At 40.5% G+C, this 57,177-nt stretch carries 47 protein-coding genes and 1 rRNA gene; 13 read left to right on the forward strand and 35 right to left on the reverse strand.

Translation table 11 applies throughout. From position 1 onward, the window contains the following. From G602_RS31175 to pyk, 3 genes are all read right to left on the reverse strand, one after another. Nucleotides 1–87: ribosomal RNA gene (locus tag G602_RS31175) — 16S ribosomal RNA — on the reverse strand; the annotation flags it as partial. Between the two features lie 271 nt (nt 88–358). Next, nucleotides 359–1,942 (reverse strand): alpha/beta fold hydrolase, encoded by a 1,584-nt coding sequence (locus tag G602_RS29555; RefSeq protein ID WP_049945423.1) that lies wholly within the window; start codon nt 1,940–1,942, stop codon nt 359–361. Nucleotides 1,943–2,022: 80 nt separating this feature from the next. Continuing rightward, nucleotides 2,023–3,024: a pyruvate kinase gene (gene pyk, locus G602_RS0122370; protein WP_044933349.1), complete on the reverse strand. Its 1,002-nt coding sequence runs from the start codon at nt 3,022–3,024 to the stop codon at nt 2,023–2,025. A gap of 159 nt (nt 3,025–3,183) precedes the next feature. Between pyk and G602_RS0122375 the strand changes: the two genes are divergently transcribed. Continuing rightward, complete coding sequence (locus G602_RS0122375; RefSeq protein ID WP_026661022.1) at nt 3,184–4,104, forward strand: ArsR/SmtB family transcription factor; 921 nt, start codon at nt 3,184–3,186, stop codon at nt 4,102–4,104. 30 nt (nt 4,105–4,134) lie between these two features. Here G602_RS0122375 and G602_RS28105 read toward each other — a convergent pair whose 3' ends face one another. The 6 genes from G602_RS28105 to G602_RS0122405 all read right to left on the reverse strand — a co-directional run bounded on the left by G602_RS28105 (nt 4,135) and on the right by G602_RS0122405 (nt 12,450). Beyond that, on the reverse strand, nt 4,135–5,778 hold the full coding sequence (locus tag G602_RS28105; RefSeq protein ID WP_049945424.1) for a methyl-accepting chemotaxis protein: 1,644 nt from the start codon (nt 5,776–5,778) through the stop codon (nt 4,135–4,137). A gap of 217 nt (nt 5,779–5,995) precedes the next feature. Continuing rightward, nucleotides 5,996–6,916 carry a carbohydrate ABC transporter permease gene (locus G602_RS0122385; RefSeq protein ID WP_081676131.1) on the reverse strand — a complete coding sequence of 307 codons (921 nt, stop codon included), beginning with the start codon at nt 6,914–6,916 and terminating at the stop codon, nt 5,996–5,998. A gap of 14 nt (nt 6,917–6,930) precedes the next feature. Continuing rightward, nucleotides 6,931–7,848: a carbohydrate ABC transporter permease gene (locus tag G602_RS0122390; protein WP_026661024.1), complete on the reverse strand. Its 918-nt coding sequence runs from the start codon at nt 7,846–7,848 to the stop codon at nt 6,931–6,933. Between the two features lie 173 nt (nt 7,849–8,021). Further along, nucleotides 8,022–9,566 (reverse strand): ABC transporter substrate-binding protein, encoded by a 1,545-nt coding sequence (locus tag G602_RS0122395; protein WP_026661025.1) that lies wholly within the window; start codon nt 9,564–9,566, stop codon nt 8,022–8,024. 252 nt (nt 9,567–9,818) lie between these two features. Further along, nucleotides 9,819–11,465 (reverse strand): glycoside hydrolase family 43 protein, encoded by a 1,647-nt coding sequence (locus G602_RS28110; RefSeq protein ID WP_049945425.1) that lies wholly within the window; start codon nt 11,463–11,465, stop codon nt 9,819–9,821. Between the two features lie 34 nt (nt 11,466–11,499). Continuing rightward, a complete protein-coding gene (locus G602_RS0122405) occupies nt 11,500–12,450 on the reverse strand; it encodes a glycoside hydrolase family 43 protein (protein WP_026661026.1) in 951 nt (316 codons plus the stop codon). 269 nt (nt 12,451–12,719) lie between these two features. Here G602_RS0122405 and G602_RS0122410 point away from each other — a divergent pair, with 269 nt between their 5' ends. Together G602_RS0122410 and G602_RS0122415 are read left to right on the forward strand one after the other, a co-directional pair. Continuing rightward, on the forward strand, nt 12,720–14,072 hold the full coding sequence (locus G602_RS0122410; RefSeq protein ID WP_026661027.1) for an MATE family efflux transporter: 1,353 nt from the start codon (nt 12,720–12,722) through the stop codon (nt 14,070–14,072). Nucleotides 14,073–14,166: 94 nt separating this feature from the next. Then, nucleotides 14,167–15,384: an iron-containing alcohol dehydrogenase gene (locus G602_RS0122415; protein ID WP_026661028.1), complete on the forward strand. Its 1,218-nt coding sequence runs from the start codon at nt 14,167–14,169 to the stop codon at nt 15,382–15,384. 115 nt (nt 15,385–15,499) lie between these two features. On the opposite strand, the gene G602_RS0122420 is transcribed toward G602_RS0122415, so the two are convergent. From G602_RS0122420 to G602_RS0122440, 5 genes are all read right to left on the reverse strand, one after another. Then, nucleotides 15,500–17,020 carry an alpha-N-arabinofuranosidase gene (locus G602_RS0122420; protein ID WP_026661029.1) on the reverse strand — a complete coding sequence of 507 codons (1,521 nt, stop codon included), beginning with the start codon at nt 17,018–17,020 and terminating at the stop codon, nt 15,500–15,502. 29 nt (nt 17,021–17,049) lie between these two features. Next, the gene (locus G602_RS0122425; RefSeq protein WP_026661031.1) at nt 17,050–17,295 is read right to left on the reverse strand and encodes a DUF6171 family protein; all 246 of its coding nucleotides are present in this window, start codon (nt 17,293–17,295) and stop codon (nt 17,050–17,052) included. A gap of 221 nt (nt 17,296–17,516) precedes the next feature. Continuing rightward, nucleotides 17,517–19,139, reverse strand: a complete 1,623-nt coding sequence (groL, locus tag G602_RS0122430; protein WP_026661032.1) for a chaperonin GroEL — start codon at nt 19,137–19,139, stop codon at nt 17,517–17,519. Between the two features lie 15 nt (nt 19,140–19,154). Continuing rightward, on the reverse strand, nt 19,155–19,439 hold the full coding sequence (locus tag G602_RS0122435; RefSeq protein WP_026661033.1) for a co-chaperone GroES: 285 nt from the start codon (nt 19,437–19,439) through the stop codon (nt 19,155–19,157). Nucleotides 19,440–19,602: 163 nt separating this feature from the next. Beyond that, entirely contained in the window at nt 19,603–20,499 is an 897-nt protein-coding gene (locus G602_RS0122440; protein WP_026661034.1) for a metallophosphoesterase family protein, read from the reverse strand. A 126-nt stretch (nt 20,500–20,625) separates the two neighbouring features. Between G602_RS0122440 and G602_RS0122445 the strand changes: the two genes are divergently transcribed. After that, complete coding sequence (locus G602_RS0122445; protein ID WP_026661035.1) at nt 20,626–20,925, forward strand: hypothetical protein; 300 nt, start codon at nt 20,626–20,628, stop codon at nt 20,923–20,925. A gap of 355 nt (nt 20,926–21,280) precedes the next feature. Here G602_RS0122445 and G602_RS0122450 read toward each other — a convergent pair whose 3' ends face one another. The 3 genes from G602_RS0122450 to G602_RS0122460 all read right to left on the reverse strand — a co-directional run bounded on the left by G602_RS0122450 (nt 21,281) and on the right by G602_RS0122460 (nt 27,549). Then, nucleotides 21,281–23,692 carry a glycoside hydrolase family 3 protein gene (locus G602_RS0122450; protein ID WP_026661036.1) on the reverse strand — a complete coding sequence of 804 codons (2,412 nt, stop codon included), beginning with the start codon at nt 23,690–23,692 and terminating at the stop codon, nt 21,281–21,283. 229 nt (nt 23,693–23,921) lie between these two features. Then, nucleotides 23,922–26,558, reverse strand: coding sequence for a pyruvate, phosphate dikinase (gene ppdK / locus G602_RS0122455; protein ID WP_026661037.1), 2,637 nt, complete (start codon nt 26,556–26,558; stop codon nt 23,922–23,924). A 106-nt stretch (nt 26,559–26,664) separates the two neighbouring features. Further along, nucleotides 26,665–27,549, reverse strand: a complete 885-nt coding sequence (locus G602_RS0122460) for a glycerophosphodiester phosphodiesterase family protein (RefSeq protein WP_242835705.1) — start codon at nt 27,547–27,549, stop codon at nt 26,665–26,667. A gap of 265 nt (nt 27,550–27,814) precedes the next feature. Here G602_RS0122460 and G602_RS0122465 point away from each other — a divergent pair, with 265 nt between their 5' ends. Continuing rightward, nucleotides 27,815–29,455: an ABC-F family ATP-binding cassette domain-containing protein gene (locus tag G602_RS0122465; RefSeq protein ID WP_026661040.1), complete on the forward strand. Its 1,641-nt coding sequence runs from the start codon at nt 27,815–27,817 to the stop codon at nt 29,453–29,455. A gap of 62 nt (nt 29,456–29,517) precedes the next feature. Beyond that, nucleotides 29,518–30,390, forward strand: a complete 873-nt coding sequence (locus G602_RS0122470; RefSeq protein ID WP_026661041.1) for a phosphoribosylaminoimidazolesuccinocarboxamide synthase — start codon at nt 29,518–29,520, stop codon at nt 30,388–30,390. Nucleotides 30,391–30,513: 123 nt separating this feature from the next. On the opposite strand, the gene G602_RS0122475 is transcribed toward G602_RS0122470, so the two are convergent. From G602_RS0122475 to G602_RS0122485, 3 genes are all read right to left on the reverse strand, one after another. Next, nucleotides 30,514–31,845, reverse strand: coding sequence for an MFS transporter (locus tag G602_RS0122475; protein ID WP_026661042.1), 1,332 nt, complete (start codon nt 31,843–31,845; stop codon nt 30,514–30,516). 34 nt (nt 31,846–31,879) lie between these two features. Next, nucleotides 31,880–32,890: a LacI family DNA-binding transcriptional regulator gene (locus G602_RS0122480; protein WP_026661043.1), complete on the reverse strand. Its 1,011-nt coding sequence runs from the start codon at nt 32,888–32,890 to the stop codon at nt 31,880–31,882. 75 nt (nt 32,891–32,965) lie between these two features. Continuing rightward, complete coding sequence (locus G602_RS0122485; RefSeq protein ID WP_026661044.1) at nt 32,966–33,817, reverse strand: PHP domain-containing protein; 852 nt, start codon at nt 33,815–33,817, stop codon at nt 32,966–32,968. 212 nt (nt 33,818–34,029) lie between these two features. Between G602_RS0122485 and G602_RS0122490 the strand changes: the two genes are divergently transcribed. Both G602_RS0122490 and G602_RS0122495 read left to right on the forward strand, forming a co-directional pair. Continuing rightward, nucleotides 34,030–34,956 carry a NifB/NifX family molybdenum-iron cluster-binding protein gene (locus tag G602_RS0122490; protein WP_026661045.1) on the forward strand — a complete coding sequence of 309 codons (927 nt, stop codon included), beginning with the start codon at nt 34,030–34,032 and terminating at the stop codon, nt 34,954–34,956. A 1-nt stretch (nt 34,957) separates the two neighbouring features. Further along, the gene (locus tag G602_RS0122495) at nt 34,958–35,764 is read left to right on the forward strand and encodes a Cof-type HAD-IIB family hydrolase (RefSeq protein WP_196808757.1); all 807 of its coding nucleotides are present in this window, start codon (nt 34,958–34,960) and stop codon (nt 35,762–35,764) included. Between the two features lie 209 nt (nt 35,765–35,973). Here G602_RS0122495 and G602_RS0122500 read toward each other — a convergent pair whose 3' ends face one another. The 9 genes from G602_RS0122500 to G602_RS0122540 all read right to left on the reverse strand — a co-directional run bounded on the left by G602_RS0122500 (nt 35,974) and on the right by G602_RS0122540 (nt 45,473). Further along, on the reverse strand, nt 35,974–37,059 hold the full coding sequence (locus G602_RS0122500; RefSeq protein WP_026661048.1) for a hypothetical protein: 1,086 nt from the start codon (nt 37,057–37,059) through the stop codon (nt 35,974–35,976). A gap of 163 nt (nt 37,060–37,222) precedes the next feature. Further along, complete coding sequence (locus tag G602_RS0122505; protein WP_196808758.1) at nt 37,223–38,011, reverse strand: prolipoprotein diacylglyceryl transferase family protein; 789 nt, start codon at nt 38,009–38,011, stop codon at nt 37,223–37,225. Nucleotides 38,012–38,080: 69 nt separating this feature from the next. Then, nucleotides 38,081–38,356 (reverse strand): acylphosphatase, encoded by a 276-nt coding sequence (locus G602_RS0122510; RefSeq protein ID WP_026661050.1) that lies wholly within the window; start codon nt 38,354–38,356, stop codon nt 38,081–38,083. A 95-nt stretch (nt 38,357–38,451) separates the two neighbouring features. Then, the gene (locus G602_RS0122515; protein ID WP_026661051.1) at nt 38,452–38,871 is read right to left on the reverse strand and encodes a hypothetical protein; all 420 of its coding nucleotides are present in this window, start codon (nt 38,869–38,871) and stop codon (nt 38,452–38,454) included. Nucleotides 38,872–38,988: 117 nt separating this feature from the next. Next, the gene (locus G602_RS0122520; protein ID WP_026661052.1) at nt 38,989–39,243 is read right to left on the reverse strand and encodes a hypothetical protein; all 255 of its coding nucleotides are present in this window, start codon (nt 39,241–39,243) and stop codon (nt 38,989–38,991) included. 47 nt (nt 39,244–39,290) lie between these two features. Next, a complete protein-coding gene (locus G602_RS0122525) occupies nt 39,291–39,878 on the reverse strand; it encodes a Maf family protein (protein WP_026661053.1) in 588 nt (195 codons plus the stop codon). Further along, nucleotides 39,872–42,031, reverse strand: a complete 2,160-nt coding sequence (locus G602_RS0122530; protein WP_026661055.1) for an RNA degradosome polyphosphate kinase — start codon at nt 42,029–42,031, stop codon at nt 39,872–39,874. The genes G602_RS0122525 and G602_RS0122530 overlap by 7 nt, the downstream gene beginning before the upstream one ends. Nucleotides 42,032–42,141: 110 nt before the next feature. Continuing rightward, complete coding sequence (locus G602_RS0122535; protein WP_026661056.1) at nt 42,142–43,686, reverse strand: Ppx/GppA phosphatase family protein; 1,545 nt, start codon at nt 43,684–43,686, stop codon at nt 42,142–42,144. 170 nt (nt 43,687–43,856) lie between these two features. After that, the gene (locus tag G602_RS0122540) at nt 43,857–45,473 is read right to left on the reverse strand and encodes a DUF815 domain-containing protein (protein ID WP_196808759.1); all 1,617 of its coding nucleotides are present in this window, start codon (nt 45,471–45,473) and stop codon (nt 43,857–43,859) included. Nucleotides 45,474–45,649: 176 nt separating this feature from the next. Here G602_RS0122540 and G602_RS0122545 point away from each other — a divergent pair, with 176 nt between their 5' ends. The 5 genes from G602_RS0122545 to G602_RS0122565 all read left to right on the forward strand — a co-directional run bounded on the left by G602_RS0122545 (nt 45,650) and on the right by G602_RS0122565 (nt 51,105). Beyond that, nucleotides 45,650–46,672, forward strand: coding sequence for a DUF5050 domain-containing protein (locus G602_RS0122545; protein WP_026661058.1), 1,023 nt, complete (start codon nt 45,650–45,652; stop codon nt 46,670–46,672). Nucleotides 46,673–46,779: 107 nt separating this feature from the next. Then, nucleotides 46,780–47,736: an aspartate carbamoyltransferase gene (gene pyrB / locus G602_RS0122550; protein ID WP_026661059.1), complete on the forward strand. Its 957-nt coding sequence runs from the start codon at nt 46,780–46,782 to the stop codon at nt 47,734–47,736. A 25-nt stretch (nt 47,737–47,761) separates the two neighbouring features. After that, a complete protein-coding gene (locus G602_RS0122555) occupies nt 47,762–48,199 on the forward strand; it encodes an aspartate carbamoyltransferase regulatory subunit (protein WP_026661060.1) in 438 nt (145 codons plus the stop codon). Nucleotides 48,200–48,449: 250 nt separating this feature from the next. Beyond that, nucleotides 48,450–48,989 (forward strand): hypothetical protein, encoded by a 540-nt coding sequence (locus tag G602_RS0122560; protein ID WP_026661061.1) that lies wholly within the window; start codon nt 48,450–48,452, stop codon nt 48,987–48,989. A gap of 19 nt (nt 48,990–49,008) precedes the next feature. After that, nucleotides 49,009–51,105, forward strand: coding sequence for a M4 family metallopeptidase (locus G602_RS0122565; protein WP_026661063.1), 2,097 nt, complete (start codon nt 49,009–49,011; stop codon nt 51,103–51,105). An 8-nt stretch (nt 51,106–51,113) separates the two neighbouring features. Here the strand turns inward: G602_RS0122565 and G602_RS0122570 are convergent, their stop codons facing one another. The 6 genes from G602_RS0122570 to G602_RS0122595 form a co-directional block, all read right to left on the reverse strand. Continuing rightward, nucleotides 51,114–52,370, reverse strand: coding sequence for a GDSL-type esterase/lipase family protein (locus tag G602_RS0122570; protein ID WP_026661064.1), 1,257 nt, complete (start codon nt 52,368–52,370; stop codon nt 51,114–51,116). Between the two features lie 99 nt (nt 52,371–52,469). Beyond that, entirely contained in the window at nt 52,470–53,288 is an 819-nt protein-coding gene (locus G602_RS29560; protein ID WP_049945428.1) for an alpha/beta hydrolase, read from the reverse strand. Nucleotides 53,289–53,379: 91 nt separating this feature from the next. Further along, nucleotides 53,380–54,180 (reverse strand): alpha/beta hydrolase, encoded by an 801-nt coding sequence (locus G602_RS0122580; protein WP_026661065.1) that lies wholly within the window; start codon nt 54,178–54,180, stop codon nt 53,380–53,382. Nucleotides 54,181–54,193: 13 nt separating this feature from the next. Beyond that, complete coding sequence (locus G602_RS0122585) at nt 54,194–55,063, reverse strand: Nif3-like dinuclear metal center hexameric protein (protein WP_155830049.1); 870 nt, start codon at nt 55,061–55,063, stop codon at nt 54,194–54,196. Between the two features lie 104 nt (nt 55,064–55,167). After that, nucleotides 55,168–56,103: a carbohydrate ABC transporter permease gene (locus G602_RS0122590; RefSeq protein ID WP_081676134.1), complete on the reverse strand. Its 936-nt coding sequence runs from the start codon at nt 56,101–56,103 to the stop codon at nt 55,168–55,170. A gap of 11 nt (nt 56,104–56,114) precedes the next feature. After that, the gene (locus G602_RS0122595) at nt 56,115–57,053 is read right to left on the reverse strand and encodes an ABC transporter permease (RefSeq protein ID WP_026661068.1); all 939 of its coding nucleotides are present in this window, start codon (nt 57,051–57,053) and stop codon (nt 56,115–56,117) included. Nucleotides 57,054–57,177: the final 124 nt, after the last annotated feature.

A 57,177-nucleotide genomic window follows, 5' to 3' on the forward strand; every position in this document is an offset into this window, starting at 1 on the left:
CTCATCAGCGTTAAATCTCCGTTCGACTTGCATGTGTTAGGCACGCCGCCAGCGTTCATCCTGAGCCAGGATCGAACTCTCACGTTTAAATGTTTATATCAAGTCAAATGACTTAATATCGTTCGTCTGACCAGAACTTAAGCTTGGCTTTTGTTCTGTCCGTTTTACCTTGTTAGGTTTTGTTCTCTGAATATTCTTTTTTGGAATTTTCAGGGTTGCATTACTATTTCATTGTCAATGTGCTTAAATACTGGGCTCGCAGGCTTTTTGATATCTTGCCGTGCGCCGCAGCGATATTTAATATATCACTACCCCTAATATGTGTCAACAATAAATTTTATTTTTTTACAAAAATTTTTTATTCCCCTAAAAACCTGATCAATCGATCCTGAAAATCATGATAATATGGCTTCTCAATCATTATTACATGTGAGCCTCCATCAATCATTTCCAGAGAAGAACCTTCCGGTAACATATTTTTTGCTTCACTGATTTTACTATAATTAAGATATGGATCATTGCTTCCACAAATAATCAGTGTTGGATTCTTAAGTTTTGTAAGATCAATAAGTTCCACATCTTCAGCAACGCAAATATCTCTTCTTCCACCATTAGGACTGTATTCACCATCATAATGCCAGCAGTTTGAGCAGAAAATGTCTATGACATTCTTTTCAGTAACAGAATAATCAAGCGTTCCATCCTCACATCTCTGAAAGTCATCGGCTGCATGTTCCCATGTATTATGGTGAAAAGCTTCCGTCACTTCATAATCACCAACACCTGTAAGAATCGGAGCATATAATACTATTTTCCGTATATGTTCAGGATGCATGGCAGCAAATCTGCTAACTGTTACAGTTCCCCAACTCCATCCCAGAATATCAATATTTTCATTACCGGTATTCTTCACTATTTCATTTACGGCAGCACCTATATCTTCTGCTGCATAATCTGAGTCAGGCATATAACCATCCTCAACTTCCTCAGATTGACCAAATCCTGCAATATCCAGTCTCCAGACGTTGTATCCTTCCCTGGCAAGTCTCCTTACAAGACTATAATCCTCATAGTCCGTGTCAAACTCATTGGATGAATAGGTAACACCATGAATCAGCAGAATGTCTTTCTGTTGTTCTTTACCGCTTACGGAAAGGCAATCCAAATGAAGCTTTACTCCATTTCTCTCCAAAGGAATTTCAGAGTACTCATATAATGTGGGATTATATAAGATTTTATCAAGATTCTCCGGGGCTATTACATCAGCATCTACATACTTACCTGTTTCAATTGCATTTCCAAGATCATATTTTTCAGAATACTGCCATATAACATGATTCTGTATAGGAGCAAAATAGGTATTCCTAATCCATAAAGGATTCTCTTTTATTTCTCCGTTCAAATACTTAAAATAAAAGCTCTGAGTTGTGTATATTACCGGTTTTGTGCCATATTCTTTTTCCATAAGTGCAGACAATTCACGAACCTGTAATAAAACAATATCTTTATCCGGCGGATTCTGACGCATATCCCCATACCATTCAACATCAATGGCAGGTATCATTTTCAATTCATAACTTTTTACAGCGTTTTGAAAATTAGCCATTTGCGTTTCAGCAGGACTATCAAGGCTCAAAAAATGATAAAAACTATATTTGATGTCTGTTTTACTGACGCCTTCATAATTCTCAGCCAGTTTTTCATCCACAAGACTACTTCCCTCTGTTGCCTTAATATATGCAAAGGAAATACCCTGTTCTGAAACAGAGTGCCAGTCTATTGTTCCCTGATGATGAGAAATATCAATTCCTTTCAGTGAATAACGCCTTGACGCTATAGGCACGGAAATAAAAAACAGAACTAATACTATAGAAGTAAGCAGAACTGTTATGAGTATACATTTTCTCGAAAACCTCAGCTTTCCCAGCAGCTGTTTCACCATTTCTCACTCCTTTGATCATCGCCCAAGGAGTACAGCTTTGAGAGTATTCCTCAGGTCATCCCGGATTATTCATAAAATATTCAGCACAGTCCACGATTATTATTTTGATATTCCCCTGCACTTTCAACAGTTTTTTTCATTATATTGATTACTTCTACAGGATAATTGCCTACAGCAGTTTCACCTGTTACCATTACCGAAGTGGCTCCGTCAAGAACAGCATTGAATATGTCACTTACTTCTGCCCTTGTAGGAACAGGATTTTTTTCCATTGATGTAAGCATTTGAGTCACAACCATAAAACGTTTATTACAGCGGCAACATTTTTCAGCTATATTTTTCTGAACTCCAGGGAGTTCCCAAAGTGGTACAGCATTTCCAAGATCTCCCCTTGCGATAATTATCTCATCACTTTCTTCCATTATTTCATCAAGCTTATTTATACCACGCATATTTTCAATCTTGGCATATATTTCTATAGAAGATCCGCCTTCTTTTTGTAATGTATTTTTTAATGAAAGAATATCTTCTTTTCCTCTTACAAAGGGTTGCATAATTCCCGTAATACCAATATCTACAGCACACCTTATGTTTTCTATGTCAGCTTCTGTCAGCGCATCTTTTTCAATTTCATAATCTTTTATCAGAATACTCTTTCTGCTTCTTAACAGACCTCCTCTGTCTACTATAGCTTTGGCCGTTCTACCGTCATTTGACATAATATGTGCCTGAATTTTGCCATCGTCAAGCAGAATTATCATGTCCTTTTCCAGCTTAGACAAAATAATTTCTTCCAGAGGGACTCCATTTTCTCCCAGAATAAACTCATCACCTTCTGAAAGCAGTAATTCTTTTCCTAATGCACCTATTCTAAGCTCAGGTCCCTGTAGGTCAATAAGGAGCTTTGGCTCTGTTCCTGCATGAAGCGCTGCCTTCTTCACAGATTCTATAAGGTTGATGTTTTCATATATGAAAGAATGCGATAAGTTCAATCGAACCCCTGTCATTCCTTTCTCAAACATTTTTCTTAATGTCTCTTCCTTATTACAGGAAGGACCGAGTGTGCCATATATCTCTACCATAATATTCTTTCTTTTCTAAATTATTCTTTTGTATATATTTATAGAAGTTAAGCAGTAATTACAATGTACATAATTAAGTTTTCAATCACTTGAATCCTACATTATATATATGATATCATGTTTTTATTAAATATTTTACTTTTATTTAAAGGAGTAGGCATGCTGCATATAAAATCTCTTTCAGAGGGACTGGATCTTTTCAAAGCTTTAGGATCTGATGTCAGAATAGAAATCATTAAAATTCTGCTTGAAAATAACGGCATGAATATGAACGAGCTTGCAGGCAGATTAAATATTACTAACGGAGCTCTTACAAGTCATATACGTAAGTTGGAGGAATGTGGCCTTATCACAGTAAGCAATGAAACAAATGGTCACGGAAACCAGAAAATATGCTCTGTCCACGTAGACAAAATTCTTATAGATATCCAGGATGAGCAGCATGATGAGAATATTTATACCGCAGATATAAAGGTTGGACAGTTTTCAGATTATGATGTGTATCCAACCTGTGGTTTAGCCTCTTCTACTCAGATAATTGGTCAGGTAGACGATACGCGATACTTCTCTCATCCCGATCGTTACAATGCCGATATTCTCTGGTTTACCAAGGGCTATGTGGAATATGTCGTTCCAAACTTTATTCCATTCAATCAGAAGATAGATGAAATCTGTATATCCGCTGAGCTTTCAAGTGAAGCCCCCGGTGTTAATAACGTCTGGCCTTCTGATATTTCTTTCTATCTTAATAATGAATTTTTGGGTACATGGATTTCTCCCGGTGACTTTGGTGATGTGAAGGGTATTTTCACTCCGGATTGGTGGTTTCCAAATTGGAATCAATATGGTCTTTTAAAAATGCTTGTTATTAATCATCGAGGTACCTTTATAGATGGTCTTCAGATTTCAGATATTACTATAGATCATTTTAATCTTACAAGTAAGAGCGGAATTAAGTTTAAAATGGCTGTTCCTGAAGATGCAGAGCATGTTGGTGGTCTTACAATATTTGGAAAAACCTTCGGAAATTATAGTCAGGATATAAATGTAAAGATTGCTTATAGTCCGATTGAGGCATAAAAAAACCTTCCCGCGGGGGAAGGTTTTTTATTACTTAAAGAATTCCATATCTCGATTCAATTTCTCTGAGATATCTCTCAAATCATTTGCTTCATTAGCAAGCATAAGTACTGTATTGGAAAGCTCCTGCATGGATGCTCCTGTCTCCTGAGATGATGCAGCATTTTCTTCTGATATTGCGGAAAGAGCATCCATTGTATCCGATACTGCATCCTTGGAAGATGCGCATTGCTCAGCACCAGCGCTTATCACTTTAACTCCACCAACTGTAGAATCAATATCCTCAAGCATGCCGTTTATGGAATCAATTGTCTCACCAAGCGCTTCCTGTTGTTCAAGATTACCATGTTTTACATCTTCTGCTGCCTGTACTGCTGCTGATGCATCTTCAAGAAGAACTTCCATCTCCTTTTTAATATCATCAGCCATAACCTTTGAATCCTCGGCAAGCTTACCGATTTCCTCAGCTACAACAGAGAAGCCTCTTCCGGCATCGCCAGCTCTTGCTGCTTCTATTGAAGCATTTAAGGAAAGAAGGTTTGTCTGCGTAGCTATGGAAGTAATTCCCTCAACCTTTGCAGATATATTGGTTACAGCTTCCTGTGTTCTTGTAATAGTTTCCGAAATTTCGTCTATCTTTGCTGTCATTTCCGTTGATGAATTTTGCAGCGATGATAATGATTTACCTGATACTTCGGAAGCCTCTTTCATCTTAGCAGCAAGTGAATCAAGGTCCTGTGTGGATGACTGAACATTTCCTACAGCATCCCCTATAAGTATTACATTCTCTGCCGCACTCTGAATCTCTCCTGCCTGCTGAGTAGCACCCTGTGCAATCTCCTGCACTGCATTTGAAACGTCCTCTGTTGTCTGTGATATTCTATTTGCCATATCTGACAGATCAGTAGATGAAGTGTTTACCGTAACGGCAGATTTTCTTATATCAGCTACTATAGAACTGAGCTTTTCAATGAGGGCATTTGTATTATTAAGTGCTTCTCCAAGTTCATCATTTCTATCAAGGAACCTGTCTGCCTTTTTAAACTCACCCTTTGCGAGATATTGAATACTCTCATTTATTGCCCCGATCGCACCTGCCATGTTTATTGCTGCTCTGATTGCAACGATAATAGCTATTGCCATTAACACAAAGCTAATAATAAGCATGAAAATTATAGATTTAAAAACCTGCTCTTCAACCGATTTACGTGATACACCTGTAAAAGCCATGGATACTACCTTTCCGGAGGTATCCTTAACCGGAACATAAGCAACAAAATATGGAGTTCCCGCAACCTGGGTATTGGTGGATGTAAAGGTGTTTCCACCTTGTATTACTGCAGCTATAACTGAATCTGCTGCTTTAGTGCCTATTACACTACTTCCGAGAGATGAATTTTTTCTGGTATCACCATCGAACCAGGTGAAATCATAGCCGGCATTTTGTTTAAGTGCAATCTCCGTTTCGTTATCTCCGGCTTCTCTGTCTGTAAGATGTGATGCAATATCTCTGTAGGTGTATGCTGATGCCAGCAACCCTTTTAACACCTCATCTTCCATGCCTGAACGCATAAACAATATACCTGTTATCAGCATAGCTATAGTGATAACAAATGCCGGTAAAACTGCTATTAGCGCAATTTCCTTTCGTACCGAAAAAATCTTTTCCCTCATAAAAACCCCCTTGCAAAAAATCAGAACGACCATGAATGCAAATAATTGTTTGCAAAATAATTATACTTGTTAAAATCATGTCATTTCAACAGTATCCCTGTGGTATTATCTAAATTTTTTATGAAATATTTACTCATCTAAATACTATTTCTATAAAATAAAGTTTCATAAAAGGAAAAGACGACAAGTCACAAAACTCGTCGTCTTATACAGGTTATTATTTAATTCCGCTGATTGCAATTGATTCAATGATAACTCTCTGGAACAGGAAGAATAGTACCAGTGTAGGAAGCATTGCTATTACCGATGCTGCCATAATAAGAGCATAATCACTTTGAATTGCATAATATGAATTGAAGGATCTGATGACTACCTGAAGTGTCCAGTGCTTTTCACTTCTAAGGAAAATCGTAGGTGCAAGATAATCATTCCATATTCCCATGAACCAAAGCATAAGCTGTGTTCCAAGGGCTCCTTTCATAAGTGGAAGGAAAATCTTGTAGTAAATTTCAAAGTAATTACAGCCATCGATTTTTGCTGCATCCATAAGCTCAGTAGGAATACTATAGAGGTTCTGTCTAAGGAAAAAGATCATACTGACATTACCAAAGCATCCCGGAATGATAAGCGGTGCAAGTGAGTTTGTCCATCCAAGCTTTGTAAAAAGTACATACTGCGGAATCATAACTACAGCAAAGGGAATCATGATTGTCGCAAGCAGTGCTAAAAACAATGCATTTTTTCCTCTGAAATTCATCTTGGCAAATGCAAAAGCTGCAAGTGATGAAGTAAAGCCACCTATCAGAAGTACCGGTATTTCCACGGTTATTGTGTTTATGATACCAGTAATAAACTGTCCTTTACTTAGGACCTGACTGTATTTTCCGATCAGAATAGGATTTGGAAACAAAGTTAAAGTTCCCGAAAGTATCTGATTTTTAGTCATAAATGATGTTGCAACCATATAAATAAGCGGGAACACCATTGTTATTGCAAATGCAAAGAGCAAAATGAAGATTATTACATTAGCAATCTTCTCTTTGGAAGATGTGACGCGATCTGTCTGATAATCTTTTGTACTTGACTTTGCTCTCTTAGCAGAGCTCTGTTCTGTATTTGTATTTAAAGCTATTTCCATCTGTCACACCTCCTTTACTCTATAGTTTTTACCCATTTATCCTGGCCCCAGAAATTGATAGCCGTGATAATGAATATGATGATTGCAAGAATTACTGCTACTGCACTACCATAGCCAAGCTGACCGTTGGTAAATGCTTTTTCAAAAAGGTAGAAAACAACTGTAGCTGAGCTATAGTTAGGTCCGCCTGATGGTGTCATAACCTGAACCTCTACAAATACCTGGAAACCGCCGATCAGTGATGTGATTAAAATGTAGAAGGTAACGGGTGAAAGAAGCGGTAACGTAATGTTCTTAAACTTCTGCCAGCTGTTCGCACCGTCTATCATTGCAGCTTCGTAGTAATCACGTGGAATGTTCTGAAGCCCAGCCAGGTAAAGTATTATTGTTCCTCCAAGTCCCTTCCATACCATGAATATGATCAGGGAGATTTTTACCATTACTTCATCTCCAAGCCAGTTAGGGCCATGCAATCCCGTAAGTGCTTTATAAATTCCGTTTAAGAGACCATAATCATAGTTAAAAACCCATGCCCAAAGTATTGATACCGCAACCAGTGATGATACAACAGGTACGTAGTACATAGTGGTTAAAACTCTCTTACCGGGAAGCTTTCTGTTTAAGCCCATAGCTATAAGAATACCAAGTATCATTCCTATCGGAATTCCTATCATATAGATGATTGTCGTTCCCATTGCTTTCCAGAACTTAGCATCATTTATTATTTTAATGTAGTTTCTGAGTCCAACTATATTTCCCAATAAAGAGTTAATTCCTGTCCATTTGCTTGTGCTGGCAATCAGAGCAAATACGATAGGATAAGCCATAAAAAGCATGAACCCGATAAAAGGTGCTGCAATAAAAAGCCATGCCCATCTCTCTTCTCTCTTTGCCATCGCAGACATATGAACTTTTGTTTTATTTGATGTCATAAGTATTGCTCCTTAATAAATGAAGTTCCTCTGTAAGTAGAGGAACTTCGACAGTGATAACCCTCATCCGTCAGCTTCGCTGACACCTTCCCCCTCTAGGGGGAAGGCATTATTATTTTTTAATACAATTCATATAACAGAGGTAAATCATTGTTGCAAATATTCAGCTATTATCAGTTAGTAGCTGAGTTCTGAAGCTCGATAGCTTCATCAAGTGCTTCCTGCATCTCAGGTTCAACCTGCTGTAAGAAATCTTCTACAGTGATATCACCATTCTTGATGTTAAATACACCTGACCAAAAAGGTGTAAACCACTCACCGTTATATGTGTAATCAGTTTCCTGAAGTGCTGCTTCATAGTGATCATTGCCATCAAAATATCCGAAGATAACATCTACGTTTGAAGCATAAGGCACTTTTCCGCTGTTTACTGCATCCTTAAATTCACCATAAGCAAGATCTGTGATGTTAGGAAGCTGTATAGATTCACCTGTTGAAATACCTGAAACTGCTCTCTGGCCATCCTCATCTGTTGAGAACTTAGATATAAGCGCTGCTGCAAGGTCAGGATTTTCAGATGTAGCAGATACACAATATCCTACAGAGCCCATCCATGTATGTGATTTCCCATCACCGGAAGGTCCAACAGGCCATCCGCAAAGATCCCAGTTGTAAGGGAATGTAGCTTTATCCATGAATGCTGCAACGTCCCATGTACCACATGCATAGAATGCAACCTGTCCATCAAGCCATCTCTGATATCCACCAAGTGCTGTATCCTGCTCAACAGAAGGTGTAAGGCCATTCTTTGTAAGGTCTGTGTAGAATGTAAGAGCTTCCTTAAGCTGCTCGTTATTTGCTACGTTAACCTTTGTCATATCATCATTAAGGAACTTAACACCGTTAGAATAAAGGAAAGGAGTCATACCAAACTGATCTGCATTAGCAACTCCCCACTGATCAATTTCTCCGTCACCATCCTTATCGATTGTAAGCTTCTCACATACTTCTACGAATTCATCATAAGTGTAAGGCTTCTCAGGATCAGGATAGTCAAGACCTGCTGCATCGAAAAGATCCTTGTTATAGGCAAAAGCAAAGCAGGAAAGGTCCTTGGGAAGTGCATAGAGTGAACCACTTCCTACATTTGTACCATCATAACGATAAATCTCCTGAGTTGTTCCCCAAACACTCTTCATAGTGTCTGCATCAACATAATCGTCAAGAGGAAGAATATATCCGTTATCTGCATAAGAACGAACTGCTGCAGGTCCTACATAGAACACATCAGGCATATCATTTGCTGTCATATTAGCAATCATCTTCTGATTGTATTCATCCTGAGTTGTTACTTCAAAAACAAGTTCCTTTATTTCATCTTTGTGTTCATCAACAAACTGTTTAGCAAGATCTTCATAAATCTTCTTTTCATGCTCCTGCATGTAAAGGAATACGTGAAGTGTCTTATCACCGTTACCTGTGAGTGAATCAGATGATGAGCCGTCTGTACTCTCTGCCTCGCCGGCATCTGCTGTCTCCTCAGTAGCCTCAGCTCCATCAGTAGTCTCAGCTGTATCGTCAGACTTTGCTTCCTCTGTCTTGGGAGCTTCTGTGCTCTCTGCTTCGCCAGCCTCTTCAACTGTTGTTGTAGCACAGCCGGTAACTGTACTAAGTCCCATGACTGTTGCCATTGCAATACCTAAAAATTTCCTTCTCATGTCAAATCCTCCTAAAAAACTTATCTAAGTGATTAACTTATATAGTGATTTTAAACAACCATATTTACATCGTCAATAATTATTTTAGATTTTTGTAAAGCATTTTATATTTTTGTCGTTTTTAATAAAATGTTAAAATACTTTTTGTGTAATTAAACAAACTTATCAAATATTGCTGCGTGCGGTTTACAAAATTGCTAATTTGTGTTTGTTATCACGTTAAAGAGTTAAATTTACATTTACAATTCTTGTTTACATATATTTAACTGCCCAGATGGTCTCATTGTTTTCACCCTTTGCCGATATGCATAAAGTAGTATTTCCTGCTTCATCAGTCATTGTAAACGCACATCCTTCATAAGTTACACCATCTAATGTAATAGAAACAAAAGCACTGTTTTCTTTTAATGAAATCGTCCCATCAAGCTTCTCTTCGCCTTCCTCAGAAGAAATAATGCTGTTTTCGACCTTGCATTTAATCGGCTTATTTACAATATCATTCACATCAAGTCCGTGATTCAGGATAAAAAATGTACCACTAAGCATGTCGTCTGTAATATCTGAGCTATCTGCAATAGAATTTATACTTTCGTCACCGGTATATTCAAAGGGTGCTGCAGTAAACCAGCCGTCCTCTGTCATGAAAAGTTTATGTATTCTGGGCTCATGAAATTCCTGTCCATCATCAAATCTTTGATGATAAACAATGTAATACTCTCCCTTTTCATCCTGAAATACAGACTGTCCGCCGGGAGCCATATATGTCACCGAAAGGCTGGGAAGTGTATAATTCCCCATCATTTTCAGACCATAACTCATGTAGTTTTCTTCATCGCCAAGTCTGTTGCCTGCAGCATCAACGTATGGCCCGGTAGGATTTTTACTTCTAAACTGTCTGATCTGGTAACCACCATTACTCGTAAGTCCGCCATATGAAACAAACAGGTAGTAGTAGCCTGTTTCCTTTGAGTATGTAATGTAAGGTCCCTCAATTGCATGGTGTCCACCACCTACCAGTCTGTATCCATAATATGGATCCGGAGCATCCTCTCCTCCGGCTGCAGCCTCTTCTATAGGATGAACAGGTTTTCCTGTTGCAGGATCAAGCTCCAATAAGAAAATACCGCCAGACCATGAACCGTAAACCATCCACATACGTTCATCTTCATCCGTAAAAACAGCAGGGTCTATGCAGTTTGGCCATTTTTCATTATCGTAGCCACCAAGCTTAAGGTATGCTGATATATCCGCATCTGTGCCAAGAACATCGTATATGTCTGTTTCCGGGGCATGTGATTTTGTGAATCCCGAATATAGAATTGTATCCGTATATGTGTATTTTCCACCGGGTTCGTCTGAAACAGCCATGCATAGATTAGACTTTATATATGAAGAGGTTGTGCAAAAGTACATAACATACTTCTTCATTGTTTCATTATAAAAAGTATTAGCAGCCCAGACAGAATAGCCACCTTCCTCATTTTTCCCTACATACTTAAATGCATCCAGATTTCCTGAAAACAGGTTATCAAACACGTTGTTTCCATTACCAATGTAGCTCCAGTTCTTCAAATCATCTGATTTTGCAAGAACCTGATGGCTGCCTGTCATATAGTACGTATCATCAGCCAGAATCACCTGTGGATCATGACAACAGACTGCATTTTTATAGACTCCTTTTTTTATATCAGTTTCGCTAAGTGATTCTGCTTTCACCTCTGCATCCCCCTGTGAATCTGATTCTTCATTATCTGCTACCACTGCACTCACATCCTCGCTGCTATCCTCAGAGGAATTATTTTCAAAATTTTTGTCATTTCCGCATCCACTAAGAAAAACAATCATGGCAGTTACGCATGCAGCAATAGCAATTCCATTTATTAAATGCCTTTTTATCATTGTTACTCCTTGTCATAGCTCGTAAAGAAGCACCTTATCTGCATGAAAACACAGGATAGCCTCTGTCATCATATTTAATTTTCATAAGCATTGCATGTCTGTTGGGATTATATAAAGGATCTCCCTCTATCTCAGTCTCCGTTCTGGCATGATAAACCATGATGTCTTCACCATTTTCATCCACAGTAAAGGAATTATGACCGGGGCCGTATACAACAGCTTCTGCATCACTTTTCAAAACCGGGTACCTTTCCTTTGTCCAGGATTTCGGATCAAGTAAATCCGCATCCTCATCTGCCGTAAGCATTCCCATACAGTAAGCCACTCCGGTTTCACTTGCGGAATAGGTCATGAAAATTTTACCGTTCCGCTTAAGAATTGCAGGGCCTTCATTTACCCAGAAGCCAACTCTCTCCCAGTCGTAATCAGGCGTTGTAAGAAGCACCTGTACTGTCTCAAGCTCATAAGGGCTCTTCATTCTGGCTATATAAAGATTAGATATCTGTTTTCCAACGCTAACCTTCTCAGCCCAGATATAGTACCAGTTTCCTCTGTGCTCAAAAACAGTCGCATCTAGTGAAAATGCCCTGAAAGAGAATTCATCATCTTTAGCACATGTCATTTTTCCCTTTTCTATCCAGGGACCAACCATGGGATCCTCGCCCTGACACTCAAGTACATATGGTCTTATCTTCCAAATATCTTCCACTTCGCCTCCGGCAAAATAGATATACCATCTGCCCATGACCTTATGAAGCTCCGGTGCCCATATATGCTTGCTCATGATTCCATTCTCATGCTTTGTCCAAATTGTATGCTCGGATGCTTCGGAAAGACCCGCCAACGTTTCAGAACGCCTAAGAGCAATTCTGTCATATTCAGGTACCGAAGCAGTAAAATAGTAAAAGCCATCATCTGCCCTGGTCACATAGGGATCAGCTCTTTGCATAATCCATGGCTCATTAAATTTAAGTTCTTTTTCCATGTTTTTCTCCGATTGAAATAATTTATTTCCATTCCGGTTGAATGTACAACTTCATAAAATTGTTCAGCTAATAAGTTAATCACAATTTTTGTTTTATAAGTTAATCACAACTTTGTATTTCATTCTTTACTGAACTATTTTATTTTTATCTAAATTATATTATTATAATCTAAACTTTTCAACTATTTTATAAATTCTCTCTTGAAAAAGAATTTACATTGACATACAATCATTGAACTGCAAAAAATTTTATTAGGAGCAACAGAATTATGAATGGAAAAATGACAGAAGGAAGACCGCTTCCCATATTATTAAAATTTGTGATTCCTATTTTATTAGGTTTTATTTTTCAACAATTCTATAACATGGTAGATACAGTTATTGTAGGAAGATTTGTTGGTCCCAAGGCATTAGCAGCCGTCGGCTCTACAGGAACCATCATGTTCATGATAATGGGACTTGCAAACGGAATGACTACAGGATACACGGTTCTTATCAGTCATCAATTTGGTGCAGGAAGCGATGAAGGTACTAAAAAGGCATTTGTCAATGCTATAATACTGGGATTTATAAGCACACTGGTTGTGACGATCATTGCCATAGCATCCATGTCCTCTCTTCTTCATATTATGAATACCCCGGATGATATATATGATTATGCATATTCATATATCATAACCATATGTGCAGGCAGCTTTGCTCTTATCGGTTACAATCTTTTTGCAGCATCCTTAAGAGCAATCGGCAACAGTAAAACTCCCCTCTATTTCCTGATTTTTTCAGCTGCGCTTAACATAGTCCTGGATCTTCTATTTATTATAGTGTTCAGACTTGAGACTTTCGGTGCTGCGCTTGCAACAGATATTTCACAGGGTGCCTCTGCTATCCTCTGCATTATTTACATATATAAAAAAGTGGATATTCTCAAACCCGAAAAGGGAAGTTGGAAGCTTGACATGAATTTTGCAAAAAAGCAGCTAAACATAGGAATTCCCATGGCACTTCAGTTCGGAATCACCGCATCTGGCACCATGGTTATGCAGGCATCAATCAATGTATACCAGTCAGTTGCTATAGGGGGCTTTACAGCTGCAGGTAAAGTTGTAAACCTTATGACCGCAGGAATGCCTTCTATAGGACAGACGACAGCAGCTTATGTCGGACAAAACTTCGGCTACGGCGATCTGGACAGAGTCCACCAGGGCACTAAGGATGCAATGAAAATTTCTGTGGTTTATTCTGTTATAACAGGAGTTTTAAGTGTAGTTCTTATGCCGACTATTGTCAGTATGTTCTTTGACAAAGGTGTAGATATTTCACAGTATCTTCCCTACAGCAGAATTTATATAGTTGAAGCTGCTCTATTCTATATTCCGCTTGCCATGATATTCATTTACAGAAATGCCATGCAGGGCTGTGGCTTCGGAAAAACTGCTCTCATGCTTGGAGTTATGGAGCTTGTTTCAAGACTCATCACTGCATTTGTATCGATGAGACTTTCAAGCTATGCAATCGCCGTAGCCGGAGACGCTTTTTCATGGCTTACTACAGGTGTTTTATCCTACATTTTATATATGATTGTAATGAAAAAGCTTAAAGAAAAATTCCCATCAAAGAAATGAGCAAATGTCAAGATTTGATTTATATTTCGTTTACCTCTAAAATATATTAATGGGTTACTTTTTATTATTTACAACATTTTAAGGAGGTATTGGTATGTCACGTTTTACACTGCCCAGAGATATCTATCATGGAAAAGGCGCACTTGAAGCGCTGAAGACTTTTGAGGGCAAAAAAGCTATGGTCTGCACCGGTGGCGGATCCATGAAAAGAGGGGGATTTCTCCAGAAGGTTGAAGACTATTTAAAGGAAGCAGGAATGGAAGTTGAGCTCTTTGAAGGAATTGAGCCTGATCCTTCCGTTGAAACAGTTATGAAGGGTGCCGAAGCCATGCAGAAGTTCCAGCCTGACTGGATCGTTGCTATCGGTGGCGGTTCTCCTATTGATGCTGCAAAAGCTATGTGGATCAAGTATGAATATCCTGATACCACATTTGAGGATATGTGCAAGGTATTCGGTCTTCCGAAGCTTCGCACAAAAGCTAAGTTCTGCGCTATTTCCTCAACATCAGGAACAGCTACAGAGGTTACTGCATTCTCAATCATCACTGATTATCAGAAGGGAATCAAATTCCCCATCGCTGACTTTGAGATTACCCCTGATGTTGCTATCGTAGATCCTGAGCTTGCACACACAATGCCTAAAAAGCTTGTTGCTCACACAGGTATGGACGCTATGACACATGCTGTTGAAGCATATGTTTCCACAGCTAACTGCGACTACACAGATCCTCTTGCCATTCACGCAATTGAGATGATTCAGAAGACTCTCGTTAAGTCATACAATGAGGATATGGACGCAAGAGATGCTATGCACAACGCTCAGTGCCTTGCCGGAATGGCATTCTCCAATGCTCTTCTTGGTATTGTTCACTCTATGGCACACAAGACCGGTGCTGCTTTTGCAGATCTCGGTGCTCATATCATCCACGGCGCAGCTAATGCTATGTATCTTCCCAAAGTTGTAGCATTTAATGCAAAGGATCCCACTGCCAAGAAGCGTTATGGTGTTATCGCTGATTACATGCACCTCGGCGGAAAGGATGATGACGAGAAGGTTGAGCTTCTCATCGATTATCTTCGCAAGATGAATGATGCTCTGAATATTCCTCACAGCATCAATCACTATGGTGCTGACGGACTTCCGGCTGAAGTCGGATTTGTTCCTGAAGACATATTCCTTGAGAGACTTCATGATATCGCAGCTAATGCCATTCTTGATGCCTGCACAGGCTCCAATCCTCGTCAGCCCAGTCAGGAAGAGATGGAAAAGCTCCTTAAGTGCTGCTATTATGATACTGAAGTAGATTTCTAATTTGGGATTACTTACTAAGAATCTATTTTTCTATTTATCATTGAATTTAATATTTTAGGTATAGAAAAGGTTCAGCCCACATAGGAGCTGAACCTTTTTGATTTCTTTTTAAATATTATTTCTTAAGACGAAGCATAAGCACTGAGCATGCAGGTATGGTAACTTTAATACCATTATCTGTTTTACTGTAATCCTTAAACTCAGCTTCTTTTACAACTTCAGGATTCTCAAAAGTATTATGGTCAGCCATCTTACCTGTAACCACAACAGCTTCTGATACATCATACTTTCCGCCGTCATTTGTAAATGCAATCTCTACTTCTTCTGATGCTTCAAGAGAATTGTTTGTAAGTGTTACTGTTACAAAGCCCTGTTCATCCTCTGAAACAGATTCGAAGAGTTTCGGAAGCTCATTTTTTCCTTCACCAACACTACTGTTATTGAGAAGTTCGCTGCCAAGAAGATTAGCTCCCTGATGATATCTGAACATCTTGAATACATAATATGTGGGAGTCTTTATCATCTTCTCTCCCTCAGTAAGCATTACTGACTGAAGGACATTGATCAGCTGTGCGATACATGCCATCTTTACACGATCAGAATTCTTATTGAAGATATTAAGGTTCATACCTGCAACAAGAGCATCACGCATTGTATTCTGCTGATAAAGGAAACCGGGATTAGTTCCGGGTTCAACATCAGTCCAGATACCCCACTCATCAACCATAAGGCCAATCTTCTTATCCGGATCATACTGGTCCATTATAGCTCCATGCTTTCTGATTAGTTCTTCCATAAAGGAGCTTCTCTTAAGGGTCTGATAGAATACTTCTTCAGTAAACTGTGTAGCTGATCCCTTAAAGTTCCAGTCATCCTCAGTTTCAGGAAGCGTATAATAATGAAGTGAAAGGCCATCCATAAAGCCATGGAACTGCGGTGGTGTATGATCAAAGCATGTCTCAAGAACATTCTTTGTCCAGTTATAATCATCTACATTAGGTCCACAGCAAATCTTCTGGATAGGCTTTGCACCATTATAATTTCTTACATATGTCTGATATCTTCTGTATTCATCAGCATAATGTGTGGGTCTCATATTACCACCACAGCCCCAGTTCTCGTTACCTACACCAAGGTAATCAACTGTCCAGGGTTCCTCATGGCCATTTTCTTTTCTAAGATCAGCCATGGGTGAAACTCCATTAAAGGTCATGTATTCAACCCATTCACTCATCTCTCTTACTGTTCCTGAACCGAGATTGGCATTAACATATGTCTTACAACCAAGCTGCCTGGTTAATTCAAAAAACTCATGTGTTCCAAAGCTGTTATCTTCAACTACACCGCCCCAGTGTGTGTTGATCATTTTCTTTCTCTTTTCCTTAGGGCCAATACCATCCATCCAATGATATTCGTCAGCGAAGCATCCTCCGGGCCAGCGAAGAACAGGTATCTTCATCTCCTTAAGTGCTTCAACTACATCTGTTCTCATACCATTAACATTCGGAATATCAGAGTCTTCACCTACATAAAGACCTTCATAGATACATCTTCCAAGATGCTCTGAAAAATGTCCGTAAATTTCAGGAGCTATTCTGGATTTCCTGCTTTCGTTGTTAATTAGTAGTTTTGCCAATGTAATTACCTCCTCTTAACTTTAGTCATTTACCATTTTTTCTTTGGACAATGAGCAACTACCCCCAATGCTCTCAGCTCAACATAGCAGCCACACACAAGGCAGGTGCCAATTGACAGCTTATCACAGTTCATGCAAACGCCAAGTCGTCTCTCATACTCTGCATCAGCTACTCTGTCTTCAGCCATAATGGCATCCTTATATTTGCGTATCATTTCTTTCTCTTCACCCTCTATGTCTCGAAGAAGGCAATGTTTGCATACCCTATTATCCATATTAAACCATTTAATCTTTTAGCATTATCTAAACTATTTTACAATCTTAGCATGGATGATTGTCATTTTCAACACAATTCTTGCTATATTTATTAAAAAAGAAGTCTCTATGTAAAATAAAAAAGACAGCCTATTCAAGTATTACCTGATAAGCTGTCTTTTCTAATTTCTGTAGAATTATATTCTATATATTTTTATAAATGATGTTCAATCATTAAAGATTACATCATTCCCATTCCAGGGTTGCCAGCGGGCATCGGAGGTACAGGCTCCTTAACTGTAGCAACAGCAGCCTCTGTTGTAAGGAAGCTTGATGCAACAGATGTAGCATTCTGAAGAGCACTTCTTGTAACCTTGGCAGGATCAATGATACCATCCTTAACCATGTCAACATACTCTTCTGAATAAGCATTGAAGCCGATTCCCTGCTTAGACTCTTTAACCTTGTTAACGATTACAGATCCGTCAAGACCAGCGTTGTTAGCAATGTGGAAAAGAGGAGCCTCAAGTGCCTTAAGTACTACCTTGGCACCTGTCTTTTCATCACCTTCAAGAGTATCAGCAAGCTTAGCAACATCCTTGCAAGCATGAATGTAAGCACTACCACCACCAAAGATGATACCTTCCTCAACAGCAGCTCTTGTAGCGTTGAGAGCATCCTCCATACGGTACTTAGCTTCCTTCATCTCTGTCTCTGTAGCAGCACCAACTCTGATAACTGCAACACCGCCTGCAAGCTTAGCAAGTCTCTCCTGAAGCTTTTCTCTATCGAAATCAGATGTTGTATCTTCGATCTGCTTCTTGATCTGTGCAACTCTTGCCTTAATGTCATCCTTGTCGCCAAGACCATCAACGATAGTTGTCTTTTCCTTCTCAACCTTGATGCTCTTTGCACGTCCAAGGTCATCCATTGTTGTATCCTTAAGCTCAAGACCAAGATCAGAGCTGATTACCTTACCGCCTGTAAGGATAGCGATATCCTCAAGCATAGCCTTTCTGCGATCACCATAGCCGGGAGCCTTAACAGCAACAACATTGAAGGTTCCGCGAAGCTTGTTAACGATAAGAGTTGTAAGAGCCTCACCATCAACATCCTCAGCGATAATAAGAAGCTTTGCACCAGTCTTAACGATCTGCTCAAGAAGAGGAAGAATATCCTGGATGTTAGAAATCTTCTTATCTGTGATAAGGATATAGGGATCATCAAGGTTAGCTTCCATCTTGTCCATGTCTGTAGCCATGTAAGCTGAAATATAACCACGATCGAACTGCATACCTTCTACAAGGTCAAGCTCTGTGAGCATTGTCTTAGATTCCTCGATTGTGATAACACCATCGTTAGATACCTTCTCCATAGCATCAGCGATCATCTGACCTACTTCGTCATCACCTGAAGAAACAGCAGCAACTCTCATTATCTGATCTTTGCCCTTAACCTTTGTAGCCATCTTGCTGATAGATTCAACAGCTGCATCTGTAGCCTTCTTCATACCTTTTCTAAGAACGATCGGGTTAGCACCTGCTGCAAGGTTCTTAACACCCTCATTGATCATAGCCTGTGCAAGAACTGTAGCTGTTGTAGTACCATCACCTGCTACGTCGTTAGTCTTGGTAGCAACTTCCTTAACAAGCTGAGCACCCATGTTCTCATAAGCATCCTCAAGCTCAATTTCCTTAGCGATAGTAACACCATCGTTTGTAATTGTAGGAGCACCATAGCTCTTATCAAGAACTACATTTCTTCCCTTAGGACCAATTGTAACTCTTACTGTATCTGCAAGCTTGTTAACGCCTTCTACCATAGCTGTGCGGGCGTCAGCGCCGTATTTGATTGTCTTTGCCATTTTAAAATGCCTCCATTACTTAATAATAGCTAAAATATCGTTCTGCTTAACAATGATGTAGGTAACGTCATCGAGCTTAACTTCTGTTCCGGCATACTTGGAATAGATTACGTTATCTCCCTGCTTAACCTGCATCTTCACTTCCTTACCATCTACGATACCGCCGGGGCCTACAGCGATAACCTCAGCCTGCTGCGGTTTCTCCTTCTCAGCACCGGGAAGAACGATTCCTGACTTTGTAGTCTCCTCAGCTTCAAGTGCCTTAAGTACGACTCTGTCTGCAAGTGGTTCTAACTTCATTACAATTGCCTCCTTTATATCTTCATTGTGTTATTCACTTTTTAAATTGTTAGCACTCGTTAGTTTTGAGTGCTAATCACTAAAAAATATATTACCACACACATAAAAAAATGCAATACCCCACTTAAGGATATTTGAATATTTCCCAATTTATTCACATTTTTCATGCGTGTGGTTTAGGTCTTGGTATATCTTTTCCGGAAAGATCTATGTAATTTCTTTTAAGCGCCTCTGCCCAATACATCTCCGGAATGTTGGGCCATCTGACAATTCCCCTATCCTCTTCGCAAAGCTTCATGGCCTGAAGGAGAATGGACTCACTCAGGTCAATTCCACTCCTGATTGTATGCATGGTAACGGCAGCCCAGGCGGGTGCATACTCCATAAGCCCGCTTGTCTGAAATGATTTTAAAATTTCATGTCTGTCATATTTTACCTGAATAAGCTCTTCTTCCCATCCTGATTTGCCACTGTGAATAATAGCAAACTCCGCATCACATTTTTTATTTCTCGGAAGACCAAGCGCTCCCGGATTTACTGATCGCTTACCTCTGTATGAAAAGCTCTCCTGGACATGTGTATGACCATGAATGAGTATGTTTGTGCTCATCCTGTTAAGAACTCGTTTTGTGCTTCTTCTATCCGCAAACAAAAGCTCGGAAACACTACCCGGTGACCCATGACAATACTCAAAGCCTTGCACTCCCTTGGGATTCCATATACCGTAAATCGGAAGTTTATCAAAAAAATTAAGGTCTTTTTCCGTAAGCTGTTCATAAGTATAAAGCAGTGCCCCGCTACCGGAACCCTTACTCCAGCCATTTTCATGATTTTTCCTATAGCCCAGCATATCCTCTTCACGTTTTCCCCGAACTATATAGCACTGAAAATACTGCTTTAAAACGTAAACAAGTTCCATAGTCTTCTGTACACCGGGACAATCGGATATAAAATCACCGAGTAATATGTAATTTGTAATTCCCTTCCCCATGCAATAGTCTATGCACGCCTGAAAAGCGCTGTCATTGCCGTGAATGTCACTAAATATCGCTATATCCAACAGTTACTCCAATTCATATTCAAGTTTTTATATTTTTATAATAAGCAGTTAATAGTCAAAAAATACCCTTTGTGCGAAAATAAATAATAAATTTCTGGTTCTGATTTCTATAAATGGAGGACAATTATGGCTGGCAATCGTGAAGAGTTAATCCGTTCCTTAGCAGGCGTTATGGGCATGAGTGGCGAAGCCAAGAAAAAAGATTCCCACTTTGATCCCTCTACAGGAACATTGTACATCGGAAGTAAGGTTTTCTCTCCGACCGATATCGCAGAGGCAAAAAAATTCTGCGAAAATAATATGAAGAAAATGTCCGAAATCGGCGACAATGCTGCCATGTATTATGAAATAGCAGCAACTGCCGTTGAATTATTGGAGCAGGATAGTATAAAGAATGGTGGTAAGGTTGTTGTTAAGGAGGGGTAGAGCACCCTCATCCGTCAGCTTCGCTGACACCTTCCCCCTGGAAGGGGGAAGGCTTTTTTATATAACCATACATCTTTTCTATATAATGCTAATCCTTTGTATAAACAATTAGTCTTTCTTCATACACTCCTTTGTATGAATAATTAGGCTTTTTCCATACACTCCTTTGTATGAACAATCAGTCTTTCTCAATGCAGTCCTTTGTATGAACAAATTTGTCTTTCTCCATACACTCCTTTGTATGAACAATCAGTCTTTCTCAATGCAGTCCTTTGTATGAACAATCAGTCTTTCTCAATGCAGTCCTTTGTATAAACAAATTTGTCTTTCTCCATACACTCCTCTGTATTATGACTTAATCAATCCTTAATATTAGCGTAAGGATATTTCTGGCTGCCGTGTTAAGTTTCTCTCGTGTAATGGCGCCTTTTTCAAGAGCAGCTAATATTCTGTCAGGATATCCACAGCCCATCTTCATGTCATTACCTGCTTTACATTCCTTATAATTCTCGCCGTGTGTCCACCAGTCAGTGGTAACCATACCATCAAAGCCCCACTCTCCACGGAGGATTCCATTTATCATATCCTCATTTTCTGATGCACGTCTTCCATTAATTATATTATAAGAAGTCATAATACTCCAGGGATGAGCCTCTTTTACAACGATTTCAAAACCTTTAAGATATATCTCTCGAATAGCTCTCTCCGATGCTCTCGAATCGCTGTCCTTTCGATTTGTCTCCTTATTGTTAAGGGCAAAATGTTTTATAGTTGCTGCAATGTGGTTACTCTGAATTCCTCTGACCATTCCTGCAGCCATTTTTCCGGTAAGATAAGGATCTTCAGAATAATATTCAAAGTTTCTTCCACATAAAGGAGATCTGTGAATATTCATGGCAGGTGTAAGCCACACTCCGATGTTATTTTCCTTAACCTCTTCTCCTCCGGCAATTCCGACCTTTTCTGCGACATCAGGATCCCAGGTACATGCAAGAAGGGTTGCACAGGGAAAGGCAGTAGTCTTTACACCAACCTGTGGCTGGATTCTAAGACCTGCAGGTCCATCAGCTGTCATAACGTTAGGAATACCAAATTCGTTATTATTTCCATATCCAAAGGTATTAGCAACGCCTGTGTTGGGTTGTCCCCCTACAAGCCATGCAATATCCTCATCCGATAAGACATCTATGAATTCATCAAGTGTCATTTTGCCTGTAGTTACATCAATCAGCTGCGGTTTATCCGCAGGTATATAACGGTTAACTGACTTTTCAGCACGTACAGCAGGGGACATTCCCTCAAGCTCATCATCCGGTATTGGAGTAAGTGCATTCTCATTATATTTAGATGCATCACCCTGCTCTAACATCTCATATGAACCATCAGCAAGTAGTCTCTTCTTCAAAGCTACCGGTGCCATTTTTTCTGAAAGCTGACATACAACCTTATTTTCATCCAACACGTAATCTTCTTCAGCATATTTTGCACTTCTTACGTCGGTTCCTATGTATAGCTTGTATTTTCCTTTTTCCAGGACATATGCAGACTTCTGTATTTTCCCTAAATCATCATAAGATGCAAAATTTCCTACAGGAAATTCAATTATAATTCTCTGTGTCTGTCCGGGCTCAAGTAACGTTGTCTTTTTAAATCCCACAAGTGTCTTCTCCGGCTTACCAAGTTTCCCCTGCGGAGCACTAACATATATCTGAACTACTTCTTTACCCGGATACTTGCCGATATTTGTGACATTAGCTTTTACAGTGATCCTGTCATCCTCTTCCTTTACCTTAACGCGATTTATGTTAAAGTCTGTATAGGACAGTCCAAAACCAAACGGATACATTACCTTATCGGAAGCATCTTTTATTGTCTCAAAATATCTGTAGCCCACATAGATATCTTCTTCGTACTCAACGAAATCATCCGAATCATGGAAATGCTCTGTTCCCGGATAATCTGAAAGATTTCTCGCAAAAGTATCTGCAAGTTTACCGCTGGGATTACCAAGTCCGCATAAAAGCTCTGCTGTAGCAAGTCCGCCTTCCATGCCTCCCTGCCACGCGATAAGGGCAGAATCTATGCTCTCGCTATCCTTAATCCATGAAACATCAAACATTCCACCAATATTCAGGACTACCACTACCTTCTCAAAAGCAGCGCTGACCTTTTTAACAAGACTCTCTTCTGCCTTTGAAAGATAAAAATCACCTCTTTCAAAGATAGTATTTGTAACATCTATCAGATTCTGGTCTACGCCTTTAAATTTACGGTCAATAATTTTGTCGCTCTTTCTGTCCCATCCTTCTCCTGAATATCTGCTTATCGAAATAACAGCTGTATCAGTGAAAGCCTTTGCCTTAGTCAGAATTTCCTCAGGAATCTCCGGTTCTGCTATAAGTCCGGGCATCCTGCCCTCTTTATACAATTCCTTTACATAATCCTCATAAAACTCAATTGAGTCCTCAAACAATGAAACCTGTGAGCCAAGTTTCTTAAAGCCTTCTGCAAGATTGGTAACATAGGGAACCGTAACATCACCTGATCCACCGCCTCCCTTTACATAATCTATTGTTGCCTTTCCAAAAAGGGCAACCTTCTGTCCTCTTGCAAATGGTAAAGTCTTTTTCTCGTTTTTCAGAAGTACCATACCCTCTTTTGCAGCATTCTTAGAGTTTTCGATATGCTCCTTGGATGCAGTAACCTTCACACCATCCTCTCGTAAAGGAAGATTGGGATGATATTTAACACGTGTCCATTTTTCCATTGTAAATTACCTCCATACATAAATACCCATTTTTATTAAAATCATTATAATTATTTCACATTGGAATCTATATCAAAAAAGTTAGATGTATGAAAAATATCTCTGAATTTTAATTAAATCAAAATTTATTATTCCTCAAAGGCAAAAAAAGCCGGGCATTACCCAAAAGGGTAATGCCCGACTATTTGTCATTTTGCCGAGTACATTAGTTTTACATTGAAAACTAATATTATTTATTAGCGATAGCTGCCTGAGCTGCTGCAAGTCTAGCAACAGGTACACGGAAAGGTGAGCATGAAACATAGTCAAGGCCAATCTTGTGGCAGAACTCAACTGATGAAGGATCTCCACCGTGCTCTCCGCAGATACCAACATGAAGATTTCCGTTAACGGGTCTTCCAAGCTTAAGTGACATCTCCATAAGCTTACCAACACCTGTCTGGTCAAGCTTAGCGAAAGGATCATTCTCGAAGATCTTCTCATCATAGTAAGCGTTAAGGAACTTACCAGCATCATCACGAGAGAATCCGAATGTCATCTGTGTAAGGTCGTTTGTACCGAAGCAGAAGAAATCAGCTTCCTTAGCGATCTCGTCAGCTGTAAGAGCAGCTCTCGGGATCTCGATCATTGTACCAACCTCGTACTCAAGCTTAGCACCAGCTGCAGCGATTTCAGCATCAGCTGTCTCACATACAACTTTCTTAACGAACTTAAGCTCTTTAACTTCACATACAAGAGGAATCATGATCTCAGGCTTAACGTTCCAGTCAGCATGCTCCTTCTGAACCTCAAGAGCAGCACGGATAACAGCCTTAGTCTGCATCTTAGCAATTTCAGGATATGTAACTGCAAGACGGCATCCTCTGTGACCCATCATAGGGTTGAACTCATGAAGAGAAGCGATGATAGCCTTGATGTCCTCTACGCTCTTACCCTGAGCATCTGCAAGCTTCTTGATGTCTTCCTCTGTTGTAGGAACGAACTCGTGAAGCGGAGGATCAAGGAATCTGATTGTTACAGGGCAGCCCTCAAGTGCCTCATAAAGAGCCTTGAAGTCTTTCTGCTGGTAAGGAAGGATCTTCTCAAGAGCAGCTTCTCTCTCTTCAGCTGTGTCAGAGCAGATCATCTCACGGAATGCAGCAATTCTGTCTTCCTCGAAGAACATGTGCTCTGTACGGCAAAGACCGATACCTTCAGCACCAAGCTCACGAGCCTTCTTAGCATCAGCAGGTGTATCAGCGTTTGTACGAACCTTAAGCTTTCTGAACTGGTCAGCCCAATCCATGATACGTCCAAACTCACCAGCGATCTGAGCGTCAACTGTCTTAATAACACCATCATAGATGTTACCTGTTGTACCGTCGATAGAGATGAAGTCTCCCTCGTGGAACTCTTTACCAGCGAGTGTGAACTTCTTATTCTCCTCGTCCATGTTGATGTCGCCGCATCCTGAAACGCAGCACTCACCCATACCACGAGCAACAACGGCAGCGTGTGATGTCATACCACCACGAACTGTAAGGATACCCTGAGCAGCCTTCATACCTGTGATATCTTCAGGTGATGTCTCAAGACGAACAAGGATAACCTTCTCACCTCTCTCAGCCCATGCTACAGCATCATCAGCTGTGAATACAACCTTACCGCAAGCAGCACCGGGTGATGCACCAAGGCCCTTACCCATAGGAGTAGCAGCCTTAAGAGCAGCAGCGTCAAACTGAGGATGAAGAAGTGTATCAAGGTTACGAGGATCGATCATTGCTACAGCTTCTTCAGGAGTCTTGTGTCCCTCATCAACAAGGTCACAAGCGATCTTAAGAGCAGCAGGAGCTGTTCTCTTACCATTACGGCACTGAAGCATGTAAAGCTTCTTGTTCTCAACTGTGAACTCCATATCCTGCATATCGTGATAGTGGTTCTCAAGAGTATCACAAACCTTGATGAACTCAGCGTATGCTTCAGGGAATTCCTTCTCCATCTGAGCGATCGGCATAGGTGTACGAACACCGGCAACTACGTCCTCACCCTGAGCGTTGATAAGGAACTCACCCATAAGTTTATTCTCACCTGTTGCAGGGTCACGTGTGAATGCAACACCTGTACCAGACTCGTTATTAAGGTTACCGAATACCATAGGCATTACGTTAACAGCTGTTCCCCAAGAATAAGGGATATCGTTGTCACGACGATAAACGTTAGCACGAGGGTTATCCCATGAACGGAATACAGCCTCGATAGCAAGCTTAAGCTGCTCTACAGGATCTGAAGGGAAATCAGAACCAAGCTGATTCTTGTACTCAGCCTTGAACTGCTCAGCAAGCTCCTTAAGATCAGCTGCTGTAAGATCTACGTCAAACTTAACACCCTTCTGCTCCTTCATCTTGTCGATGAGCTGCTCGAAGTACTTCTTACCTACTTCCATAACAACGTCAGAGAACATCTGGATGAAACGACGATATGAATCATATACGAAACGCTCGAATGCAGGATCAGGATTGCCCTTGATCATTGCAGCAACAACCTCGTCATTAAGACCAAGGTTAAGAATTGTATCCATCATACCAGGCATAGATGCACGAGCACCTGAACGAACTGATACAAGAAGAGGATTCTGAAGATCGCCGAACTTCTTGCCGTTGATCTCTTCCATCTTCTTAACACCTTCCATAGCCTGAGCCATGATCTCGTCGTTGATCTTACGACCATCTTCATAGTACTGTGTGCAAGCTTCTGTAGAAATTGTGAAGCCCTGAGGTACAGGAAGACCGATTGATGTCATCTCAGCAAGGTTAGCACCTTTACCGCCGAGAAGGTTTCTCATGGTCATGTCGCCTTCGCTGAACATGTAAACGTATTTTTTCGCCATTTCACTACCTTTCTTACCGATTATCTGATTCGGTAAAACCCTTTCCATTTAATGTTACTGTTTTTTATATAATTAACTATGATGCGACATAGTAATTACCATCTGTTCATGAAGGAATAAATCCCTCAAAAATAAAGATATCGAATCTGCCGCGATTTTTCTCAAGCTCATCCTGACTTCTGATTGTCCATGCCGCAGCTGTATTTTTATACAGTCCATGACATATCATTCTGGAAAGATTGCCTGCATAAACATGGTTATAGGCAACAAAATCAGGCTTTGTCAAAAAGTTAAAAATCAAAAAAGCAAGCAGATAGTAAACCGGTGTGTGCCAAAGCTTCTCAGGTTCTCTGAAAAATTCCTCAGAGAGCTGCCCTCTGAACACTTCCTTATGGTTTCTTCTAAACCACCAAAGTCCAAGCGGATTAAAGGATTCTATACAGTAAGCGCCGCGGTAATCCCGAAGCATTCTGTCAACCACCTGACATACTCTGGCATCAAAAAGTTCTATCTTCAGCTCAATAATAAGCGGAACCTTACCATCTACCAGTTTAAGAAAATCCTCAAACTTCGGAATCTTCTCTTCAGAGTCAAGCAGATGAAACTGCTGAAGCTCTTCATAGGTATAGTCGATCACCTTACCTGCAACTCCATAAGAACCATCCTCATTCAGAACAGCGTTCTCAGGAGCCTGTCCTTCTTCATATCTGGCCACCCTGGCCAATGTAAAATCATGGAAAACTACGGGAACCCCATCCCTCGTAAGCTGTACATCCAGCTCTATTCCATACCCTGCATCAACAGCCTTCTTGAAAGCAGCCATGGAATTCTCCGGAGCTGTGGTCCTGTTATCATGCAATCCTCTGTGAGCGTACAGGTTCTGAACAAGAAGTTTGTCGGCAGACGGTCTTCCAATCATACGTGGCATGATTGCCAAAAGGTAAAGAACGACCAAAATTATTACTATAATCAGAAGAATCTTCAAATCCAACTACCTGACTTCCTGCGTACCTTTATTTAAAACGCCTTTGATATTTTAATATCTAACTTTAGTTTTGACAAGTATAAAAAAATAAAATGTCAAGACTTTTTCGACAAAAAAACGAGATTTTTCGTTAAAAATGCAAAAAACATCCATTTATAGAATTCTAATATTTAAAATGGCATATTGCTAATTGCTTTTTTCATAGCTATCAAATATAATACCATGTTGGTTACATATTATTAGAAGAAACACATTCGGAGGAATCCAAAGCATGATAAGTGCAAACAATGTCACACTTAGAGTCGGTAAGAAGGCTCTGTTTGAAGATGTAAACATAAAGTTCACCGAGGGCAACTGCTATGGTATTATTGGTGCCAACGGTGCCGGAAAATCCACTTTTCTTAAGATATTATCCGGTAAGCTCGAGACCACAAACGGTGATGTGGTAATAACACCGGGTCAGCGTCTCTCCTTCCTGGAACAGGATCACTTCAAGTATGATGAATTCACTGTTCTTGATACAGTTATCATGGGTAATGCCCGCCTTTATGAAATCATGAAGGAAAAAGAAGCTATCTATGCAAAGGAAGATTTCTCAGATGAGGATGGTATCCGTGCAAGTGAGCTCGAAGCCGAGTTCGCAGAGATGAACGGTTGGGAAGCTGAATCTGACGCAGAAAGCCTCCTTAACGGACTTGGAATTGAGACAGAGCTTCACTACAAGCTTATGAAGGAACTTGATGGTAATCAGAAAGTCAAGGTTCTCCTTGCGAGAGCGCTTTTCGGTAATCCCGACATTCTGCTGCTCGACGAGCCTACCAACCACCTGGATATGGACGCTATTGCATGGCTTGAGGAATTCCTTATCAATTTTGAAAATACAGTTATCGTTGTATCTCATGACCGTTACTTCCTTAATAAAGTATGCACTCACATCGCTGATATTGATTATGGCAAGATACAGCTTTATGCCGGAAACTATGACTTCTGGTATGAGTCTTCACAGCTGATGATTCGCCAGATGAAGGAAGCAAACAAAAAGAAAGAGGAACAGATTAAGGAACTTAAAGAGTTCATCGCCCGTTTCTCAGCTAATGCAAGTAAGAGTAAGCAGGCTACTTCACGTAAGAAGGCTCTTGAAAAGATCGAGCTCGATACCATTAAGCCTTCTTCAAGAAAATATCCTTATATTGATTTCAGACCTGAAAGAGAAATCGGTAATGAGGTCCTTACAGTAGATGGAATCAGCAAGACAATTAACGGCGAGAAGGTTCTTGATAACATCTCTTTTGTTGTTCAGCATGACGACAAAATCGCCTTTGTTGGCGGCAACGAGCTTGCAAAGACCACTCTCTTCCAGATTCTTACAGGAGAGCTGGAGCCCGACTCAGGAACATATAAATGGGGTGTAACAACTTCACAGGCTTACTTCCCTAAGGACAACTCAGCCGAGTTTGATAACGATTACACTATCACTGAGTGGCTTACAGGATATTCAGAAGTTAAGGATGTCACCTATGTCCGTGGTTTCCTCGGAAGAATGCTCTTTGCCGGTGAAGACGGTGTTAAGAAGGTCAAGGTTCTCTCCGGTGGTGAGAAGGTTAGATGTATGCTCTCCAAGATGATGATAAGCGGTGCTAATTGCCTTATCTTCGATGAGCCCACAAACCATCTTGACATGGAGTCCATCACAGCACTTAACCAGGGTATGATAAAGTTCCCCGGTGTTGAACTTTTTGCCTGCCGTGATCACCAGGTTGTTCAGACTACAGCAAACAGAATAATGGAAATCCTGCCTGACGGCTCACTTATTGACAAGCGCTCTACTTACGATGAGTACCTTGAAAGTGATGCAATGGCAAGAAAACGTACCGTTTACAGTACTAACGAAGATGAAGATAATGATGATTGATTTTTCAATCTGATTATCATAAATACAATTGTTAATTGCGCGATGCGCCGAAGGGAGGAAGTATGCAGGAATATAGTCCGGTAAAAGAAGGAAAGGTTCGTGAGATTTACGATGTAGGTGATGCTCTTATAATGGTAGCAACCGACAGAATCTCCGCCTTTGATGTAATACTTAAGAACAAGGTTGAGAAAAAAGGTACTGTTCTCACCCAGATGTCAAAGTTTTGGTTCGACTACACGAAGGATATCGTAAGTAACCACATGATCAGCACAGATACAGCTGACATGCCCGAGTTTTTCAGAAAGCCTGAATTCACCGGCAACAGCATGCTCTGCAAAAAGCTCACAATGCTTCCTATCGAGTGCATCGTTCGCGGATATATCACAGGCAGTGGTTGGAACAGTTACAAGGAAAACGGAACTGTTTGTGGAATAAAGCTCCCTGAGGGCCTTAAGGAATGTGACAAGCTCCCTGAACCCATCTATACTCCTTCCACAAAGGCAGAGATAGGTGATCATGATGAAAACATTGATTTTGACCGTTCAATAGAAGTTCTGGAGAGAGATTTCCCCGGACATGGTCAGGAATATGCCGAGAAACTTCGTGACTATACCATCGCACTTTATAAAAAATGTGCAGACTACGCTCTCACTCGAGGCATCATCATCGCTGATACCAAGTTTGAGTTTGGTCTTAACGAAGAAGGTGAAGTTGTTCTTGCAGATGAGATGCTCACTCCCGACAGCAGCCGTTTCTGGCCTGTAGAAGGTTATGAGCCCGGAAAGTCACAGCCCTCTTTCGATAAGCAATTTGTAAGAGACTGGCTTAAAGCTAATCCGGAAAGCGATTACAATCTTCCCCAGGATGTAATTGATAAAACAATTGCAAAATATGAAGAAGCATATGAGCTGTTAACAGGTAAGAAGCTTTTCTAAAAAAAAATCCCCTCATCCGGCACTTCGTGCCACATGTCTTCGCTCCGCTTCGGTCCGCGCTGAACAATCGTCCCCCTGACGATTAGCGCCCCCAGCGGGGAAGGCAAGGATAAAGGGGCTTTTTTAATCTTCTACATCAAAATTTTCAAGAATACTCTTCTTTTTCAGTGGCTTAGTATCGCCATGTTTTACCATTAGCATTGTTATAAAGGCAAGGCTCGAGAATACACCTGCATAAGGAAACAGAGTTCTGTAAGAGACATGTTCAAGTAGGAAACCTGAGAAGATCGGTGTAAATACCTGTGCTGCCATGGAAAATGAGTAATAAAGTCCTGTATATTTTCCCAGAACAGAACTTCTCCCCATCTCTACTACCATCGGAAATGAGTTTACGTTGATAGCTGCCCAGCCGATTCCAATGATTGCAAAATATATATTCATTATCGGATTAAAGGTAGTCATAAGAGCGGCTGCCAGGTAACAAATAAACATCAGTGCAACACCTATAAGTATCATGCGCTTTCGCCCGATTTTCGCGGACATGGTTCCTATAGGAAGGTACGCCAATACTGCAGTAACAGTTGCAACCATCAGACAGTCAGCATATGCACCATTGTGAAGATCCCATACTTCCGTCACATATCTTGAAAAAGCGGTTGTTACTGCATTGTAGGCTGTGAACCACAAAAATACGGATAGGAGCAGAAAAGTCATACTCCTTCTTACTTCCTTTGTAAGCATTTCCTTAGCTGATCCATCTTTTTTTATTTCATCTGCTTCTGAAAGTTCCTTACCGATAAGTCCGCCTTCACCGTCAAAATCCTCCACACCTTCACGAACCTTCGTCATAAGCTTTTTTTCAGGAATAGTAATGAACAAAATAACAACGGTCATAATCATAAAGAGCACAAGCGACAGCATGAGGGGAATATAATTTGTGTCTGCCTCGTTCTCTGCCGACTTAAGGAGCAGCTTTATCATAACCAGTGTGTATACGGCTCCAAGCGTTCCCATAAGGTTAATTATTGCATTTGCCTTACTTCTGTGAACTGCGGGAGTAAGTTCAGGCATTAACGCTACCGCAGGGGATCTGTAAGTTCCCATGGATATCAATAGGAATAGTAATATTGCTATAAAAAGAGCAAGATTATCCCCTATATGAGCCACATAGATAAGCGTAAAAAGGAGCACCGATGAAACTGCCGTTCCGGCAATAATAAAGGGCATTCTTTTTCCAATTTTCGTATTAACCTTATCTGAAAGTGAACCGAAAAAAGGCAGCATAAAAAGTGAAAGCACATTATCAAGTGCCATAATAACGCCAGTATAGGTCTCCCCGAGTCCATAATGATAAGTCAGAATCTTTGGAATCTCATTATCATAGAACTGCCAGAACGAGCAGATGGACATGAATGCAAGTCCAATAAGAAACGTTCTCTTATAGTTAAGCTTCATTATGTTGTATCCCCCGGTAATTAAACTTTTTTCCTTATTCCCCTATATTTTGAACAGACTGTCTCTCCACTACTCTTATTGGCAATCGTTCATCAAAAACAAAATCAGCCCCACCGATCATTTTAAAGAGATGATCTCCTGCCCTTTGAGCCTTCAATCCTATATCCTGTGCTATTGATGTAAGCTTCGGTGTTACAAGATCACAGTCAGTCAGGTTATCAAATCCTATTACAGAAACATCATTTGGCACCTTAAGTCCACATTGCTTAAGTCCCTCTACAACACCGAAGGCAACAAGGTCTGACATGCATGCGATTGCGGTATACTGTCCTCCGCCAAAAGCTATATCCTGACCTACCTGAATCGCATTTTTATAGTAAGTATCAGTATTAAAAATGTCCTTATCCGTAAATTCAATACGGGCTTCCTTACATGCATCCGCAAAGCCGTTGTAACGCTCCCTTATAACTCCATCCTCTGAAATAACCGGTGAAACAAGAGCAATTTTCCTGTGTCCTTTTCCTATAAGATATCGTGCAGACAGATAACCGCCTCTGTAGTCCTCAATCCCGACATTTACTATTTTTTCATCAGGTGCATAGGTATCCAGAAAAACCATTGGAATATCTATACTCTGCTTGATTTCATGAACCTCTTCCTTAACAATCCCAAGGAAAAGTGCACCATCAACATTCCAGGAGGAAAGAACCGTTACTATTTCATTCGGATCCCCTACACATCTTAGAAGCATATAATAATCACGGCTCCTGATTACCTGCTCCAGCGCCGCGATTATATGTGCATTGTATGGATTGTTGAAAAATGTGTCATCTTTTCCCATGTATGGCACAACAACACCTATAAGCCTGCTTTCCTTTTTTACAAGTGATCTGGCCATAACATTGGGCTTATATCCTGTTTCCTTAATGATGTCTTCTATCCGCTTACGGGTTTCGGCAGACACCTTGCCAAAATTCCCATTCATTACATTGGACACAGTGGCAGTACTTACGCCTGCCAGCTGTGCTATTTTTTTTATGTTCATTTACTGACTCCGGTTTATTGTCATTCCTTAGAATGTATTTATATATATTCCCTCTTGGTTGAAAAACAAATATAGTCATGTTCTTCCGGCATATTCCTTAATACGGTCCAGCACCTCCATAGGTATAACCATTCTACCGGTACCGACTCCAAGATCAATATGTGGCTTATTAGCTCCATGAAAATCGGAACCACCACTTATAAGCAGATCATACTTATGGGCAAGGGCTTTTATATCACGCTCGTCCTGAGCAGTATATGTCCCGTAAAGAGCCTCTATTGCAACAAGACCTGCATCCTTAAGAGAATGAACAAGCTCATCCATGGCATCTTTACCCAAGCCATATAATACGGGATGCGCCAGAACAGGTACGCCATGCGCGGAAAGAATCTGCTCTACTGCCATCTGAGGCGTTATCTTCTCTCTCGGAACATAACAGGGACAGTGGTCTCCGACATATCTTTCGAAAGCCTCCTTAACACTGCTAACATATCCCTTAGCATAAAGTAGTTTTCCAAAATGTGCTCTGGTAATAACTGCTCCGGGATTCATCTCAATAAGTTCCTCAAAGGTGATAGGCACTCCAGCCTCTGCCAGCTTCTCGCACATCTTACGATTTCTGTTTACTCTGGAGTCAACGAATTCCTTGAGGCTGGCTTTGTATTTAGGATCCTTGTAGTCTATGTATAACCCGACTATGTGAACATCCTTACCATTATGTACTGTTGAATACTCTATTCCCGGCACAATCTCGAGGTCAGGATACATCTCGCCCCTCTCCATTGCCTCTGAAAGCCCCCATACTGTGTCATGATCAGTCAGTGCAAGTGCTGAAAGGCCTTTTTCTACAGCGTAATCTACAAGCTCTGTAGGTGAATAGGTTCCGTCTGATGCAGTTGAATGTGTATGCAAATCTACTGTTTTCATAATGTTTTCTCTTTCATTATTTTTTGTGCTCTCATTGTTCCATAAGTAAATGCAAAATCAGTACATATATCATTATACCCAAGCGTGATGGTGTATTCAATGCGAGCATATGACAGAATTTGAATATCCTGTTTAAATGTGGTATCATTTTGAAATTGTATGCGTTCAAATACATATTGATTTACTTGTATGTTTAGAAAGGATTTTTACAAATGAAAATTGCAGTAACTTATGATAACGGTGAAGTTTTCCAGCATTTTGGACACTCCGAGCAGTTTAAAATATATGAAGTAAATGACGGTAAGGTTGTTTCTTCTGTAGTAGTCAGCTCAAACGGCCAGGGTCACGGCGCTCTTGCAAACGTTCTTGCCGGGGAGGAGGTAGACGTTCTTATCTGTGGCGGCATTGGCGGCGGAGCAATGACAGCTCTTACAGACAATGGTATTGAAGTATGCGCAGGAGCCTCAGGAAATACAGATGAAGCTGTAGAAGCATATCTTGAAGGCGCGCTTGAGAGCACAGGCGTTAACTGCGATCACCACGGAGAGGGGCACACCTGCGGTGATCATGAGGATGGTCATTCATGCGGAAGTCATGATGAGGAAGCTTCCTGTGGAAGCTGTGGTTCTCACGGAGACGATGAAGAATGTGGCGGATGCAATGAAGGTGGATGTGCAGGCTGTTCAGGTTGTCACTCTGCTCCTTCTATCGAAGGGAAAAATGTTGGAAAAATCTGTCGTACTCACTATGTAGGAACTTTTGATGATGGTACTCAGTTTGATTCCTCTTATGACAGAGGTGAGCCTCTTGAATTCATCTGTGGTGCCGGCATGATGATACACGGTTTTGATGCTGCTGTTGCTAACATGGATGAGGGTGAAACTTTAGAGATTCACCTTGAGCCGGAAGAAGCTTACGGTGAAAGAGATCCTGAGGCTATTTTTACTACAGAAATATCAGAGCTTCCCGGCTCAGAGGATCTTGCTGTTGGTCAGCAGGTATATCTTCAGGATATGTACGGAAGACCTTTTCCTGTTCTTGTTACTGATAAGACAGACAGCACAATAACACTCGATGCTAATCATGAGATGGCCGGAAAAGCTCTTAACTTCAAGATTGATTTGGTTGCGATTAAATAATATGAGTAAAATTTTCTTTACCGATTTAGATGGAACACTACTAACTAAAGAAAAGAAGGTATCACCTGCTACTATGGATGCTCTTAAAAGATTCACGGCAGCAGGTAATCACTTCGCCATAAGTACAGGACGCGCGCTCGATAGCGCAAAAGCTGTGCAACTTGAGAATGACCTCTTTTTCCCGGGGAGCTATCTTATATCTTTTAATGGTTCTGAGATTTATGACTGTGACACAAAAAAAGATGTATACAGGACAGGGGTTCCTTTTGATCTGGTTCCTCAGATATTTGCACTGGCCAGGGAGCATGGCATTCACTGTCATACTTACAATGATGAAAAACTCATAAGCCCTGCAGAGGATGAAGAGCTCTCATATTACAGACGGGTTATTCATACTCCGTATATCATAACGGACGATATATGTTCTGAGCTTACTGATGTTCCATGTAAGATTATCGGAATCGAACTCCATGATAAAGAAAAGATTGACCGCTTTAAGGATGAGGTTGATAAGCTTGGTAATGGCAGAATTACTACCCTTTATTCAAATCCATACTATCTTGAAATTTTCAATTCTGAGGCAGGAAAAGGAAGTGCTGTTACAAGGCTTGCAGACCACTTAGGCATCTCCTATAAAAATACAATTGCTGCGGGCGATGAGGAGAACGATGTTTCCATGATTAAGGCAGCGGGAATTGGTGTTGCCATGATGAACGCTGTCCCAATGGTAAAGGAAGCAGCTGATATTATTACAGAGACAGATAATAATAACGATGGTTTGGTCTCTATTCTGTTAAACAATATATAATGTAATATGTTTACTCAGTTCTTATTGCTTTCATTTGCTTTTTTCTTGTGTACATAGCTTTATCTGCACGCTTAAATACATTGTCAAAATTGTGATCTATGGAAGGATCATATTTAGCAACACCGATAGAAGACAACTGTAAAGCCTATAAAAATAACCGCAAATTTAAATAACAAGCTGTCGGTCTTTCGTCTCATAATACGATTTCCTCAATATGTCCTGTCGAGTTTCGTCCAATTGTCAGGCGCATAAGCATCAGGTCCCATATAAATTTCATCACCGTTTTGATATACAGTGTCGTACTTTGTATCAACCTTTATCCTGCTTCCATCCTCAAGCGTATAATCATTTCTTTCCGTGATAACATCACTCCATTTTTCAGTAAAATCAACTTCTGCAGTATCCTGCCTATTTGGACTGTCCAGATAATTGTCAGCCAAAATGTTACTCATTGCCTGTGCCTGGAGCCCCTCCTGAACCCACTGATTTATCTGCATTCCATAATAAGCACTTACCCAATAAAAATCCGAAGTAAAATAAGAATTGTTTACTACATTATCAAAAATCTTCTTATACTCATCATATTCTGAAGCATTTGATACCTTCAAATAATTGTTTCCCAGTTCTTTCCACATAATCAAATTTGTCTGTGACCAGGATCCTGCAATAAAAGAAGTTTGCGCACCTATAACCACATTCTGAAATTCAAGAATACTTCCATCGCTATTCTGATAGGTTCTTTTAGCCATTGTTCCTTCACAAATACTGGATGAAGGATCCATGCCACAAGATTGCAGGTAAAGATAAGCTGCTTCATTAAGAATCTGTTGTTCTGCCTGCGTTGTACGTTCTTCACTTATAAGGGTTGCATTATATCCGTTATCTGAAAGAAGTCTTTCCTGCGTACCTGCAGCATTGGCATAATACCTATAGATCTGATAGGTTCCAGGATCTACTCCCTCACCATAATCAAATCCACCACTATCTGCCTGCATAAAGCACTCTGCACTTCGTATATGTATCTCCGCTGTACCATCCTGATTATACATATCAATCCTACAAACACCGGGTGTTGAAATCGATGGAAATGTCCAATCCACACTAAGATAAGCTGTCCAGCCATAGGGCACTATTACATTGGCACAAGTCACACCGGAGGTATTATCAACAAGTGCATATCTTGTATAATAGTAATCCTGATCTGTCATAGTGCCATATGCATAGCCACACAGTGGTAAAGTAAGCAGTATACATGCAACAACGAGACTCACTATCCTTTTAATATTTCTTTTCATAGGCTGTACCTCTCATATATTGAACGCATTTTACATATTAATCCCCATATTTTATTGTATAAAAAGAGAGATATACAAACAATGCATATCCCCTTAAGAGTTTATTAAATATATCTTATTTTTTGTTCCCTGAAAAAACGGATATTACTTATCAGTAGCTATCTCATGCATCTTCTTTATGATATTGCATAGCTGTTGCATTTTCCTTTGCACGCTCGACATACTCTTTTCTCTGAGCCCGTTCTTCCTTTGAATAGGCACATCCTGACAGAGAAACAACCAGGAATAATAATATAATTGTTGTTATGCATTTAATAGCATGCTTTTTACTATTCATAAAATGTATTATTAAAAGGCTTATAGCTATAACAAAGCACATTATCTGGTTACTTGTTATTATAGTGTTATTATGAGTATCTCTTAGAAAATCCAGGAGTATTTTTATAAAAGCATAAATAGCACCTGCTATAAGTGGATTGTAGACACTTTTTAAATAAAAAACTGCTGATACTATAAATATAATTATGAATGTTATTGCTTCAACCGCCTGAATCGGAAATATGCCTCTGCCATCTATATGGATACTTCCGGGACCTGTGTATGGAATCCCGCCACAACATCCTGCAAAAGCACAGCCTATTTTTCCTATTCCGTATTCAAGGGGCAGGACTATCATGTAACTGCTTATAAATTCATTCTTATATTTGGGAATAATTTTCGAGATAATGAGTGTTCCGATTATTATGCCTAAGGCGCCTCCGGAACTGTTTAATCCAAATGACTTGAATCCGGATAAAAATGCTGTAACTCCAAGAGCCAGATATAGCATAAGAGCCAGATTCAAAAAAGCCGAATAGCCTATATAGTTAACCGGGACTTTCTTTTTACCGAGTAGTCCCACAGCAGCCAGAAATCCAGCCACTATCGATGTTATTATCATTGTTCTGTACATAATTTTATTGTTCCCCTGATTTCCTTTTTTCATCCCCCGTATAATATGTATGGACCTGCCCTATCCGGTTCAGTACTTTATCTGAAATGATCTCTCGTCCTCATCTATCGGAATTGTTGCCATTGTCATATCCATAACATCAATATACGTTCCCTTTTTTACCCCGGCAATCCAGGCATCAATATCTGATCTGGTTCCCTGCGCTTCAGCAGTAACTGATCCATCCCACTCGTTTTTCACCCATCCGGTAAGACGGTACATATTGGCTGTATGTAAAGCAGTGTAGCGAAAACCTACTCCCTGAACGTAGCCCTTAAATTTAACATGAACGCGTATAATATCCATTGTTCCTAATACATCCTCTGCACATAATTAAAGCAGCTCTGCGAAACAAGTACACAGAGCTGCCTGAATCAACTAATATTCTAACAGTTTTTCATCTATAAGTCATCATTGTGTAGCCAACTGGTCTGAACATCCTCAATAACTATGTTTTCATCAACCTCAGCTGCAATCTGATACTCATCTTCATAGACTATCTTGCCCGGAAAATTAGTATAAACCACATAATAAGGGTGTTCATATCTCTCAAGAAGCCATAATAAAGGATTGATCATCTTCATCATCATTTCGGAATTCTCCGTCTTGAAATAACAGATGACCTTTTCCTGCCTCTTACATGGAGGCGGCCATGGAAGTTCCTCGGCAAACCATGCATCAATTTCTGTAAAAAGGCCCACATCCTCTTCTTCCATCTCACCATTAGTGACCATCTGATTTAGCATGGCAAATATTCCTTTGCCGGTTCTGGTATTAGCTGCCAGTTCTTTCCCCTGAATTCTGCAATATTTGAATTTCATAGGCACCTACTTAAAACGAGAATATCAATTGTTTGATCCCCTCATCCGTCAGCTCCGCTGACACCTTCCCCCCCCAAGGGGAAGGCTTTATAATTTATCCAACAATTCAGAAAAAAATCACCCTTCAACTATAAGGTATCTTCCGTCACCAATATCAAAGACTTCTGATGCTTCCATAACATCACCGTCTCCGGGATCAAGTCCGGCTTCCTCAAAATACTCTTCTACTTCTTCCGGTGATTCCACAACTACGGCCATGCAATCTTCAAGAAAAGCTTCTGCCTCCTCCGGGCTCTCAGCCACAGGCTCAGAAAAAAGCTGTCCCTGATTTTCCAAAAAGCAATTCAGTACGGCATCGTCATACTCGTGCATAGATACTCACTTTCCCGCATGCATACCTCTCTATTCCTGGCATGCGACTAGATTAATTTAAGTTTTTTCATCTCCTGATAAAGCCTTGCTACCGGCAGTCCTACAACGCAGTTGTAATCACCATCTATCCCTTCCACATACTTACCGAAAATTCCTTGAATTCCATAGGCTCCTGCCTTGTCGTAGGGTTCGTCAGTATTTAAGTAATCCTCAATCTCAGAATCTGTCATAGGAAAAACTCTGACCTTCGTGCACTCGTAGAAGGAAAACTCTTTTGATCCTGTTTCGTCAGTATACATCAGAGTAACTCCGGTGTAGACCTCATGGGTATCGCCGGCGATGCTTTGAATCATGCGTTTTGCATCCTCGCGATCCGTGGGCTTACCAAGAATTTTCTCCTTATATGATACAACGGTATCTGAGCCAATTACAACGAGGGTATCTTTATTATCTGTTAAAAGTTTATGAAAAATCTCTTTAGCTTTTTGCTGCGAAAGTGATGTAACGACTTCTGAGGGCACATCACTGGTTATGTGCTCATCGTCTGTAGCAGGTATTATTTCAAAATTTATTCCAAGACTCCCCAGGAGCTGTCTTCTTCGTGGGGAGGCTGAAGCTAATACATATCTCATAATCCGTGATCATCCCTGTATTCCGGTTCGAATACTCTGTTCTCTGCAATGTCTTTAGGTTTACTGTGCTGAGTAGCTTCTTTTCCGAAAAGTTTCTGTGAATTTAGAGGTTCTGCTCCTCTTCCCTTTACCTTAACATATTCTCCTTCCTTGTTCATGAGGTGAGCCTTTACGTTATCATTGAGCTCACTATCCAGAATATGCCAAAGCTTCTTTCGAAGTGCAGGGTTTTCTACAGGGAACATAATCTCTACTCTTCGTTCTAAGTTTCTTGGCATCCAGTCTGCACTGGATGCATAGTATTCAGGGCTTCCGCCATTTTCAAAATAGAAGATCCTGCTATGCTCAAGAAAATTACCAACTATAGAGCGAACGGTAATGTTCTCGCTCACACCGGGAATTCCGGTCCTGAGACAACAAATTCCACGAACAATAAGGTCTATTTTCACACCCACACTACTTGCTTCATAGAGAGCAGCGATAACATCCTTGTGACAAATAGAGTTCATCTTGGCAACTATATGAGCAGGCTCACCATTTCTTGCATGATCAGCTTCTCTTTTTATAAGATCAAGTATTCTGTCCTTGAGCCAAAGCGGTGCAAGTGTAAGCTTATTCCAAACTACAGGTTCAGAGTATCCTGAAAGCATGTTGAATACGGCAGTTGCATCTTCACCGTAAGCTTCAGCGCATGTAAACATGCCCACATCTGTGTAGAGTTTAGCTGTCGAGTCATTATAGTTACCTGTTGCCAGGTGAACATAACGTCTGATACCATCCTCTTCTTTTCTAACAACAAGCGTTATCTTACTGTGGGTTTTGAGACCTTTCAGTCCATAAATAACATGGCATCCGGCTTTCTCAAGCATTTTTGCCCATACGATGTTATTCTCCTCATCAAAACGTGCCTTGAGCTCAACAAGCACGGAAACCTGCTTGCCGTTATCGGCAGCCTTTGCAAGCGCTGCTATAATTGGTGAATTACCACTCACTCGATATAATGTCTGCTTGATAGCCAGAACAGCAGGATCGGATGCAGCGGTCTCTACAAATCTTACGACAGGATCAAAGCTCTCATATGGGTGATGCATTAAAATATCACCCTCTCTTATACACTCAAAAATATCACGGTCAAGGGGCAGCTCCGGAACAGGTGCAGGCTGATTATAGCCATGCTCCTTCAGATACTCAAAGCCCTCCATTCCATACATTTTCATAAGAAAAGTAAGATCCAGCGGTCCGTCCACTGTATATACTTCACTCTGTTCAACCTTTAGCTCATCTACAAGGATTTTCAAAAGCCTCTTATCAAAGCCTTTTTCAATCTCAAGTCTTATAGCCTGACCCCACTGTCTTCTTTTAAGCTGCTTTTCAATTTCCTTAAGAAGATCTTCAGCCTCATCCTCATCTATGGATAAATCGGCATTTCGTCCAACTCTAAACGGATAACAACACACAATATCATAATTAAGGAATAGCTTACGAATATTTCTCTGTATGATCTGCTCCAAAAGCATTATCTTCCTGACGCCGCTATCTTCAGGAATTTCCATTATTCTGGGCAAAACTGACGGAACCTGAACCATTGCAAATTCCATCTCATCATTGTCCTTACCTTTAACAAGTGCTCCTATATTAAGAGTCTTGTTCCTTATAAGAGGAAAAGGTCTTGATGAATCCACAGCCATAGGTGTGAGTACCGGATAAACAAAATCATCAAAATATCGGTCGATATAGTCAGCTTCTTCCTCATTAAGAGACTCGTAGTCCCTCACAACCTCCACCCCGTTCTCACCAAGCTCCGGCAATAACAGACGATTGTAAACTTTGTACTGTTCATTTTCAAAATCATGAACAACTTCTGTTACTTTTTCGAGCTGTTCCTTTGGAGAAAGGCCTGCTATGTCAGGTTTCTTATAGCCGGCATTTATCATATCCTTAAGGGATGCAACACGCACCATGAAAAATTCATCAAGGTTGCTGGCGGTAATACTAAGGAATTTCAATTTTTCAAAAAGAGGCGTGGATTTATCCTTTGCCTCAGACAGACATCTGCTGTTAAATTGAAGCCAGCTCAGCTCCCTGTTCATGTAGTAGCCGTCATAATAGAAATTTATAGGTTTGGGTTCGTTTTGATTTTTCTTTTTTGTTGCCATTTTATGTCCCCTCATCCGCCCTTCGGGCACCTGTCTTCGCTCCGCTTCGGTCCGCGCTTATACCAACGTCCCCCGGACGTTGAGCGCCCCCAAAGGGGAAGGCTTTTATTTTAAAATCGTTTCTGTCGGATAACCGGTTTAATGCCGTAGACCTGCTCAAAGAAACTTCCCCTTGAGCCAAACAGTCCTTTTTCCAGAGAGATGTCAGCCATGGTATCAACTGTTATCTCCATCTCCTTGTCTTTTACGGAAATCTTGACGTTTTTAAATTTCTGCTTATGGGTTCTGTCCAGTCCGTTTGCTATTCGAAGGATAGCCGTAAGTTTAGCTATTATCAGATATGCGTCATGATCGATTCCATGAAATCTGTAACCGCCTGCCTTGAAATATTCAAATTCATCATGGTTAAATCTGACCACATTGGCAACTATTGATCTCTCAAGGTGTGATAGTCCTATAATTTCCGTCGACATTATGATGTTATAGGAGCAATCACCCAGGTTAACCATGCTTATGTATTTTCCGCAGTCATGGAGAGTTGTACATATTTGCAATAGCAGACGTTCTCGTTTGCCAAGTCCATGAACCTTTTTCATGCTGTCAAAAATATTAAGTGCTATTGTCTGGAGTGTCTCGCTTCGGAGCTTGCTTCCCATATATCTTCGCGATATATTCTGTGCGCAGGCAACGATATCCTGCTCAAAATCGTGAGAACTCTTTATATACCTCTTCCTCTCAGCATATTCGAAGGCAATGCCATCACAAAGAGTTCCACCGGGCGCCCATATGGTTTCTGCCTTCAGAACCGAAAGGATATTGCTGACAAGAAGTCCTGAAACATACATGAGCATTATGTTATCCTGAGGGAGCCCCAGTTTTTTAGATGTATCCTGTAGGGATTTACCGGCAAGCCCTCCAATATAATTCTGGAATTCCCTTGTGGATGCATAGCCCTTTTCATCCATTCCAAGATTAATTCTTTGAAGAACAGGTGATACATAATCATCCAGAAGGATTACATTCTCAACTTTTCTATCCTTTAGATGCATCTTGGCAAATACATTCAGCTGTGACTCAACCAGCTCCTGAACAAGCATGGGATATTTGCTATGCCCCGGCTGAATCTGCTGCATGGTTGAGTGTAGTCTCAGGACTCCGAGTCTTAGCTGCTGAGTTGTAACAAGAGTGTCATTTTCGAAGAGAGATATCTGTATGCTTCCTCCACCAACGTCAACAATAGCAGTTGGTTTTTCCAAAAACTTAAAAAACCGTTCGTTATTAAGGGCTACTGATTTGTAGTCCAGAAAACGCTGTTCAGAGTTACTGAGGATGTCTATCTCAAGTCCAGTGCGCTGCCTTAAAAGTTCCAGCACAGTGTCTATGTCTCTGGTCTCTCTCATGGCACTTGTTCCATAGGCCTGATAGCGCGAAACACCGTAACCCTCCATGATTTTGTTGTAATCAGTGAGGATTCTTATAAGCTCATCCATGTGTGAGGCAGATATCTGCCCGGTAGCGTAGGTCTCGGTTCCGAGATCAATCTTGTGACTTACATGATCGATCTCCTTTACGCCTTTCTTTTGAGACATTTCGTAGATTTTCATTTCAAGTGCGTAGGAACCAAGGTCGACAGCTGCAAATACATCCATTGCCATGTTTATCCTCCTTGTTAGCCGTACGGCATATAAACATATATAATCTTTCAGCCTCGTTAAGCTCCGCTTATAATCGGCTGAAATTTTATATATGTTTATATGCCTGTATATTCAAAAGCTGAGCTAATCACTCGTAAGTAATGCGCATGTCTCTTTGTTCAAGGAATAATCTACTTTCCCAGAAGATAATCTATGAATTGCTGGGCGGTACGTCCTGAGAGACCGCCGTGGTTCATCTCCCATTTTCTTGCTTCAGCAATAAGCTCATCCTCTGCTATATTCAGGCCGTTTCTCTTTGCCAGTACACGCACTATTTCATCATATTCCTTCATTTCAGGTGCTCCGAAATAGATAGTGACTCCAAAGCGGTTTGCAAGCGAAAGCTTCTCCTGAACCGTATCATTTCTATGAAGATCGTCATCGAGCACAGCCGGCTTGTCCTTAAAGCTCTCTCTAATAAGATGTCTTCTGTTGGAGGTTGCATAAATAAGCACGTTTTCAGGCTTCTTCTCCAAACCTCCCTCAATAACAGCTTTAAGATATTTGTAGTCTGTTTCAAATTCCTCAAAGCTGAGGTCATCCATGTAAATAATAAATTTATAATTTCTTCCCTTAATCTGAGCAATTACATCATTGAGGTCCTTAAACTGATGCTTGTAAACTTCGATTATTCTAAGACCTCTATCAAAATACTCATTTGCAATAGCCTTTATACAGGAGGATTTTCCTGTTCCGGCATCTCCGTATAGGAGGCAGTTATTTGCTTTTTTTCCTGAAACAAAAGCTTCTGTGTTATCAACAAGCTTCTGCTTGGCTATCTCATAACCAACAAGATCCGCAAGCTGAACATGTCTTATGTTCCTTATTGGCTCTATAGCAGCTACAGGCTCCTCATGTCGCACTCTGAAGGCCTTATGAAGTCCGAACTTACCAACTCCATACTGTTTATAGAAAAGAGCCACTTCATTTAACATATCCTCAGCTTGACTGCATTTTGAGAGAGTTCCTGCCAGCTCACAGATTCTGTCTCTCACTCTGGTATTGAAAATCTTGCTCTCGGAAGTACCTGCCTTAAAATCAAACAGAGCTGAAAGTTCAGGTGTTCCAAGTCTTTTCATCATCTCAGAAAAGTCAAGATCAAACCATCGCTTAAAAAGTGTCAGATCATGTAACGCTATGTCTCTGATAGAACCGGATGTGTCACCGCGCATCTCATCAGCACAGCTAAACGCGTTCTCATCAGACACAAGTAAAAGTGCAAGGAAAGCATGCCAAAGATTCCCATAAAAACCTCGTCTTGCAGACTCATCAATCAGGATATTCATACACGTATGAACAAGCTCTGCCTGTTCGTCAGGGGTATAATGAGCATCCGCCTCTTTCTTATCTGCAAGTATAACAAGTGTATCTCTCAGCCATGCCTGCTGCCTGGTAGCATTTCGATAGAGAATAAGAGAATTATCCCTCGTCCCCGATGAAAAAGCAGGGTCGCATTCCTTCCCGTCATCAGACACTCCACTCTCTGAAAGCTTTTCATACTGCCGTTTTCTACTGATTTCCATTATCTTCTCGATAAATTCACCGGCAGCCTCTCTGTTTGCATCATCCTTTGCCAAATCCTTAAAGGACTCTATTTTCTGTTTTTCCCGCTCCTTATCAAAGACATTTTTTCCTGCATTTATCTTATAATCAGCTACTTTCTCGCTGATTTTCATTCTCTTTTCAAAAAGCTTTATAAGCTCCAGGTCAATTACATCAATATCCTGGCGAAGTTCGTTTAAATCCATAAGTCTGTTCTCTCCATAAAATCCCGGTACTAATTCGTCATAATAAAACTATACCACAAAACTCCAATAAATTAACGGAAACTTAATGATTTAGTAGCCAAAAACCGTGATATACTTAATTAAATAAAGTATATATTTATTTTTCATAGTTTTTCTTCCGGTAAAGGTGGTAAGGCATGGATAATAAGCGCATTATTATAGGTTTTTCAGCTGCAATTACTTTTATTACAATCTTTATTTTAATATATATTCTACGTAACCGGGTACCGTTAAATGACGAGTCTGCTATTGGAAATAATGCAGGCAATCTTTATAATGGCGGTCTTGTTCTTGAAATGGACGGAAAGGTCTACTTTTCTAATCCCCTTGATAGCGGAGCCATGTATTCCATGAATCCCGACGAGACAGATTTAAATGATATTACAATGATGGCTGTCAGAAATATCGTCGGTTATGGCAAATATGTCTACTACTATATGGACACCTCGAAAAGTAATGCCACAAGTGATTTGAAAGGTCTTGGAAGAGTCTCAACTTTTTATGGTCTATACAGAAGTGAAATAGACGGGGACAACCAGGAGCTTCTTGACAGAAATCTCATATCTGCAATTCAGCTCGTCGGAAGTGACTTGTACTATACTGTAACCTCCGGTGAAAAATCCGGACTGAACAAAATAAGAATTGACGGTGAAAAACAGGCTTTGGTTACCACCGAAATGCTGGATCCCTCCTGTGCCAGTGCCGGAAAAATATATTACAGCGGTGTGGATCTTGATCATAACCTGCACATGATGGATACTCTTTCCAATAATTCTTCCTCTATTGTTATGGGCGGCAACATATGGCAGCCGATAATAATGGGCGATTACGTCTATTACATTGATGCAGAACATCATTACAGACTGTGCCGCGCAAATCTTGCAACAGGTAATAGTGAAGTTCTGATTAATTCCAGAGTGGATTATTACAATATGAACGAATATAACATCTTCTATGCTACTTCAGAGGCCGGCAATCAGACTCTCAGAGTTATGAAGCTTGATGGATCAGGTAATACTGTCATCGCTGAGGGCATTTATCATGGCCTTAGTCTCACTTCTAAGTACCTGTATTTCAAACCCTTTGGAGTTGAAAATGTTATGTACCACATTCCTATTGATGGTTCTGCACCGGTAAGTACCTTCAATCCGGGTAAGTAATCAAACCAATTTTTCATGAAAATACATATAGACAAAGTTCTCTGAACATATATAATTGATAAAGAAAAAAAGATAATTCAGTTGTATATGGGAGTGCAGAATCTATGATGAATAATCTAAGACACATGATGCGTCCGCTCGACTTCTCTGTTGAAGAGCTTGAACAGCTTTTCGATACAGCAGGAGACATTGAACGGAACATGAGCAGCTACGCTCACAAGTGCGATGGTAATATCCTCGCAACCTGTTTTTATGAACCCAGTACCCGTACAAGACTCAGTTTTGAAACAGCTATGCTGCGACTTGGCGGTCAGATAATCGGTTTTGCCGATGCTTCCAGTTCATCAGTTTCTAAAGGCGAAAGTGTCGCCGATACTATCCGTGTTATTTCCAGCTTCGCTGATATCTGTGCGATGCGCCATCCCAAGGAAGGTGCTCCTATGGTAGCGGCAGCGAATTCTATTATTCCCGTTATTAATGCCGGTGATGGCGGTCATCACCACCCTACTCAAACTCTTACAGATCTTCTCACTATTCGTTCACTATATGGCTCACTTGGTGGCTTTACCATTGGTCTCTGCGGTGATCTTAAATTTGGCAGAACTGTTCATTCTCTTATAAATGCTCTTGTTCGTTATAAGGATATCCATTTTATTTTCATATCTCCTAATGAGCTCCGCGTACCGGATTACATCACGGATCTTCTTAAGGAAAATAACATAACCTATGAAGAAGTAATAAAGCTCGAGGACGTAATGCCAAGACTTGACCTTTTATACATGACACGAGTTCAGAAGGAACGCTTTTTCAACGAGGAAGACTATATCCGTCTGCGTGATTTCTACATATTAAATGAAGAAAAAATGCAAATGGCAAAAAAGGATATGCATATCCTTCATCCTCTTCCCAGAGTAAATGAGATTTCTGTCGAGGTTGATAACGATCCAAGGGCTGCATACTTCAAGCAGGTTCAGTATGGTCTGTATGTGAGAATGGCACTGATTTTGACACTGCTTGATAAAACGGATGCGCATATGAATCATGGGTTGCTTAGGGTGTGGTAAATAATTCAGAAAGGGGCATATAACTATGCTTAACGTAGGTAAAATTGAAGAAGGCTTCGTTCTTGATCATATAAAAGCCGGTCGCAGCATGCAGATATATCATCACCTGGGACTTGATAAGCTTGACTGTACTGTTGCTATAATAAAAAATGCAAAAAGTAACGTTATGGGCAAAAAGGATATTCTGAAGGTTGAATGTGATATTGATACTCTTGACCTTGATGTCCTTGCTTTTATCGATCATAATATCACGGTTAATGTTATAAAAGCCGGTGAAATTGTTGAAAAAAGAGCACTTTTCCTGCCTCATGAAATAAAAAATGTCATAAAATGTCACAATCCCCGTTGTATTTCTTCTATAGAACAGGGTTTACCGCATATCTTCTATCTTGCTGATGAAGAAAAAGAAATTTATCGCTGTAAGTATTGTGATGAGAAATATGGTGAGGGCTCTGCTAATTAAATATATTGAAAAAAATGGATGACTTCCTGTACGCAAAAAATCAAACGCGCGCAGGAAGTCATTTTTTTCGAAATAAAATTTCAAAAAAAGCCTTTTTATCCACTATATCAGCTAAATTCATCTTATTTTTATAATTTGTAAATCACCTCTTAATTTATTTCTGCTAGTGTTGAATATATAGATTCACGGTTTGTATCCAGTCTCCTTTTGGATACGCTCCTATTCTCGCTAAGACAGGAGGTCAAGTATTATGAGGTATACAAAAAAACTATTTTCAATCACTCTCTGCGCTGCTTTTCTACTTATGTCATTCACATGCAAAGCAAATGCTTCTGCTCTTGATGAGAGTATTAATGCAATCGAGGAAGAAACTACCAACAATTATTCTATAGATCCGAATAATTTCACAGTTGACGACCTGAATAAATATACCGAAGAAGTCATAACCAGGAATTCCTCCGGCGGCAATACCCGTTTCAGAGCCTATGATGACTGCGTTGTAGTTGATCTGTGGGCTGATGGAATTTCAGATTATGCAGAGATAGCAAAAACAAATGCAGAATATAAACAGGTATGGGATCAGACCGTTGAAGGAATGCGCGACATGAGCGAAGCTCTTTACGAGCAGTACTCAAAATTCGACATGGAAGTATTTGTTTATGTTTTAAACGAAAAGAATACTGACAATGTACTTATCATGTGTCAGGATGGCGTAGCTATTTATGACTGTGTAAACGGTGATCCCGAAACCAATGATGTAATCGATATGACAAGGTACAGATTCAGATAATTGATACCGAAAATGAGCCATGAAAAGTGTAGTCATTTTTATTACTACTATTGCCTTACTATTGGGATCAATAGGCAGAACCCCCACTGAAATCATCACCGAAATTTTCAGATCAGCCGGAAATAATGAAAATGGTTCAGAAAGTTCGAGTCAGCTGACAGAAGCCGACATTCAGGCAATGAATGATAACAAAGCTATCATAGTCCGCTCGAACGAAGGCTATGTTTCCACTATTGTAGGCAGATATTGTAATAAAAGGATAAATGTAATACCCGGTGATAATTCTACCGCCAACGAAGCTCTGGATTCTCTGGACAGAATCTCAGGGCTTCTTGGGCTACAGGGAGAAACAAAATTCTTTTGTTCTGATATGTCCAGGGATGGAGGAGGCTACACCTACATTGCCTATCAGCAAAGGGCAGGACAGTCCACGATTTTCAATGCTACACTTCATATTGTCCTAGATCCGGAAGGGTATCCATGCGCAGTTTCATCCTCCTGTGCAACCGGATTAAGGGAATCTGTCCAGGAAGAAATTCTCTCAAAGGACGAAGTTCTTGATATAGTCATGAACCTGGATGATCCTGACGCTCACTATTATCCGGAAGCCACCTCCGAAGCTACCATATGGTTTTCAGGTACAAAAACCATAGAAAATTGCTATGTTTTATTTAAGGATAACCCGGAAATCAATGATAGCTTTGAAGCCATGAGATATATTTCCATATATGTGAGTCGCGACGGAAAACGCTTATTCTGGTATCTCCCTACTGCTACCCTCTCTGTTGAACGTGACACCTCTTATTACAATAATGAAGAGTATTTCCATGGCATGGAACCGGCGACCTGGAGTGGTACTGTGGATTTTTTGAAAGGCGGAAAGCAGGATATAACAGTAAACGTAGCCTATAATCCAAGCGACGGTCTCTATTACATGATGGATTTAGGCAGAAAAATTGCCATTGCAGACTGTTATGATTTCATGTTCCGAAATACCAGGCTGACTTTTCTTACAAGCAAGGACAACACCTGGGATGATCGTGATCTGGCCGCCTTATATAATTATGAGTGTGCCTATGATGCATATAAAGCTATAGGAATCAAATCACCAGACGGATTTGAGACGCCTATACTTTTACTAAGAAAATACTGTGATAAGGACAGACGCGGCATAGAAAATGCCTGTTATCTTTCCAAATTTTTCGGATGGTACACCTTCTGCTACTGTGATGTGGTTGATATCAGTTATGACCTTGATGTGGTAGGACACGAATACACTCATGCTGTCACAGAATCCTGCATTCTTGGCAGTAATTACATGAATGATGCAGGTGCAATAAACGAATCCTATTCAGATGTCATGGGAAACATTATCGAGACCATGTATGGCAGAACCGATGATAGCGAGTGGCTGGTAGGCGAAATGAGCGGTGACCCTGCCAGAAACATGTCCAATCCTACTGAGTATCACCAGCCCGACAGGATTGGTGGCGCTTACTATGTAAGAAATGTTGAGGTTCCAAATCAGAATTTTAATGATACCGGTGGAGTTCACATAAATTCCGGAATTCCAAATCTCGCTGCATATCTCATTTATGAAGCAGGGATGGATCTTGATACCATGTTTGATCTCTACTATACTTCCATGCAAATTCTCACACCGGCAAACACCTATGAGGATGTTTACGCGGCGCTCATCTATAGTGCAAGAGCAAATGGTTATGATGAATATGAAAATATAATTACCGAAGCTTTCACTAAAACCTGCGTTGTCAGTGATAAAACAAGGGCTGAGCTTGAGGATGAAATCCCCCCTTCCTGCGGCAAAGCAGAGCTAAAAGTAAAAGGTTACGGTCATGAAAATGAGCTCTATCGATTAATCATTTACGATTTATTCGGAAGGCCTCTCTCCTTTGCTTTCCCGGATAAAAACGGCATTATTTCCATCGCCCTTCCTGAGGGAAAATATCTGTTGGAAATACAGGCATTGAATACCGCTTCCAATGAATATGGAGATTATGTTTTCGGCTCTGATAAATGGGAGACAAATATGGGTAATAATGCAAAAGCAGTAACCATTTTTGAGGGTGAAAAGTTACGTCTGCCGGATGTCTGAATTCACAATCATCCTACAACTGCCTTTATGTCCACTAAATCTGCCATTCGTTTTCCACCGGGTGTATTTGGATGAAGACCGTCACCTATATTACATTCATCCTTCATGTATCCCGGTTTATCGTCATTTCTAAGTTCTTTGTCAAAATCAAAGAAACCATCTATCAGCTCACCGCTGCGAATCCAGTCATTTGCCTCATTCCTTGAGGCTTCAAATATCGGGAGCCACCAGTCCGGATATTCATCGTTCCCGCAGGGAGTGATTGTTCCAAAGTAAATCTCCGCACCATTCTCATGCGCCATTGCTGTAATCTTTTTATAGCCCTCGATAATTTGATTTCCACTTACTGTCTCCTCCTTTTCTTCAAGGAAAAGAGGATGCATAATATCATTTATACCTATAAGCGCCAGTACGGTATCAACTTCATCCAACTCAAATACATCGTGTTCAAAGCGCTTTACTCCGGCATCTCCGAAAAGAACAAGCTGTTTTCCAATAGCCTTTACATAAGTAGCATCATCAACTAATCTGTTTCCGCCTATACCACAATTGATAAAGGTAAGCTTTCCGGGGTTAGCATCATAGAGCCTTTTTTGTAATGCATTTGTATAGAAAGACATATGTGTGATTGAATCGCCAAAGGCCGCAATAACCTTTGTTTCATCATCAGTAAGAGCCTGCACTGCGTCAAAGCCTGAAAAGATTTTCATCATACCGATGTTTGCATCATCACGAAGAATATCGGAAGTAATCTCGGGAAATGTTCCTCTTGAAGAAGCTTTATCTATGTCAGTTTTACCAGTTACATCTCCTTCATAATAGGCCACCTCTGCTCCACCATCTGCCCAGAAACAGCATATGGAGTCAAAGTCCTGCTTTTCCTTGTAATATACACTGATAGCAAGTCTGTCTCCGGCATTTATATGAAAATCGATCTCATCACTGAAAGTTTCCTGATCAGGAGCAAGTATTATTTCTGCTTTTCCTCCAAGTGTAACAATTCTTCTGTCTGAAAGAACAGATGCCTCTGTACCATTAAATTCTCTTTCAGAAAACTTTGTGTTATTCTCCTGCCTTAGTACCTTCGCTATAGTTACCTTGTGCAGTTTTAACTCATTTTTGCCATAACGATTTGTAAATCTGATACGCAGCTTATCTGCATCAATATTATTGTCAAAAGATACTCTCTGCGTAAGATTCTCTGCCAGAGCTATATTTTCGCCATATCCTATTTTTAAATATTTAAAAGTACTGACCCATTTCATAATTTTGCCACCTCCACTTTCATTCTTTGATTATAAAAATGAAAGACGAAGCTTTCTTTGCAATTCTTGTACATATGGTTGTCTATTTTTATTTAGAATTTATTCTGTTATGATGTCCGGGATTGCGAGGCTGTTTCTGGAGCCCGCAGGAATACCGGCAAGGAATGAAAATGCAGGATCCAGCATTTTTTCCCAGGTATCGAAATCATGATTACCCTCTGTTCCGAAAAACCTGTAAGGAACCTCTGCCTTATCCAGGGTTTGCCTGAGCTCATCTACCTGGGTATCTACTGCGATATCATGATCTCCATTGCCTATGAAAAGTTCGGGTATATCACATTTATCCGCCTCAGAATATAATTTCATAATATTCCAGGGGCCATTCTCATACTCTTCTTTTGTTCCAAAATAGTAAGCAAATTCTTCGGCACCAAAGCCACCCTTTTCCGGATCAGCAAGAAGAGTCCATGGATTTGCTGCAGGAGAAAAAGCTGCAACCTTGGAAAATACATCATGGTATCTGATGCCGTTTAAAAGTGCTCCATAGCCGCCCATCGAAATACCAGCGATATAGGTGTCCTCTCTTTTATCTGAGAGCCTGAACATATCTCTGGTTCTCTCTATGAGTTCTTCACCTATGAATTTACTATAGTTTGCATTTCTCTCCGGATGATCAATATAAAACGCGTTCTGTCCATTTGGCATTACAATGGCAAGTCCTTTGAGCTCTGCCTGCTTACGAATTCCCAGCATTGTAATTATGCTGGAATAATCTCCGCTATATCCCGGGAGAAAATACACCGTCTTATAGGGTGGCTCTGCATCAGAGCCAAACGGACCTTTCTCCGGCATAAAAACTGCGCAGGACACCCCCTGTTTTAAGCTGTCTGATAAAAAATGTACTTCTGAAAAAGACATACCTTTATAATTCCTTTCTGTATCCGTTACAAATGCAATTTCCTAAATATAAAATTAGTGCCACCATATACAGATGGCACTATTTCTCTTTTTATTTATGAGCAAGTATCCACTCTACACCCTTTGTGATGTAAGCGTTCCAGAACTTCCAATCGTGAATTCCGGGTCCTTCTTCGTAAATAAAGTCAGCGTTGTTTTCTTCAAAAAATTTTCTCATGATCTGGTTATTTTCATAGAGGAAGTCCTCTGTTCCGATAGCCATATATACCGGTGGAATCTCGGCTCCGCTCTCCTTCAGCTTTGTATAAAGCACTTCGGGATTATTATCAGATTCCTCAACCTTTGTGAGGTCTCCGAAGACTTCATGATAATATTCGTAGTTGGCAACCTCATTCCCTTCGCCCTCTTTCATGCCTGCTATCTCATGAATAATCAGTGCGGAGGAAAGAGCAATTATGCCACCAAAGGTCTCAGGAAAAGCAAGTCCTGTATGAAGTGCACCAAAGCCTCCCATTGAAAGACCTCCGATGAAAGTGTCCTCTTTTTTATCTGAGAGACCAAAAAGCTTTCTTGTATATTCAACAACCTCTTTTCCTGCATAAGTGCAGAACTGACAGCCTGTAGCTTTTCTGTTAAGATAGAAGTTATTTCCTCCGGTTATCATAATAACTGCCATATTATAGGCAGAAGCAATGTCATCTGCTATGCCGTTGTAGAGCCAGTCACTCTCGTTACCTGAATAACCATGAAGCAGATAAAGTGTTTTCATGGGTCTTTTGAAATGAGGATTCGCCTCTGCCATCATTGGCGGAACATCATTAGGTATTGCATATGAAATGTTCACCTGCCCCATCTGTGAAATTGAATAAAATCTGAGTGTTCCTGTTGCCATTTTTTCCTCCCTATTATGCTAATTGGTAATTCCAGAGATCACCTGACGGAACATAGGTTACCTTAACCTCTCCTTCGGTAAGATCACTAAGCCAGTCCGCGGAGTATTTTCCTCCAAGCTCCTCCCAGTTAAAGTGGCCTATGTTGAAGCACGCCATATTTCTTCCCAAAGAAATGCCGTCCCTTATATAGGACAGAAGATTCCATTCAATGATTTCCCCTGGTATTATCGCATCAATGTTGTTTTCCTGTATAGCCCTAATTATCTCTGTTGTATAATCTGTGTAATATCCGCCGTCTTCCCTTGCAGGAATAAATGCATCCGGATATATATGCCCGACAAGTGCAATACGCTTGATCTTGTCCTGTCCTCTTCCGATGTACCTGGTACCTTTTAAGCCTATCTTTTGGATAAGCATTTCATTCATTTTTCTTACCGTTGTTTCCTCAGGCAAATCTATTACGTAACCAAAAGGTACCATATTTCCTGCATCTACAAGATTGTTTTCCCAGCCCATATACTTTATAACCCCGGTAAAGATACTGTCCGGTCTGTGGGCATGCATATGATCATGATCTCTGTATACAACAATTCCGTTATCTGCAAGAAGCTTCATCTTTTCATCATATATGTCACACTTAAAATTTGCTCTCCATCCCGGAAGATCGGGTGTAAGATAGCTTGTGGGCTCATGTACATATAAAAGATTGGCTCCAAGCTCAATAGTTTTTCTGATTACATCTATGTTGGGAACAAGTGCGGAAACTATTCCGGTGCACTCCTGATTTGGATCCCCACATTTTATTCCGTCACAGCCATCATAATCGGGACCAAGGTCCGGATGGTAGTCTGCTACTTTATCTAAGATTTCTGATATTGTCACTATCTTTTCGCCTCCCATATTTTACAAGGAAGTTCTGTTCTCGGGGCTTTGCCCCTCGCCAGAACACGTTCGGACTAGGTTCGAAAAAACCTCACCAAGTCCTCTCAGCCCTTTACAGCACCTACAACAACGCCTTTAACAAAGTATTTCTGCACAAAAGGGTAAATAACTACAATAGGTAGAATTCCAATAACCGCCATGGACATTCTCACTGCGTTGCTTGGAAGTGAGATAGCGCCTGTACCGACAGCCACACTGGCAGCTCCACTCTTTAGATACTGAATGTTGTTCATTATCCTTATGAGAAGGTTCTGAATGCCGTAATACTGTGGTTTCTGTATATAATACAGCGCATTTACCCAGTCATTCCAATAAGTAAGTGCTGTAAAAAGCGATATTGTTGCTACTGTCGGAACAGCCAGCGGGAAAATAATCTTAAAGAAAATTGTAAGCTCACTTGCTCCGTCAATCTGAGCTGACTCAATAAGTGCATCCGGAATGCTGTTTGCATAATAATTTCTTACAAGAAAGATATTGAATGCACCGCACAGATAGTTGGGCAGGATCAGCGCCCATATGCTGTTTTTAATATTAAAGATCTGTGTCCACATCATGTAAGAAGGAACCACACCACCATTAAAAAGCATTGTGAAGAATACAAAGAAAGCAAGGATATTTCTGTATTTAAAATTCTTCCTGCTCATAGGGTAAGCTATCATGGTTGTGATAAGAACACTTATAAGTGTTCCCACTATGGTCACAAGAACTGATATGCCGTAGGCTCTGAAAATTGTTGTCCCCTGCTGAAGCATATATACATAAGCATCTGTTGACCATTTCTCAGGGATGAACGCGTATCCGTTTCTCAAAAGTGTTGTTTCATCCGTAAAGGAGGCCACAACTATAAGTATAATCGGTAAAAGTGCCAGTACCGCAAGTATTCCGAGAACTACTGTTGAAATACCTTTAAATCTTTTTGCATCTGAAGAGACATAAACGGCACCTACTATATTATTACCTGCTGTTAATGTATTTTCCATCTTTGACTCCTTTAGAAAAGTGCGTTATCGTTGTCCACCTTGCGGACGAATGCATTAGCCGAAACTACGATAATAAAGCCCAGCAGTGACTGGAAGAGACCTGCAGCAGCACTCATTCCAACGTCATTAAGCTCCATAAGGCCTCTGTATACGTAGGTATCTATGGTCTGTGTAGTTGCATAAAGAGCACCTGAGTTCATAGGAACCTGATAGAAAAGACCAAAGTCTGAGAAGAATATTCTTCCCACCGCCATAAGTGTCATGATGATCACTGTGGGCTTAAGAAGCGGAAGTGTCACTCTGAAAATCTGCTGAAGCTTGGTTGCTCCGTCAAGGCTTGCAGCCTCATAAACAGACTTGTCAATTCCTGCAATTGCTGCAAGATAGATAATTGACATATATCCCGCATTTTTCCAAAGATAAACAATTGTCAGGATAAACGGCCAGTAGCCTCTTTCCATGTACCAGGCAACGTCCTGTTTCCCTAGCATTTTCATGATGGTGTTATTTACAAAACCACTATCGGAATTAAGGAATGCATATACCATGTAAGCGATGATTACCCAGCTCATAAGATTCGGAAGAAGCAGTGCTGACTGGAAAAATTTAGTCCTCAGGCTGTCTCCCAGTGCGTTCAAAAAGATGGCTATGGTAATTGCAAAAATTGTTCCTATTACGATAAATGCCAGATTGTAAAGAATCGTGTTTCTGGTCATTATGATGGCATCTTTTGTCTGGAACAGAAATTTAAAGTTCTGAAAACCATTCCAGGGACTCTTCCAGATTCCTTTTTTATAGCTGAAGTTCTTGAAAGCAAGAAAGATACCAAACATCGGGATATAGTTGTTTATAAAAAGATAGAGTATACCCGGCGCCGCTATCAGAAGAAGCGGACCTGACTTGGCATATTTAGTTTTTACTTTTTTTATGTTGGACTTGTTTTCAGACATCTAAATTCCTTCCCTTACTATTTTTTCCCCTCATCCGGCGCTACGCGCCACCTTCCCCCCAGGGGGAAGGCTTTGAGTAGTTTCCCTCCCCTTTTAATGAAGGCTTTGAGTAGTTTCCCTCCCC

Origin of the sequence: Butyrivibrio sp. AC2005, from assembly GCF_000424145.1 — a bacterium.
Taxonomy (GTDB): domain Bacteria; phylum Bacillota; class Clostridia; order Lachnospirales; family Lachnospiraceae; genus Butyrivibrio.

Bases quoted from the DNA above. Each gene is read 5' to 3' on its own strand.
- G602_RS0122590 (WP_081676134.1), bottom strand. From the start codon at position 56,103: ATGGAAAATACATTAACAGCAGGTAATAATATAGTAGGTGCCGTTTAT.
- G602_RS0122475 (WP_026661042.1), bottom strand. From the start codon at position 31,845: ATGAAGCTTAACTATAAGAGAACGTTTCTTATTGGACTTGCATTCATG.
- G602_RS0122540 (WP_196808759.1), bottom strand. From the start codon at position 45,473: ATGGATTTAAACGAACTTCGCCAGGATATTGATGTAATTGACCTGGAG.
- G602_RS0122470 (WP_026661041.1), top strand. From the start codon at position 29,518: ATGCAGGAATATAGTCCGGTAAAAGAAGGAAAGGTTCGTGAGATTTAC.
- G602_RS0122480 (WP_026661043.1), bottom strand. From the start codon at position 32,890: ATGAACATAAAAAAAATAGCACAGCTGGCAGGCGTAAGTACTGCCACT.
- G602_RS0122515 (WP_026661051.1), bottom strand. From the start codon at position 38,871: ATGAAATTCAAATATTGCAGAATTCAGGGGAAAGAACTGGCAGCTAAT.
- G602_RS0122530 (WP_026661055.1), bottom strand. From the start codon at position 42,031: ATGGCAACAAAAAAGAAAAATCAAAACGAACCCAAACCTATAAATTTC.
- G602_RS0122485 (WP_026661044.1), bottom strand. From the start codon at position 33,817: ATGAAAACAGTAGATTTGCATACACATTCAACTGCATCAGACGGAACC.
- G602_RS0122375 (WP_026661022.1), top strand. From the start codon at position 3,184: ATGCTGCATATAAAATCTCTTTCAGAGGGACTGGATCTTTTCAAAGCT.
- G602_RS29555 (WP_049945423.1), bottom strand. From the start codon at position 1,942: ATGGTGAAACAGCTGCTGGGAAAGCTGAGGTTTTCGAGAAAATGTATA.
- G602_RS0122415 (WP_026661028.1), top strand. From the start codon at position 14,167: ATGTCACGTTTTACACTGCCCAGAGATATCTATCATGGAAAAGGCGCA.
- G602_RS0122390 (WP_026661024.1), bottom strand. From the start codon at position 7,848: ATGACATCAAATAAAACAAAAGTTCATATGTCTGCGATGGCAAAGAGA.
- ppdK (WP_026661037.1), bottom strand. From the start codon at position 26,558: ATGGCGAAAAAATACGTTTACATGTTCAGCGAAGGCGACATGACCATG.
- G602_RS29560 (WP_049945428.1), bottom strand. From the start codon at position 53,288: ATGTCTTTTTCAGAAGTACATTTTTTATCAGACAGCTTAAAACAGGGG.
- G602_RS0122545 (WP_026661058.1), top strand. From the start codon at position 45,650: ATGGATAATAAGCGCATTATTATAGGTTTTTCAGCTGCAATTACTTTT.
- G602_RS0122500 (WP_026661048.1), bottom strand. From the start codon at position 37,059: ATGAAAAGAAATATTAAAAGGATAGTGAGTCTCGTTGTTGCATGTATA.
- G602_RS0122510 (WP_026661050.1), bottom strand. From the start codon at position 38,356: ATGGATATTATACGCGTTCATGTTAAATTTAAGGGCTACGTTCAGGGA.
- G602_RS0122490 (WP_026661045.1), top strand. From the start codon at position 34,030: ATGAAAATTGCAGTAACTTATGATAACGGTGAAGTTTTCCAGCATTTT.
- G602_RS0122560 (WP_026661061.1), top strand. From the start codon at position 48,450: ATGAGGTATACAAAAAAACTATTTTCAATCACTCTCTGCGCTGCTTTT.
- G602_RS0122425 (WP_026661031.1), bottom strand. From the start codon at position 17,295: ATGGATAATAGGGTATGCAAACATTGCCTTCTTCGAGACATAGAGGGT.
- groL (WP_026661032.1), bottom strand. From the start codon at position 19,139: ATGGCAAAGACAATCAAATACGGCGCTGACGCCCGCACAGCTATGGTA.
- G602_RS0122595 (WP_026661068.1), bottom strand. From the start codon at position 57,053: ATGTCTGAAAACAAGTCCAACATAAAAAAAGTAAAAACTAAATATGCC.
- G602_RS0122445 (WP_026661035.1), top strand. From the start codon at position 20,626: ATGGCTGGCAATCGTGAAGAGTTAATCCGTTCCTTAGCAGGCGTTATG.
- G602_RS0122450 (WP_026661036.1), bottom strand. From the start codon at position 23,692: ATGGAAAAATGGACACGTGTTAAATATCATCCCAATCTTCCTTTACGA.
- G602_RS0122435 (WP_026661033.1), bottom strand. From the start codon at position 19,439: ATGAAGTTAGAACCACTTGCAGACAGAGTCGTACTTAAGGCACTTGAA.
- G602_RS28110 (WP_049945425.1), bottom strand. From the start codon at position 11,465: ATGATAAAAAGGCATTTAATAAATGGAATTGCTATTGCTGCATGCGTA.
- G602_RS0122555 (WP_026661060.1), top strand. From the start codon at position 47,762: ATGCTTAACGTAGGTAAAATTGAAGAAGGCTTCGTTCTTGATCATATA.
- G602_RS28105 (WP_049945424.1), bottom strand. From the start codon at position 5,778: ATGAGGGAAAAGATTTTTTCGGTACGAAAGGAAATTGCGCTAATAGCA.
- G602_RS0122535 (WP_026661056.1), bottom strand. From the start codon at position 43,686: ATGGCAATGGATGTATTTGCAGCTGTCGACCTTGGTTCCTACGCACTT.
- G602_RS0122580 (WP_026661065.1), bottom strand. From the start codon at position 54,180: ATGGCAACAGGAACACTCAGATTTTATTCAATTTCACAGATGGGGCAG.
- G602_RS0122410 (WP_026661027.1), top strand. From the start codon at position 12,720: ATGAATGGAAAAATGACAGAAGGAAGACCGCTTCCCATATTATTAAAA.
- pyk (WP_044933349.1), bottom strand. From the start codon at position 3,024: ATGGTAGAGATATATGGCACACTCGGTCCTTCCTGTAATAAGGAAGAG.
- G602_RS0122565 (WP_026661063.1), top strand. From the start codon at position 49,009: ATGAAAAGTGTAGTCATTTTTATTACTACTATTGCCTTACTATTGGGA.
- G602_RS0122405 (WP_026661026.1), bottom strand. From the start codon at position 12,450: ATGGAAAAAGAACTTAAATTTAATGAGCCATGGATTATGCAAAGAGCT.
- G602_RS0122520 (WP_026661052.1), bottom strand. From the start codon at position 39,243: ATGCACGAGTATGACGATGCCGTACTGAATTGCTTTTTGGAAAATCAG.
- G602_RS0122495 (WP_196808757.1), top strand. From the start codon at position 34,958: ATGAGTAAAATTTTCTTTACCGATTTAGATGGAACACTACTAACTAAA.
- G602_RS0122395 (WP_026661025.1), bottom strand. From the start codon at position 9,566: ATGAGAAGGAAATTTTTAGGTATTGCAATGGCAACAGTCATGGGACTT.
- G602_RS0122570 (WP_026661064.1), bottom strand. From the start codon at position 52,370: ATGAAATGGGTCAGTACTTTTAAATATTTAAAAATAGGATATGGCGAA.
- G602_RS0122465 (WP_026661040.1), top strand. From the start codon at position 27,815: ATGATAAGTGCAAACAATGTCACACTTAGAGTCGGTAAGAAGGCTCTG.
- G602_RS0122385 (WP_081676131.1), bottom strand. From the start codon at position 6,916: ATGGAAATAGCTTTAAATACAAATACAGAACAGAGCTCTGCTAAGAGA.
- pyrB (WP_026661059.1), top strand. From the start codon at position 46,780: ATGAATAATCTAAGACACATGATGCGTCCGCTCGACTTCTCTGTTGAA.
- G602_RS0122505 (WP_196808758.1), bottom strand. From the start codon at position 38,011: ATGTACAGAACAATGATAATAACATCGATAGTGGCTGGATTTCTGGCT.